Source organism: Pseudoalteromonas sp. SG45-3, from assembly GCF_014164075.1.
GTDB lineage: Bacteria > Pseudomonadota > Gammaproteobacteria > Enterobacterales > Alteromonadaceae > Pseudoalteromonas > Pseudoalteromonas distincta.
On the sequence record NZ_JACJEN010000002.1, the window covers coordinates 183869 to 241539 of the forward strand.

The window sequence follows — 57671 nt, forward strand, 5'->3', positions numbered from 1 at the left end:
TATAGACGGTAAATTAGTGAGTGATGAGCAATCTTTTGTCTCACCTGAGCATCGTAACATCGGCATGATGTTTCAAGATTATGCGTTGTTTCCGCATTTAACGGTGGCAGATAATATTGCATTCGGGCTTAGTAATATGAGCAAAGCTCAAAAGCAGCAACGCGTTGATGAAATGCTTAAGCTTGTACATTTAATTGGCTGTGCTGACAGGTTTCCACACCAGTTATCGGGTGGCCAACAGCAACGCGTCGCTATCGCTCGTGCATTAGCTTATAAACCTAGTTTATTACTCCTTGATGAGCCTTTTTCAAACATCGACACACAAGTACGCTTTGAATTAATTGCTGATATACGTCGAATTATTAAGGCAACTCAAGTATCTGCTGTATTTGTTACACATTCAAAAGAAGAGGCATTTGCCTTTTCAGATACACTGGCCATTATGCATCGCGGTAAAATTGAGCAACAAGGCACGCCTGAGCAGCTTTTTGCAGCTCCATGTTCAAAGGAGGTTGCAGAGTTTCTGGGTCAGGGCATATACTTAAGCGCAGAAGTGTTAACCGCAACTGAATATAAAACACCATTTGGTTTAGTCGAATCTTATGTTGAGAGTAAGCATAATGTAAGTGCAGGGCTTATATATGTGCGCCCTCATCAAATAGAATTAGTGGCAGATAACCAAAGTGACAAATTCAGCAAGCGAGCTGCAATCATAAGTCGTCGCTTTATTGGTTCGGCGTATGTTTATTCGCTTGTTATTGATGAACAAGAAATTGAAGTTGCTGCACAATATGGCCAGTCATTTGAAAATAATGATCAGGTTATAATAAAAATAAAACCTCACACGGTGAATTTTTTCGAATCGTAATTAATTTGTTATTCGCTGTGTTTTTATCTGTAAAACTAAGGAATAACAATGGCGCAAGCGCAATCAGGGATTTGTGCTGAAGCAAACTTACACGGTTTGCACTTATTTTTTAATGTGTTTGATGGTCAAGACGAATCACTTCGCGCAAAGTTAAAACAAGTAAGCGCTATAGAAGAAGAGTTTAGCGATCAATTTTCAGAATCAATGCTCTCTTGTATGGTTGCTATTGGTGCGCAATACTGGCCGCATATCCTCCCTGAATACATTCCAAGCGAATTACAGAGCTTTCCCAATATAACCCATAGCGATCACCAAATGAGCGTACAACCGTGTGATTTATTTGTACAAATTCGCTCTGACCGTGAAGATGTTAACCATTTATTTGCGCTGCAAATTTTAAAATTATTTGCCCCCGATGTAGAGCTGGTGGAGCAAATTCGGAATTTTCGCTTTTTAGATGGTCGTGATTTTAACGGTTTTATTTATGGTGGCGACACCGCACATGGAAGAAAAAAGCGCGCTACGGCTTTAATCAGCAACCCTGGTAGCTTTGAAGATCAGGGGAGTTATATTCATGTTCAGCGTTATAAACATGATTTAACTATGTGGCAGCATTTATCATTGAGTGAGCAAGAGCAAATAATGGGACGTACGCGTCTTGATAACACGCTAATTACCCCAGCGATCGAAACCAGCCATGCTTCGCGAAGTGAGCTAAAAGACGAAGAGGGACAACCGCTACTATTAAATCAAAGCATGCCTTATGGCGACGTGTATGAGCAGGGAATGTTATCAATTACATGCGCTTGTACGGGCACCGCATTTGAAAAAGTACTTAATAGTCGTTTAGGGGAAGGGGATTGCTACGACCACTGGCTTGATTTTACTCAAGCCGATATGGGCTCTGCTTTCTTTGCACCTTCAATAGGGTTTTTAAAACAAATTTAATTTGCTATTAAACCGTATCAAATAAAATGCGAACACGTTCAAGTGTTACATCTATTTCAGATATTTTAGCAGGAGCGATAAAAATAGTGTCATCGCCGGCAATAGTTCCTAGTACGCCATCTGCTTTACCTAATGAATCTAATAAACGTGCAATAAGCTGAGCAGCACCTGGGCTGGTACGAATGATGATCATCATTTCGTTGTGCATAATGTCGATTACTAATTGGCGTAATGGGCTTTTAGCCGTAGGTACACCCATTTCAGCAGGTAAGCAGTAAACCATTTCTTGTTTGGCATTGCGTGTGCGTACAGCGCCAAATTTACTTAACATGCGTGAAACTTTACTCTGACTTATATTGTCAAAACCTTGATCTTTTAACGCATCAACTATTTCGCCTTGAGAGCCAAAATTTTCTTCTTTTAATAGTGATTTAAATGCTTTTACCAGTGCTTCTTGTTTATCTTGTGGTTGCATAGTCTTTATTCGTTTTTGTTATTTATGCCGCAAATTCTACACAAAAATGAATAATTATGCAGCAGTTGTTTAGTTAACTTGCCAGTTTGATGCGTTAAATCACATAAGTTTACGACTATGGTCGAAAATATACTTGAAATAGACAGGATAAATTTGTTTTTAGTCGCTAATTTCATTATCTTAAGAGCCACAAATGTTTCCTACCTCAAATTACGGAGAATTCCAATGAAAGTTGCTGTATTAGGTGCTGCAGGCGGTATCGGCCAAGCGTTGTCTTTATTATTAAAAACAGGCTTACCAGCTGGCTCTGAATTATCACTTTATGATGTTGCACCAGTAGTACCAGGTGTTGCGGTTGACCTTTCTCACATCCCAACAGATGTTAAAGTTGCAGGCTTTGGCGCAGACGATTTAAATAAAGCGCTTGAAGGCTCTGACATCGTTCTTATCCCAGCGGGTATGCCGCGTAAACCAGGTATGGATCGTGCTGATTTATTCAATGTAAATGCTGGCATCATCAAAACTTTAGCAGAAGGCATTGTTGCCAGCTGTCCTAAAGCGTTAGTAGGTATTATTACTAACCCAGTAAACGGCACAGTTCCAATTGTTGCTGAAGTATTCAAAAAAGCAGGTACTTACGACGCTAAACGCGTATTCGGTATTACTACGCTTGACGTTATTCGTTCAGAAGCATTTGTTGCTGAACTTAAAGGCGTAGACGTAGCAACTGTAAAAGTACCAGTAATTGGTGGTCACTCAGGCACAACTATTCTGCCTCTACTTTCTCAAGTTGAAGGTGTTTCTTTCACTGATGAAGAAGTTGCTGCACTTACTCCACGTATCCAAAATGCGGGTACTGAAGTTGTAAATGCTAAAGCAGGCGGTGGTTCAGCTACGCTATCTATGGGTGCTGCTGCAGCTCGTTTTTGTATGTCTTTAGTTAAAGGCCTACAAGGTGAAGAAGTTGTAGATTACGCTTACGTTGCTGTTGAAAATGGCGATGCAGAGTACTTTGCACATCCAGTACGTTTAGGTAAAAACGGTGTAGAAGAAATTCTTTCTTACGGCGAACTAAGCGCATTTGAAACAAAAGCAAAAAATGACATGCTTGAAACTCTGAAAAAAGACATCAAAGAAGGTGTTGATTTCATGGCGTAATAGCCGGTTTAAGCAACAAAAAGCCTGCATTTGCAGGCTTTTTTATTGCTCAGAATTAATGTCACACTGTGTAACTAGTTAAAACTAGTGGTCGCGGTCAACCGCAATACGGGCAAGGCTTATAAGTGCTTGCTTATAGTCAGACTCAGCTAAAAAGTCTAAACAGGCAATGGCTTTTTCGGCCTCAAGCTCTGCTTTTTGCATTGTAAACTCAAGCGCATTAGTTTGTTTTAGTGCAGTTAAAATTTCTTCTAAATGCTCCATACCATTACTGTGCTCTATTGCATCACGAATGAGCTGTGTTTGCTGCTCGCTACCATGTTGCATAGCATAAATAAGCGGAAGGGTTGGTTTGCCTTCAGCTAAATCATCGCCAATGTTTTTACCTAGCTGCTCAGCATCTGCATTGTAATCGAGTACGTCATCTACTAGTTGAAACGCAGTACCTAAATGCATACCGTATAGGTTTAGTGCATCAAGTGTCGCTTGGTCTTGCTCTGTGATAATGGCAGCAAGGCCTGTAGCTGCTTCAAATAATTTAGCCGTTTTAGAGTAAATAACCTGCATATAGCTGGCTTCAGTCGTATCTGGGTCATTGCAGTTCATCAGCTGCAATACTTCACCTTCAGCAATAATGTTTGTTGCATCGGCAAGTACTTGCATAATCTGCATTTTTCCAAGGCCAACCATAAGCTGAAATGAGCGAGTGTAAATAAAGTCACCAACCAATACGCTAGCAGCATTACCAAATTCAGCATTTGCTGTAGGCGTGCCACGTCGTAAGTTTGATTCATCTACAACATCATCATGCAATAGCGTTGCTGTATGGATAAACTCAACAATTGTTGCAAGTGTTATGTGATCTTTACCCTGATAACCGAGCGCTTTGGCTGCTAAAATAGCCAGCATTGGACGAACGCGTTTGCCGCCACTGCTAACTATATATAAACCAAGCTGATTAACTAACGCCACATCTGAGCGCATTTGCGCATGTATAAGTTGATTGACGTCATTCATATCGCTTTCGATTAACGCCTGGATAGCTTTTATATCCATTGATCTCCGAGCCAATTTTTATGTGTGAACGGCGCAGATTGTACAACAAAAAATGCACTAGCTCGATATTTTGTGACGATTGATTGAAAAAACACTATTAAAGTACTTAATTTAGACTGAATTAGCCAAGATAACTGATTAATTGATAATCAATATAGAGTTTATGGTGTGCTTAGATATTGAGCTGTGAGGGTCATATTTGAGTACATTAATTTATTTCGGCTAAGAGTTAAAAAGCGCTTGGCAAAAGGGCCAATTAATATAAAATGGGGTAAATATTGAATTGCTCTCAAAGCAGCTACTTTTTATTCATTTTAATTACAAAATAGGCTTGCTAGTTATTTCGCGTTAGCGTAAACTTCGCGCCCTATCGAAGAATATTTTAGTTGCGCCGATTTGAGGGTGCACAGACGGAGTTAATTATGTACGCGGTTTTCCAAAGTGGTGGTAAACAGCATCGTGTGACTGAAGGTCAAACGATTCGTCTTGAAAAATTAGACGTTGAAACTGGTGCGGCAGTAGAATTTGATTCAGTACTTTTAGTTGCTGATGGTGAGAAAATCGAGATCGGTGTACCGTTCGTAAACGGTGGCAAGATAACAGCTGAGGTTGTTTCACATGGTCGCGGTGAGAAGATTAAGGTTGTTAAATTTAGACGCCGTAAGCATTCTCGTAAGCAAATGGGCCATCGTCAATGGTTCACTGAAGTTAAAATCACTAGCATTAGCGCTTAATTAGAGGTACTTAGAAATGGCACATAAAAAAGCAGCTGGTAGTACTCGTAACGGTCGCGATTCAGAAAGCAAACGCCTTGGTGTTAAGCGTTTTGGTGGCGAATCAGTTCTAGCGGGTAGCATCATTGTTCGTCAGCGTGGAACTCGTTTCCACCCTGGTACTAACGTAGGTATCGGTAAAGACCACACTATCTTCGCAAAAGCAGATGGTAAAGTTCAGTTTGAACAAAAAGGTCCTTTAAACCGTAAATACGTAACTATCGTAACTGAGTAATCAGTAAGGTAGTTAAAAACCCCGCCTTTGCGGGGTTTTTTGTTTTGTAGTCAGCCAATATATACCCAAGCCTGCATTTGTGCTGGCTTGGGTATATAATAGAGTTATTAAACAAGCCAATCCCTAAAGTGAGTAATCATGAAGTTTGTAGATGAAGTAGAAATTCGCGCAGAAGCTGGAGACGGTGGCAGCGGCATCGTGTCTTTCCGTCGTGAAAAATATGTTCCAGATGGTGGACCAGACGGCGGTGACGGTGGAGACGGTGGTAGTGTTTATCTACAAGCTGATGAAAACTTAAATACCTTAATTGATTATCAGTTTGAGCGCTTCCATAGAGCTGAACGTGGTACTAACGGTCGTAGCCGTAACTGTACAGGCCGAAAAGCTGATGACTTGTTTGTTATGGTGCCTGTAGGCACGCGCATCATGGATGTTGATACCCAAGAGGGACTTGGCGATTTAACGCAACATGGTCAACGAATTTTGGTTGCAAAAGGTGGTTTCCACGGCTTGGGGAATGCGCGTTTTAAATCAAGTACTAACCGAGCACCTCGTCAAAAAACATTAGGCACACCAGGTGAAGTACGTAACTTAAAATTAGAGTTACTATTATTAGCTGATGTTGGTTTACTTGGATTACCAAATGCCGGTAAATCTACGTTTATCCGCAGTGTATCTGCAGCAAGACCAAAAGTAGCTGATTACCCATTCACGACGCTTATTCCTAATTTAGGTGTAGTACGTCCTGAAGCAAATAAATCATTTGTTATAGCCGATATTCCGGGTCTAATTGAAGGTGCATCTGATGGCGCAGGCCTAGGTATTCGCTTTTTGAAACATTTAGAGCGTTGTCGTGTGTTATTACACATTATTGATGTAATGCCGGTAGATGGTTCAAACCCTGTTGATAATGCGTTTTCGATTATTAACGAACTGCACCAATACAGCCCTAAATTAGCTGAGAAGCCACGCTGGTTAGTATTTAATAAAATAGATTTATTACCAGAGGATGAAGCAAAAGCGTTATGCGAATCGATTGCAGAAGAGCTGGGCGAAACTGAAAATATCTATCACATTTCAGCAATTAATAAACTTAACACTCAACCATTAATCCACAACATAATGACACTACTTGATAGCATGCCTAAAGAGAAGTTTGTACAAGTGGAAGATGAAGAAGTTGAATTTAAGTGGGATACCTATCATGAAAAAGCCACTAAAGGTAAGGGCAATGATGATGATTGGGATGACTGGGATGAAGATGATTACGACGTAGAAGTTGTCTACGAGCGTTAATTAAATAGAATTTACTAAAAAGGAGCTTATGCTCCTTTTTCTTTGTTTAAGAATAAAGTACTAGGTGTTTATTATGATAATTTCAATGATTGCAGCAATGGCAAATAACCGTGTAATTGGTCTAGATAATAAAATGCCATGGCATTTACCTGCAGATCTTCAGCATTTTAAAAAGGTCACTACGGGTAAGCCTGTGATCATGGGTCGTAAAACTTTTGAGTCTATAGGCCGTCCATTACCTGGGCGCCGTAATATTATTATTACTCGAAACAGCGAATATACTGCACAGGGTATTGAAGTAGTAACTACGCCAGATGCCGCATTAGAACTCGTTACTACTGCTGAAGAAGTAATGATTATTGGTGGTGGTAATATCTATGAGCAATTTTTACCAAAAGCAGAACGCCTGTATCTAACTTTTATTGATTTAGATGTTAAAGGCGATACACAGTTTCCAGATTACAATAAAGTTGCTAATTGGTACGTGAAAGAAGAGCAAGAAAACCATCCGGATGACAAGAATTTATCTAGTTATAAATTCGTAACTTTATATAAAGAACGTTAACATTATTGCGTAAATTTTGATAGATTGATATAATATTCGATAGTCTATATAAGAACAAAGTATTATAAAGGGTTTGTCATGTTTAAATTACCAAAGCTAGTTGCACTTACTGCCGTTGTAGCTGTTAGTTCGTTTTCGTATACAGCACCTGTAAATGCTGAAGATCAATTAGCAGTATCTATTTGTGAATATATTGCGGCAGACGATAAAAACCGATTACGCAGCAAGCTTAAAAGCTCTCGTGTAAAAATTCGTAATATTTATGATGCAGTACAATGTAATGGTAATAACTTATTACGTCATGCTGTTGCTAGTAATGCAGTAGATACTGGTGAGTATATAGTTAAAAACTTATCAAAAAGTGCGTTAACAGATGGTGCTGATATTGCTTGGGCTGAAGGGAATTTTGCCAGCTCACCGCTTATTGCAGTAATTAAAGAGCGTGCAGGTCTTTAATTATAAAAAGGTTTTGTAACGCGACCTTTAGTTAGAAATTTATTGGTCTGGGTTTGTTATTTATAGCAAACCCAGGCTTTTTTCGTTTAGCTAATGTAATCTCACCCCACAACAAAATCATTAATAAACTTCATAACTTACCTGCTCATTTTAAATAACCAAAAATGTAGAGTCTCTGTTTAATAAACAGCTTCAAATTTACTTCTTCAAAAGAGGTAACTTTATTCAGCTGGTATCTATTTTGTATCTGCTAGTTTGTACCAATACGCAATAATACTTAATTATTTTGCGGGGCTAAACGTGTCGCCCCTGTGTTAAAAAATTCTCATTTAGAACAACTAAGTAGCGAATTTTTTGCCTAGCTATCAACACGTTTTTCCATCCTAAAAATAGATCACTTAATTAAGCGAATTGATATTATTTACAAACTTAATCACTAAGGACAGATATGAAAGCTGTAATTCCAGTAGCTGGCTTAGGGACGAGAATGCTCCCTATGACAAAAGCTATCCCAAAAGAAATGCTCCCAATAGTCGATAAGCCTCTAATTCAATATATTGTCAGCGAATGTGTGTCCGCTGGTATTAAAGATATTGTGTTAGTTACGCATAGCTCTAAAAATGCAATCGAAAACCACTTTGATACAAGTTATGAACTAGAAGCGACTCTTGAGAAGCGTGTTAAACGAGCTTTATTAGATGAAATTCGCTCTATTTGTCCAAATGATGTAACTATTATGAGTGTACGCCAAGGTGAAGCTAAAGGGCTAGGGCATGCTATTTTATGCGCTAAACCAATAGTTGGTGATAACAACTTTGTTGTGCTCCTGCCTGATGTGATACTTGATGCCTATACTGCGGATCAAGAAACTGAAAACTTAGCGGCCATGATTAAACGCTTTAAAGAAACTCAAGCAAGCCAAATAATGCTTGAACCGGTAGCTAAAGAAGACGTTAGTAAATATGGTATTGCGGATATTAATGGGGTTGATCTAATGCCCGGTAAAAGTGCTGCAATTAAAGCAATGGTTGAAAAACCTGATGCAGATTTAGCGCCTTCTAATCTAGCTGTTGTAGGGCGATATGTACTGAGTAAGAACATTTGGCCTCTACTTGCAAAAACGTCTGTAGGTGCTGGCGGTGAAATACAACTTACAGATTCTATTGACGCATTAATGGCACAAGAAACCGTTGAAGCATTTCATATGAGTGGTCGCTCTCACGATTGTGGAGACAAGTTAGGCTACTTAAAAGCAATTGTTGAGTACAGTCTGCGAGATGAAAAGCTAGGTAATGATTTTTCAAGTTTTATAAATGATTTGAATTTACCTTAATACAGAGCGTATTCTTCGTTCTATGGTAGGCTATTTTGAGCTACTAAGTTAGCCGTACTTTTTATACCTAGTAGTGTAGGCTACGTAGTACGATTGTTACTTATTCTGTATTAATCTTTTCAAGGAATTACCATGATTGAGCAAGGCCAAGAATTACCAGCAGTGACGTTAACGCAATTAACTGACGACGGTATGCAATCTCTTACAAATAAAGAATTGTTTGAAGGTAAAAAAGTCGTGTTATTTGCAGTACCTGGTGCGTTTACACCAACGTGTTCAAATGCCCATTTACCTGAATTTATTACCCTTGCTGATAAAATTAAAGCAAAAGGTGTTGATGCTATTTACTGTGTATCTGTTAATGATGCATTTGTTATGAAAGCATGGGGTGACTCACAAAACGCGCAAGAAATTACAATGCTTGGGGATGGCGATGGAAGTTTCACTAAATCTTTAGGGCTTGATAAAGATACTGCTAGTTTTGGTGGTATACGTTCAACGCGTTACGCTATGATTATTGAAAATGCGCTAGTAACAGGTTTATTTGTAGAACAAGACAAAGAGTTTGTTGTAAGCCGCGCAGAATCAGTACTAGAGAAGCTATAACAGTAATAAAGTGTAGATTTTAGCTTTAACTAATCTGCTAGTTATTATTGAAAAACCGATGTTGGCAACAACATCGGTTTTTTTATTAAAGGCCCAAACTTTAAATTACGGTTGGTATTGCCCGCTAAGCGTTAAACCAGAGAAAGTGCTATAAGCGTTAACGCTTAAGTGCCAAGTACCTGCTTGTGGATTAGTAAATGTACATGTTTCTGCATTGCCATTTTTATAAGGGCGGCAATCGTATGAGCTTGCTGTTGGTTGGCTACCGTATTTTACAAATAAATCAGCATCGCCACTGCCACCCGATGTTGTTACTGTAAACGTAGTCATTCCAGCTGGTACATCTAACGTGTAATGTTTCCACTGCCCAGTATTGGCTGACACATCGCTTATAGTGCCGCCACCTGCTTGTGGAGTACCTGAACCGCCACCCGATGATGAACCACCAGTAATATTACCTACTAAGCTAACAGCTGAATACGCAGAGTAGCCGTTAAGCATTACGTGGTAAGTTCCCGCAGTAGGGTTATCAATAGAACACTCTTCGCTATTACCGCCTTTATATGGACGACAATCATAGGTAGTAGTTGTAGGTTTACTGCCTGCACGTACGTATAAATCAGCATCGCCAGTACCACCACTCATAGTGAATGTTACGTTAGTTGCACCGCTTGGTACTGTCATCGTGTAAAATGCTTGTGCATTTGCAGCCCCACTTAAACCTGTTTTAGCTTCACCATTAATAAGCTCGCTATCGCCACCGGTAGGTGGAGTAGTGCCGCCACTTGCTGCTGCAACAGCTGCGGCAGCATCAACAATACCCGTACCACAGCTAGTACATGTTGCAGGGAACGAACGGGTAGTTGATTTTAAAATACTTTCTATTTCGTCAGGCGTTGCATCTGGCTTTGCTTGCTTAATAAGTGCCGCAACACCTGCTACGTGGGGCGCAGCCATTGATGTACCTTGTGAAAAGCCATAGCTGTCGCTTGAAGGTGTAGACGAACCTGAATTGTAAGTTGATAGAACGCCTTCAGAGTCGTTTGCAAAGCTTTGTGCGCCACCTGGTGCTGCAACATCAATATTGCTACCGTAGTTTGAGTAATAAGCTCTGCCGCCATTACGGCCCACTGAGGCTACGTTTACTACACCGTTACAGTTACCTGGGTTGTAGTTTGCTGAGTTATCGTTATCGTTACCTGCAGCAATAACTACCACAGTGCCGTTACTACGTGCTGTGTTAATTGCATTTTGAGTTGTAGAGCTACATGAACCGCTCCCACCTAAACTCATATTAATTACATCAGCAGGGTTTGAGTTAGCAGGAATACCTGAAACACTTCCACCAGATGCCCAAATAATACCGTCTGCAATATCAGAGGTTAAACCACCACACTTACCTAGTACACGAACAGGCACTACTTTTGCGTTATAAGCTACGCCTGCAACACCTTCACCGTTATTGGTTACCGCAGCAACTGTGCCTGCTACGTGCGTGCCATGCCAGCTAGAGTTTTGTGCACCGTTAGTACCACATTCATTCGCAGCAACTGCATCACCAGGATCACGTGCATCGCTATCGCGACCACCACCGTCATTAGCTACCGAAAGGTTAGAGATCATATCGTAACCCGGTAAAATATTAGCGTTTAAATCAGCATGAGGGCGGTAGCCCGTATCTAGTACAGCTACAACTACACCGCTACCCGTTGCGGTATCCCATGCGGTCGGTAAGTTTAAACCACCGGCTTGCTCGTAGTAGTGCCATTGGTCATCAAAACGTGGATCGTTAGGAGTTGAAAACGGCTTTAGCATTTGATCCACTTCAATGTATTCAACATTGCCAGAATCAACCATTTCTTGCATAAACTCTTGGGCCTCAGCCGCACTTAATTTTTTATCAGCACGCATTACGTGATGATTATTAAGTGCCATTGCACGAACGTATTTTGCTTTTACTTTGCCTTTTTTAGAAGCGAAGTTTTTAACAAAGCTTTGTGCGCGCTTTTTCATGCTAGCTGGGCTTGCGTCTGCAGTTGAGAGGCTCGCCATTTCGTTATTATTTTTATATTTAATAATGAACTGAGTTTCGAAACCGCCTTGGCTTTGTAGTTTAGCCGATGTTTCAGCCATTGAACTTGAAACTGATTGAGCCATGCCAGATGTTGCAGCAAAAAGCGTACTAACTGTAATTGCAATTGCGCATCTTTTAAAAGTTTTACTTGTTGTCATAATTATCCCTAGATTTTTATTTATTATTTCGTGATGTAGGATCACGATGCGGGAACAAAAGTAAACGATCTGTTAACTAGGTTAAAATATCAATTTATTATGTACCTCTTTCATTTAGTTATAACTCAGGTTTTTAGCGGTTTACTCGTTGTTTAGTATTTGTCATATAAATTAAAAATAAGTATAAAGGGTTGGTTTATTGTGCGGGTAATTATTCCCGACTTATTACTGATGCGTTTTTGTTGTGTTATTGCTAATAATTTAAATGCTACGTTGTTAGCTATCAAACTTTGCTATAATCGGAAAAATTTTTTAGTAGGGTAAAATAATGAGTCAAGTAGATGTAATTGTAATAGGTGCGGGAGCTGCAGGATTAATGTGTGCAGCGCAAGCTGGATACCGTGGCCGAAGCGTTACAGTACTTGATATGGGGAAAAAACCAGGTCGTAAAATTTTAATAAGTGGTGGTGGGCGTTGTAATTTTACAAATGAAAACGCAACCCCTGATAACTACTTATGCGCAAATGCTCATTTTGTTAAATCATGTTTAAGTCGCTATGCACAGCATGACTTTATTGAGCTGGTAGACAGACATGGCTTGGCGTATCACCATAAAACACTAGGTCAGCTTTTTTGCGATAACAATGCACAAGACATTGTTGATATTTTACTGACCGAATGTGAGTGGGCCGGGGTAAATATAAAACTACGCAGTGAAGTGATCAGCGTATCAAAAACCGAAACCGGCTATAGCGTTACCACAGAGCAAGAAACCTTAAGCTGTGAGTCGTTAGTTATAGCATCAGGTGGCTTAACTATGCCAAAACTAGGGGCTACACCAATAGGTTATAAAATTGCAGAGCAGTTTGGCTTAAGCGTGTTACCAACTATGGCTGCACTTGTGCCGTTTACTTTGCATCAGCATGATAAAGAGCGTTTTGAAGGGCTCTCGGGAATTAGTATCCCTTGTGAAGTTTCAAGCGAAGACGGCACCGTATTTAAAGAAAACATCCTCTTTACTCACCGAGGGTTATCGGGCCCAGCAATATTGCAAATAAGCTCATTTTGGCGAGCAGGGCAGGCTGTAACTATAAACTTATTACCTGAAATTGATTTAAGGCAGCAACTTGCTGATTGGCGAGAAACGCAAGCCCAAAAGTCCTTAAAAAATAGTCTTGCAACTATTTTACCTAAACGCTTTATAGAAATACTGCACGAAAGCAAAGCGATACCAGATTGTAATATTAATCAGCTTACCCATGCTCAAATAAATGAGTTAGTAAATTATATTCATGCGTGGCAAATTAAACCCAATGGCACAGAAGGTTATAGAACAGCAGAAGTAACATTGGGCGGTGTAGATACCGACGAGTTGAGCTCAAAAACCTTTGAAGCTAAAAAAGCTAAAGGCCTATACTTTATAGGCGAAGTAACTGACGTAACAGGGTGGCTTGGAGGCTACAACTTCCAATATGCGTGGAGCTGTGGATTTGCTTGTGGGCAGCACGCTTAAGTTGTGTAGAGACAATAAAGTTTGCCCGTAAGCACTAAAGTTTGTCCGTAAGAGTTTTTTCAGACAATAAAGTTTGCCCGTAGTGAGGTTTGCCACTATGCTCTATTTAGTTAAGCGCATTGGTAAAAATCATGTCCAGAGGAAGAAAACTAGAGTCTGTAAAAGACTATCAAAGAGCCCTAAAAAGTAAATATGGTATAGGAGAAGGCTTTAATTATAAGCCATGGCTTCGTATTCAGGATGTCAAATCTCATGGCATAAGAACATTGATTTTTGGACGAAAGTCTCAGCGTGAACATCATATGATGTCCTCAATTGAGTCTGAGCTCTTCTATTTGGCAGAGTTTTCTGACAGCGTTGTTGATATAAGAGAACAATTTCCTATCCTGCCACTCAATTATACGCAAAAAGTGGCAAGTGTGCTGGGTGTTAAGTATCCAACCCACCCTAATACCAAAGAACCTATAATTATGACTACGGATCAATTACTCACTATTGATTCTACTCAAGGTATTTCATATCACGCCATTTCAGTTAAGCCAGAAAGTGAATCGAATAAGCAACGAGTATTAGAAAAAATTGACATTGAGCGAGTTTGTTGGGAACTGCTTGGAGTTAAGTTTAGCTACTTCACCGGCAACGAATTAACCAGAACTCAAAGTCGTAACCTTGACTGGGCATCAGCTCCTTTTCGTGAAAACCCAACACGTTTTTCTAACGAACAGATAAGTAGTGCTCTAACAATTATAAATGTAGGGCAGGTTTTTTTCGAAGATCTTTGTAATAAACTTATTTCAATGAATATAGCGACACATGATGATTCTCAGTTACTTATTCGTTATTTAATTGCAGATAAATATATTGATGTGGATCTATCTTCAAATATTCCTGAGTTAGGGATTATGAATGTAAAATCTATTGCAGTTATAGGTAAAGGTGTTATGAATGGAACTTCCTAGAAACAGTGTATGGGAGTTTAAAGACTCCGACTTAGCCGAAGATGGTCTATACCGAATTTTAGAAATTATGCTTGATGTTACATCGATCATTCTATTTCCTTTGAATACTAAATCTGTCACTACTCGCCCTTTTGCTATCTCAATTCAAGTATTTACTGAACATGTAAAAAGTCGAAATGCTAGTAAAGCAGATTTTAACCTTCCCAGTTTTCTTTTAGTTGCAGAGGAAAATATCGCAAAAGAACATATTACTCGTAGAGATAAAAACTATTCTCTAATTGAAGGAATTATTTCTGATCGAGTTTTTATTTTTGATTATGCAACTAAAAAACGCGTTTCACATCTTGCAAAACATGCGAAAAAAGTGGGGATAGATCGAAAGGCATTATCTCGCCTTTTAATGCAATATTGGCGTTATGGGCAAGATAAAATGGCTCTTTTACCAGCATATAACAATAGTGGTGGTTTTGGGAAAGATAAGAAACCAACCGATAAACCACTAGGTGCACCGAAACAGCCAAGAACGATGGCAGTTGAAAGGTCGGTTAAATATATAACGACTGATATAGATAAGAGTAAGTTTAAGAAAGCGCTAAAAAAGTACTACCTAAAACAGGCAGGTTTGACGTTATCAAAAACTTATAAAAATATGCTAATAGATAGTTATGCTGATGAAGTACGCATTGCGAATGCATGTTGTAAACCGCCAGTAGTTCCTACTCTGAAACAATTTAGCTATTGGTCAAATAAAATACTTACGAAAGATGAGCTTATTAAAAGTAGATGCACGGAAAATGATCATCTAAGGAATAAAAGAGGTTTACTGGGTAGCGTAATTCAAGATAGCTATTTACCCGGGGCCCATTTTGAGATCGATGCAACGGTTGCTGATGTTCATATTGTCTCTGAGCTTGGCTCTCAGTATATATTAGGCCGACCAACAATTTATATCGTCGTTGATAGGGCTAGTCGAATGATAGTTGGAATGCATGTTTCACTATTTCATGCTTCATGGCGAGCTGCTAGGCAAGCATTATCAAACTGTTTCCTACCTAAATCTTGTTACAGTGAAGAGTTTGGTGTAAATATAGATGATTCAGAATGGCCTTGCTCGCACATTCCAAAAGATCTTGTCTGCGATAATGGTGAAATGATTGGCTTACAGCCTAAGAAAGCGTTAAACCCGATGACTAAGCTTTCTTTCACCCCTCCTTATAGGCCGGATTGTAAGGGAGTGGTTGAGAAGCGCTTTGATATTTTAAATAAAGAAGTTATTCATGAATTTTTAGGTACCACTAGAGGTGGTAACATCATCAGGGGGAGTAGAGATCCTAGAAAGGATGCTATTTATACTTTAAAAGAAGTGACTGCTGAAATAATTAAAGCCGTTTTAGAGCATAATAAATCCATATTTTCTGACTTAGCTTTTTCTAGTCCGTTACTAGTTGAAAATGACTTATCTCCAACTCCTATCAATTACTGGAAGATCCATCTCGCTAAGCATAAACATGAACTTCAAGCCGCTCTACCTCATGACGTTATATCCCGCTTACTTCCCCCTACACAAGTTAGTATGACGCGCAATGGAATTCACTTTAACGGGTTGTATTATTCAAACAAAGAAATTGAAGAACGTAATTTAGCATCTATAGCTAGATCATCAGGCCAATGGAAATTAGAAGCACGAATTGATGAAAATACAACTAATCACATTTATGTAAAATTAGATAAAAATAAAGATTTTGAGCTCTGCTATCTATCGCCACGTAGTCGCATGTTTAAAGATAAGTCGATGTATGAGTCTGAATTTATACAAGACTGGTTAGACTCAAAGAAAGAATTGACCCCTATAAGTGTTACCTCTATAGATGATCACCAAAGCCGTCATCATGTGACTAAAAACGCTAAAGAACGAAGCAACAATGCTGAAAAGATAGCGTTTTCCGAAAAAACGAAGAATGTCCGCCAAAGACGTGAGGATGAGTTGCAAGCAACAACGAACGTACTCCAGCCAAAAATACAGAGTAATAAAAATATCGATACGACATTATCAGGAAACAGTTCTGCTAAAATCGTTTCTTTACCGGTTGGTAGAAAGAGAAAAACAAAAGGAGGCTCATCATGACAATAATTCAAGCTACATACCATGATGCAATATTACCTGAACAAAAAGGTAACCCCTTAATTGAAGCCCTTCCTCCTAAACTTCCTTGGCAAGTTGTTATGACTGTATTTTGTAATTATCCAGATTATGCTGAAGAAGTTTCTGAACACCCAAATCCATTAGTAAGAGAAGAATATCTAAATAGAATAGAAGAACTCAGACAACCTCTGACCGACTATGAATCTTGCTTCAGAGCAATAGAAAGAGCTATTAAAAAAGGATACTCAGCAAAAAATCCACTTAGCCCTACTACCGCACAATATTTACATTATTTAGTTGATGAAAGGCCTGAAATTGAACCAAGAACTGGCTTTTTCCAGCCTAAAGGCGAGGGTTTAACTCTTATTGGTGAAAGTGGTGTAGGTAAATCGTCAATGCTTGAGCAAGTTCTTAATTATTTTCCTAATGTTATAGAGCATGATTCATACAAAGGTTGTTCATTAACAGCATTAAAACAGGTTGTTTGGATAAAAGTTGATTGCCCAAGTAATTCTAGTGTAAGAGATTTATGTGAAGAAATTTTATCAGTATTAGATCTTTCATTAGGTAGAGAAAAAACTAAGCCAGCAGGAACAATAGGTGCACTTGTTCGTCAATTAGAGCAGTGTATTAAATCTAGCTTTCTCGGGATGCTAATTATAGATGAGATGCAAAACTTACAGTTTAAACGAACAGGTGGTGAGAACAATCTGCTTAAGTTCTTACATCGATTAGTAAACAAATTAGGTGTGCCGCTCTTCTTTATTGGAAATCCCCCATTTGATCAAACTTTAATTAAAGAGTTGAAAGCAGCTAGAAGAGCTGAAAGTGGATACCATCACATTATGTCTGTGCTTGCTCAGGACAGTGATTCATGGCGGGTGTTTATAACTCAACTTTGGAATTATCAATGGACTAATGTTTATACAGAGCTTTCGGAAGAGCTCAACGACTCATTACACAAGCTTTCGGTTGGAAATATAGACATGGCAAGCCGGACTTATCGAGAGGCGCAGCGATTAGTGATTGGAAGCAGTGATGAGCGGCTAACCGTATCAACACTCGAGGCTGGCAATGCAATAGCATGTGGTTTATCCCGACAAACGATAGAGATTCATGAACTAAAAAGTGTAATTACTTTACCGATAGGGAAACAGCGACGTAGTACTAAAAAAAATCAGATAGAAGGAGTGAGTACTATAGATAAAACTGGCGATATTACTAAACCGCAACATCCAGAATTTGCGGGTCAACTGATTGAATTAATAGGTGCTGTTGATTTAAACGACAGAGTAAAGGTCTCCGATATATTTCAACAGGCCAGCGGTTTAGAAGATCCAATTAGTTTTTTTAGACAAAAAAAGATATTGCTTGAAGATCCTTTATCTGAGTTATTTTAATGTGTTTGAAAAATGTACAGGAAGTCTGTTTATAGTCTAATATTTCTATATTGTTTAATTTGTAACTCAAGATGAATGCAACTTCCTTTACCTTATCCAGATGAAATAATATTCAGCCGTATTGTGCGTCACTTTACTTTGAGTGGCATGACTTGTGAAAATTATTTATCTGATGTATTTGGTAACCATAAAATAACGATTCACCCTTATTTAACAGCGGGCCTTGAACAAGTCTGTAAATTTAGTCACGAATTACCAATTGAAGTTTTAAAAAAGCAAACATTAGCTCCTTTATTTATGCATTTTTTGCCATATTACGACTCAATTATTTCGGATGCTTTGATATCTAGTAAAGCAAGCGAAGCTGTTCGCGCTTGTCAATTAGCTTGTGTGCGTGAAAAAGAGCAAATCTCTATCAAGTTTTGTCCTGAATGTGCTAGAGCTAATGCTAAGGAATTTGGTATATCTTATTGGCACAGAAGTCATCAAATCCCTGGTGTTGAATCCTGTTCCCTGCATCGATTTAAGCTAGAACATTTTCCGTTAGAGAGTCGCTCTAGATTAAACTATTACTTGCTTCCCCCTTTAAATATTAACGCTAGACCAACTAACCAGCTTAGCTGTGAGTTTGCTCAATATGCCTACGAAGTATTAACTCAAGTAAGTCACGGTAGTAAACACTTTGATTTACAAACTTTTAAAACGCAGCTTCAAAAATACGGATATGTTACTGATAAAGGGAGTTATCGTAGAAGAATGATTTTACAAAGCTTGTATCCATTTTCTCAAGAATTAATTTATGATATTAGCGCTTTTTTTCCTAGCTCTGCTAAAGACTATCGGTATATTTCTTATTTACTATCTGGAAAAGTCACTCAGCACCCAATTAAATATCTAGTATTAGGTTTTTGGCTTTCAAAAAAAATATTTAAGAAAGCACAAAGTGATATTTTACCGATTGAATCAAAAGCAATGACACAGGTAGAAACTCAATGCATTTCTTTATTAAAGAAAGGTGACTCAATGGCAAGTATTAGTAGGGTTACAAAAAAAAGTCGTTGCTATATAAAGAGTCTTGCATTGAGATTTAATCTTTCGGTTAACCTTAAGCCGAGATATATAACAGAACGGGTAAAGCAGAGAATATTGAATCTTGCTAAAAAAGGTTTTCACCGAAAAACTATTGCGGCATTTTTTCAAATATCTTCAGGAAGCGTCGAGCAAATAATCTCCTCTGAACCTAATTTAGTTAAAAATAGAAAGCAATTTAGATATGAGTCCAAAAGACGTAGGTATAAAGTAGAAATACTAAAATTCGTAAGGGCTAACCCCTATTCTATTAAACAGGAAATAAAGAAGAGTTGCTATGCTGCTTATTATTGGCTTTATGAAAATGAAAAGCAGTGGCTATACCTAGTTTTACCTCCACCCGTTAAGCCAAAAGCTCCAGCAAGGATTAATTGGGACCAAAGAGACAAAGAATTAGCTCCTCAAGTAGAAGCGATACTGAACAAGTCTAAGGCTGCTTTTTCTCGCACAAAATTAGATAAAGCTATTGGAGGGCATGGGTGGTTGATTAGGTATGCAAATAAATTACCATTAACGATGTCTGTGTTTCAAAAATTAAATAAGATGTTATCTACTCATAAGTGATCTTTATATGTTACTAGCTTTATCAATAGAAGGTATTAACCGAAGTTGAGTGCTAATTTATTGTTACTTTATTCTCTATTAGTGAACCCTGTTACCACTTCTAATTTCTACACTATTGAGTGTAGTTATAATAAAAAATAAGTGTTTATTAGAAGTTTAAGAAGAGGCATTCCTACATAAGTTTTAGCAATTACCCAATTTTACTAAAACTGGGTAGGCTACATAACCTCAATATAACGATCGCCCCCGTTGTAGCAAAAGAAAAGCTTAATTCATAGTCTAGCCTTATGAGTCAGGTTCATCTAGCTTATAGGTGCTAAAAGCAAGCTTCTACAGGATGATTGATATTTTTCTTAACACTAAGGCTAGCGCTTTTAACGTTGGAAGTACTCTACTACTAATTGGATCGTTTTCCGATTTGTAAGCAAGTTCTGAGGAGTTTAGTTCGTTTAATTTATTATTAGCAACAAGCTAATCTTAAATTAGCTTGTTGCTAATAAAAACTAGTGAGTAAAAAAGATTTCGTAGCTTTAAAGTTAATCTTCAAAAAATATTGTGGGGATTCAAGAGAATTACTGCTCTTACTATGTTTAGGGTGCTCTGCAAATCAATTTATCTTAGAGATGACTCAAGGTAAAAACCTAAAATAATATGAGATTAAGGGGGATTTACAGGGAGAGGTTTAGGAAGAAACCGACAAGCTAATTTACTTATTACTGAAATGGTTCACATTGAAAATGTAAAAAACCGTCTAGATTGCATGGTAGAGTTCCATTTAGTAAAGAGATACTGGGAAGTAACAGTTTTGATGTACGCTGAAGATGAGTCAGTTCAAAGTTGGGTATTTAGGCTCGCATTATTATCAGGCGAATATAAATATAACAGTTTAATAGGTATTGATGGAAAATGGTATTCTACCCCAAGCTTGGTAAAAGGATGTGCCTTTAATTTACATTTGATACCGGACTTGGATTTACTTCGTTTCTTAAGAAGATCGGGCATTGCTAACAAAAAAGCTAGCATGTTTGATAATCCCGTGGATTATATAGATCAAATGTCGATTATTAACCCATCAAATAATTCTAGTTCAAACGCAAAAGGAGAGATCACTATTAGGTTTTGTAAGGAGTGTATTGCGGAGTCTATTAAAAAGAATGGTTATGGGTACTTTAAAGCTGAATGGTTGAGTAAAATATATTGTAGCAATCATGGTATAAACCTTATTGAATTAATAAGCAAAAATCGAAAAAGCGTAGTCAAGGAACTCTTGCAAGCTTTCGCCGGAACTCCAGTAATTCAGAGTCAAACTAGCGTAGCTCTAGATAAGGATAGTCACCAGTACAGAGAAGCGAAGACAGATTTTTCTTATCATATAATGCCTTGTCTTCTAAATGAATTTTATATGTGGGCTTCAAGAAAGAGTGATGATGCATTGTTAAAGTATGAACATTTAGATTTCTTTTATGTAAATGGAGTTAGAAAAAAGATTTCGGATGAATATCTACACTATAAGTTCATCTATTTTCTTGAGTACTACCCCAAACAGCTAAAAGAGTTCTTGGATAGAACTGTAGAACTGAAAGAGTACAAGTTTGGTTTTCGACAAAAGCTATCTTTAAGTGAAACGTTAGCTAAAAGTAGAAGTAAAAATTGCTCGAAATGCTCAGATTGGAGGAAAACAGGTTTTTGTCCAATAGAACCAATTCTAGTGACAAGACTCAAGCATGAGCACAGCACTCACTGTAAAACAAATGCATGTGATTTTTTTCTTAAATATCGTACGCATTGGTATGGATAATATGTACTAATTCAGACTTGCTTACAGCATCTAGCTAGCATAGCAGTCTGATAACCTTGAGCCACTGCTGCCATGATGGTGCATATTAAGCAAGTTGTCGTTAGCTAGACGCATACCCAGCGTTTAGGTGGTACTCCCTCCTCATTCAATGAGCGGAGGTTTATAGATACACAAATTTCGAGCAATACACTGTTTTATTCAAGTAAATTGATTAAGGAGCAAATGTCAGAGATTGAGAGTTAAGGAGCCAGCCAATAAACGAGAATATTAAAAGAGTTTATCAAATATAACTTGAACATGTTTTAGTTGAATATTTATCTTAATAGACTGCAGTCAGGCTTTGAGCTTAACCCAATCTCTTCATATCCCTTTAAGGGCTTATCAGAAAAATTCTAAACTAATCCTTCATAACTGTCACAGGTAAAAAGAAAGCTATATCAAATTTGAGCTTTAAGCAGTAAAGCCATATCTTAACTCGTTTATTATTTGCTTTATCAATTTACGGCCTAAGATGCTACTTAAAAAACGCCGAGGGGGCTGATAATAAAATTGGATGTGAGGCGTTGATAACCAATGATTCCATAGATCTATACTGTCGAAATACTCAAGCGCGAACATGCTGACTCTTGCAATTTCGAGAGCATTTTCACTAACTTGTTTATTCATTCGTTTACTTTTTTTGTAAGATAATGAGCGCTTTGTTATGTTTAATGCTTCAGCCATGTACTCAATTTTCCAATGGAGTGAATAAGCTAGTGCAAGTATGTCTTCTGTTGTGACACCTGAAAGAAGAAAATCAATTTCCGTCATAGGGCTTGAAAGTGCTGTTAATTTGCCATTTGATATTACATAAATTAAGTCGGTATTAGTTTCTTCTGATGGAGCAATTTTCATCTTTAAATTAACTTGTTGGCTTTAAACAGTAATACTAGTAATTGATGGCTATATCTTCAAGCTTGACTGTTAGACGTTACTTAGCCCCCTAAAATCACCTGAATTCTAAATGCATTTGCTTCACGGGTAAAACTTTAACAATCATGTGTGTTGCTGCACAAGCACTTGGCTTGCAGATTATCTGCAAAGTGAATTAGAGTTGAGATAATTCTAATACACGCATGCTCAAATTTTGAGAAGTAGGATACAGTCAGCTCATTTTAGCTTATAACCAGAATTGGCTTTATAGCAAGAGTATTAGTTACCAGTGCAGATAAGAAGAAATATTTGAAACGCAAATTGAGTAGATCAATAAACTTTTAATAGCTAGGTTTTAACTACGGGCCAGAACAACAAGGCTGAAATGCAAAAGTGAGTAAACAATAAACTCAGCCCACTACTTTGGGTTAGTAAAGCTTTTAGGTATTCAAGAATAAACTTCTCGTGTGCTTATTGTAATCAGTTACACTGTGGTTTGAATTCTTGCTAAAGCCCAAAAGCTAAAAATTATAAATAATTACATGGAGTTTAATATGTCTACCGAAGCCAAGCTGAGTCAAATCCGGAATATTTCCGACTTTCCAGTACTCGAAAGATTCGCTTCAGTTTTATGGAGAAGTGATAATTCTTTCCACGGTGCGGCTGTAATGGTCGGTGCTGGCTTTAGTCGTTGTTCAGCAAATAGTGGGGACGCAACAAAGAAACTTCCTCTTTGGTTTGATTTATCAAACGTTTTACAGAAAGAACTAAAAAGTGAAGGAACAGATCCTTTACGAATTGCTGAGGAATACTCAGCGTATTTTGGTAAACAAGCTTTGAATGAATTAATAAAAAAAGAGTTGAATGATTCTGCCTGGTTTCCTGGGCAGTTGCATAATGAATTATTAGAACTGCCTTGGACTGAAGTATTAACTACTAACTGGGATAGCTTATTAGAAAGGGCTTCGGATAGACTCCAAGAAAGATTTTATAACTTAGTTAACCGCCAAGAAGACTTATCAAGTGCTCGCTCACCAAGAATTGTTAAATTACATGGTACAGTTAATGTAACTAACGAGCTGATATTTACACAAGAAGATTATCGTACATACCCTGCGAGCCATGCTGCATTTGTTAATTTTGCACGACAAGTTTTTATAGAAAATGAATTATGTCTTATCGGTTTCTCTGGTGATGACCCTAACTTCTTACAGTGGGCTGGTTGGGTTAGAGATCATTTATCTAACAGCGCAAGGAAAATATATTTAGTTGGAGCTTTAGGTTTAACAGCTGCAAAAAGAAAATATCTAGAATCTATGAATATTGCACCAATTGATTTAACTGAATTAGTTACCCAATATGATGATATAGATTTAAAGCATCAAAAAGCTTCGGAAATTTTTTTAGCAGCCTTGAAGGCATTGAAACCAGAGCCTATATGGAATTGGAGGCCATCAACTTTAAACTATAAAGCAGGTGTAAAAGAGAAATTATTAAGTTTAATGAAAGATAGGAATGAGTATCCAGGATGGTTAATCTGTCCTCCTATTTTGCGTTCTATATATATTAATCAACTTTATGATAGTTCATTTTCAACTCAGGAAGCCTTATTAAAGTTAGAAGATGATACTCGTGTGGAGTTTCTGTATGAAATAGCTTGGCGCCACAAGATTACGCATAAAGTAACTCCAGAATGGCTTGCTCTAGAAATGTTGAAAATCTGCAATCCTGCAAAAAAAAATGTACTTGCTAAAAAGCAACAGTTAGAAATTGCTGTTCATATTCTTAGAAATACTCGTTGGTCAAATGAAAGTGAAAGTTTCTACATTACAGTTACTGATATTATTAAAAACAACCATATTTTCAGTTCAGATAGCCTATTTGAAATGTACTTTTTTCAGGCCGAATTAGCATTAAAGAAATTCCAGTATAAAGAAGCTGAGACCACTGTAAGTAAACTGATTCCGGTTAACCCATTACAAAAAATTAGAAAGGCCCAATTACTTGCTGAACTAGGCTATCATGATGAAGGTAAACAGCTGATTGTAGATGCTTATAGGGAGCTTTTAGGTCAATTTAGAAATAGCCCTCACTCAATATATTTATTATCGAGGCTACTAGTTGCTGAGTATTTACATAATAATATTTTACTTAACTTTAAAACAAATAAACTGACCGAAGCCTCGCGAGAAAAACAATGTGATGTTTGGGCTCTTTTTGAGCAGCTTAGAAATAAAATAAGAAAGACTATCGACAGCAAATTAGAGGGTCAAAGAATTGAGGTATTATTTGAGCCTGGATCTTATAAAAATAAGCCTAAGATAAATAATTCAGAAATTCATCCAATGCTTGATCTCCATGCATTGACTAGTGTTACGGGTATCCCGATAAGATGGGATGGTATGAACTATATGGTTAGTGAAGCTTCAGATTTAGCTTCACTTAATGAGTTACCTATCGAAGAGCGCTTTTACCTAGCTATAAATGCTGCAAATAGTGAAGAGGATGTGGTTATAGAGCGAACATTCTCAAGACTTCAGATGGCAAATATTACTCAAGAAGAAAGTAACCATCTAATCTCGAATTGCGAAGGTGCAATTCAATATTGGCTTACTAAATTATCAGAACAATCTAAAATTGGGCATGGCAGAGCATTGACTCGGCTCCGTATATTTATCGAAGTGCTAGCTAGAGCGTCTACAAGAGCAACGCCTGAGCAGGCAAAAATCATATTAAACATGGCCTTAGGCTTAGGGGGACGTAAGGAGTTACATCATTTTTGGGTTTTCAAAGCATTAAACCACCTCATTAACTATTCACTAGAAAGTATCCCTGTATCAGAACACGCACAATTACTTTTGAATGCTTTGAACTTTCCTCTTGTAACAGAATTGGAGTTCAATGGTCCCGAGCACGATTGGCCAAATCCGATAATTAGACATTTAACCAATAGGGTTGATAGCTTTGAGCTCGATGCTCGCATAAATAAAATTATCGATCAGATTACTCCAAACTCAAAGCGTAGTTCCTATTCAATTGAACGACTTATACCCTTAATTAAAAATAGATTTTTAAGAGAAGATGAATTGGATAGAATTGCAGATAATATTTGGAAAGAGAGCCCCGACTTTAGGGTTTTACCTGAGTTAGGTTTGCTAACTTGGGTATTATTAGAGTTACCATCAAGAGATAATGAATGTGTTAGAAGTTTAGTTCGTGCACACCTTTTCCAGGCTAAGAAAGAGCACTTATTTGATGAAGACATGCTTTATGACCTAATTAGTGCTGCAGAGGGGGTTCAGGAGCTTTGTAGTGAAAAAGAAGCCTTGATTTATTTCGATCATTTTATTAATTGGAGGCCTAAGATTGAAAAAAGAATAGAGTCCAATCCATTTGAAGATAAAGGTCCTAGAAGTTGGCTTATTGCAAAAGTAATTTCTAAATCTATTATGCCTGTTTTGCCGAAATCAGCACTTAATCAAGAGAATTTCAATAAGATACTACAATTTTTTTCTGAAACCCAATTATCTGAGATTTTGTTAGCGTTACCGTATTTCTCTAATATTTCAACTCAAACTAAGAATGATGTTCAAAGGGCTCTTTATCAAGGCTTATTAGATTCTAATGATGATATGGTTCGTCAAGCTTCGTTTTCACTTTTACAGTGGTGTCGCAGTGATGGCTGTTCAAACATTTCAAACCTTACTTCTCAAATGATAAATGTTATCAATAATAATAGAACATCTGCTTTGCCAAGTTTGATATGGGTAGCAAGAGAAATGTTTAGCGATAATTTTTTGAGTCAAACCGATATTGAAACATTAATTGATTGTATCCCCAGAGTCTTTGATAGTACGAACTATAGCCTCGCATCGCATACAGAAGATAAGATAGTGAATATATCATTACTTAGATCTGAATGTGTGAAGTTATCAATTGAAACTATAAAAGGCACGAAGCTATCAGATGATAGATATGAAGACTTAAAACGGGTCATAAATGAGGCAAAAGATGATGCACTACCTGAGGTTCGTTTTGCTGCAAGTGATGCTAAATAGAAGGTTTCAGCTAGCTTGAGGTTAATTAGGTAAAGTGCTTTTGAAGTAACATGGATATCGCTATTTATTAGCGAATAGCATTGAGATAAGTGTATTCAACTATTTAAAGCTTGCCTTACGAAAAGCAATTTCATATTTTTATTACGCTGGAGTTTTACCTGTAAGTTTTAATCGTTTATTCCTCATGGTAGAAAAAGCTCAGTGAATCATAACTTTGAAAGGACTCAATGTGTCTGAAGTTAAAATAGCTTGGGGACTTGGCGCTGATGGTGTTATGCGTCACATTTCTGAGGTTAATAAAGGAAAAGCCTGTGACTGTATATGTCCCTCAGTAAATTGCTCTAGTCCACTTATTGCAAATCAAGGCTCCAAAAAAGCACATTATTTTTCACATACAGCTCATACAAGGTGTGGTGGTGAATCTGCATTGCATCTTGCTGCAAAACAAGTATTAGAAGATTCAGCGTCTGAAAACTTACATCTTATTTTACCTGAAATTCATGGTACTTATTCTTCTACAGACATGGCTGGAGAAACAGTTGAGAAAGCGCTTGTACAAGTGCCGAACTTTCAGATGGTAAAAGCTCAACAAGAAGTTAAGCTGAATAATGATCTAATTGCTGATGTTGTAAGTCAATCAACTAAAGGCGAAAGTTTAGCTGTGGAAATTTTTGTTACTAACGCAAAAGATGAGGTCGGAGAGCGTAAGTATAGCGCTGTTGATGTCGACGCCATTGAAATTGATTTAAGCGTATTGCCTTGGAACGTAGACCGTAACGAATTGAAAGCGTTTATATTAAAAACAGCTAATCGAAGATGGCTTCATTGTAGAAAGAAAAGTCAACTAGAAAAAAAATTAAAACTACAAGTCGATAATGAAATTATTGAAATTAATCGGCGCTATCTTGCTAATTTGTACACTATAGCAAAATCACTGAGCACTAATCTTAATATCCCCAACTTCACGTGGCCCTCTCTTACCGTAAATAAGGAGCTTTCTAATTCTGAGCGATTTATCGTATCTAGAGAACCTAAGGTTACGCATTTTAATGACGATTGGTTACCGTTTAAATATGGTTATAAAGGGACGGCTGTTGTTGAGAAAAAAGTAAATATAGATGTCGTACTTTTTGTAGTAAATAACCTTCGTCAAGTAATGACTCATTCAAGTCCAACTTTACTTATTAGCTATGACGAACAGATGAACATTGATAACTTGCAGTTTAATCTTAGGTGGAAAAACATAGATACTTGGCGAGAAAAGCTTGAGAAAATTGCTAATGCTGAATTAATTAAAAAAGAACAAGAAATAGTTAATCGAACACAAAAACGATCTGCTTTTGTTCAATATTTTAAAAATGCGAACGAAACTGTAAAAATGCAAATTCTGTGTAAAAAGCTAGGTTTAAGGCAACCTGAGCAATTTTCAAAGTACGTCTATTGCTGGAACTCGTCTTGGGATGTATGGCGTACCGTTGTGTGGGTCTATAAAATTCATTGCAATAAAGGTTACATAATTGATGCAAACGATATCGCGAGTGATCCTTGGCTGGAATCTCTGTTGGGTTTCTCAATAGATTATGAAGCTTATGAATCCCGTAGAAAAATGGTTGGCTTTTGGCTAAAAAAACTATTCGAGTTAGGCTATTTAAAAAGAGTTGGGTGGACTAAATATGAAGTGGAAAGTAGCCAGTTGAAAAGCTTTTTACCCTGGTCATACATAAAGTAATTGTGGTGCGTAGTACATAATTAAGCATAGGGTTATCTATCACTTCTTTTAGTATTAGTAGCCAAATACTTTCAATCTGATTTAGTGGCAATTAGAGAAGTAATTATTCAATCTTATCTTAAGTAAATTTGCGACTAATATATTATTTTTGCAAATAATTGCTTGTGCTTTTAAAAGGGGAAATGTTACTAATGCAGTATAATAATAAATTAAAAGGATGTAATTTTGTCTGTAAATCTTACTTTTGCTGTGATCCATCAACTTGTTAAAGAGCCGCGTGAGCGGTTAATGCCATCTGTAATAGTTGAAGATGTTTTAGATTGCTCTTTAGAAACGGTGGATACTTTAGTTAAAGATGTTATTAAGCTTTATGGTACTAGAGATAATAATGCAGTATTTGGTACGTTTGGTAGCGCAGACGAGGTAGGTGTCTTTCCGAGGCATTTTGAGACCTTTCTTAAGGAAAATCATACTGCTGAAAGCTTCCTAAGCCTTACTAAAAATGCAATGAGATCCCTTGAAGTAAAGTCTAGGGATGTAAACTTTGCTTCCGGTGGTTATCTATTGTTTTCATTGTATGAAACCGGAGGGCAGCAATTTTTAATAGTTGCAATGATAAAACAAAAGGAAGGTCTACAACTAGATGAAAATCTAGTCCCCATAGGAATTATAGAGCTTGACCTTAATAAGCTACACCAAGCTGCAAAGATTAACTTCTCTAAATATGCTCAATATCAAAATGCTGGGGAAGAAGAGCAGCAAGAGCTGAGTTACTTGAGTTTTGTTAGTCCGAAGTCTAATCAAAGTGCATCAGGCTATTTTATTAAGGCTTTGGGCTGTAGTAAGGGGATAGCCGCTTCTTCGGCTACAAGCGGTTGTATTAGCGGTATTACTAGTTTTTTCCAATCTAAAAATGAATTAAGAGAGAGTAAATCAGAGGCAAAAAAAGATGTCATTACTTACCTTCGAGGGTGTATTAGTGAAGATAGGCAGGCAACAATCGGTGACGTCGTTGGCTCAGTTAGACCATGTTACCCGTCGAGCTATGATGAGGAGGACAAGGTAGTTCTTGATAATGAATTAACTGCTCTTTTGAATAGTGATGAATATCAAGTCCCCTCTGCTTTTGTAGTGCATGAGTCTACCGTTAATAAAAAAGCAAGAATTAAGGTAAAGTCTGATAACTGGCAAGCCCAATTAGAAAAAAGCGCTCTCGGAGTGACAAGTGACGCAGAAATTCATTTTGATAGGGAAAATAGAAAGCTAACATTTAATCGTTTAAGTAATGAGGCTATAAATACTATCACAGACAGGTTAAGAGACTAATAGTGAGCACACAAATTACTGCTTTAGAGAAAGTAGTGTCTTTATACCGTTTGATTGGCTGTCCGCGAGTTGAAAGTGGAGCATTTACTGCCGAAATAGAAGTTTCCCCAGAGTTGAAGTGTGCAATGAGCAATTGCGAGGAACTATCAACATCATATGGTGAGTTCGATGAACTATTAAAGAATAATAGTGTTGATATATCTTCCCCTTCTGAAATTTCGGAAGGAGATACCATTAAACTAAAATGGAAAATCGCTACAAACGGTTCTGTTTTATTTTTTAATTCTTATGCTGATCTACTTGAAAATCATAAATCTGTATTCCGAGGAGAAAACTTAGATCAATTCTACATTGCTCAGGACAACGTTTTATCAACTGAAGACGGAGAAAATTCGCGCCTAGCAACCTTAACAAGTGTTGTTAACTTAATTTCATTACTTTCAAAAATAGCTCATTACCATGATGAGAAAACAAAAGAAGATGTCTTTAGGTTGGTGTTTATACTCACGGAAAAAGATACTCATAAACCATATGTACTGAAAACTTTATTCCAAGAAATAGATCTATCTATTGGTGCTATTGACTTATCAACTCTCAATGAATTAGTTGAAGCTCAAGATGAAAACTATGCACATTCATCTGAAAAGCTTGGAATATTTCGCTTTGCTCTTGCAAATGTCATTTCACAATGTCCTCCAAGCGATAATGAATTTAGCTATTTATTAAAGCATTGGAGTGAATTATTAACTGAGTACAAAGCTAGTTTTGATATATATATTAGTGGCTTCTCTTTTAATAAGGTTCGGACTGAATTAGCTAAGGCTGAAATAGAGCTTGCAAGTTCGTTGTCAAAAGTAATGAATGATATTACGGGAAAGCTTTTTGGTATTCCAATATCTTTAGTTGCTCTTATTTCGATGCTTAAGCTTGAATCTATACTTGAGAATTTAGTGCTTGTATTTGGTACCTTGTTGTTCAGCCTAATAGTCAGCGGGCTTGTTAAAAATCAATTGCTATTGAGGAAAAGTATTAATATAGGCGCTGATTTAACCTTTAGTACTTATAAAGTTGAAAAGGCTAGTTACCCTAGTGATTTAAAAAGCTGCTTAAAACGCTCTGAGAAAACCTTCAAAGCACAGTCTAGCTTCTTGCTTTTAGGATTATGTTCTGCGAGGGTTATAGCCTGGCTAGTAACTTTTATTGCGGTTTATATATTCACTGAAAAATATGGTGATAGCGGCCATCTATGCAAAGAACTTATAAGCTTTGTGAATTATTTAATTGCTCTGTTTTAGTTTCGTTATATTGAACCTACAATAGGTTTGTTATAATCATTTGAATTTATTGGTATTTTTATTCATTAAAACAATGCTACAGCACTATCGTACTCCGTTAGCTATTCAGCTCTTATTTGTTTGCCTAATATTAATGCAGTGGTTGCATTGATAAGGAGAAAAGTATGATTAATCAATTATTAAAAATAATAACTAAGGTAAAAAGTACTTGGTTAATTTTGCCTGAAGTTAAAGTAAATTCGCCACAGCTACTGCTAAATTTTCAGTTAGCTCGTATAAATAGCGATTTGTTATTTCATCAAAAAGCAAGCGTAATTTGATAGAGTATACATTCTCTTATGAATCACATGGTCAAATAAACTTAGCAATATCTTCGTGGTTTAGACGATAGATAAAGCATCGGGTACTGACATTAATAAGGAAGTAATATGTCTATTAAAAGTATTATTGAAAAACTGTTTGATGACAACACAAACTATACAACAGCAGACCAAGCTACAAACCAAGCTAGTTCACTCGATGCGCTTTCAACAGATTTATATACGGATTCCAAGCGGTTTATCTATGAACTTTTACAGAATGCTGATGATTCTCCGAAAGAAGGAGACCCTGTAAAAGTTTGGTTAAAGATTTTTGATGATTTATTGGTTGTAGCGCATTCCGGGAAAGTCTTTGATAGAAAAGATATAAAAGGGCTTTGTAATGTAAACAATGGAACAAAAAAATCTGATGCTAGTAAAACTGGCTATAAAGGGATTGGGTTTAAATCAGTATTCGGGCAGTCTGAAAAAGTTACCGTATATACCAATAATGAATATTTTAGATTTGACTCATCTTTCCCCTTTGCGTGGAGATGGAAAGAACAAAAAGTAGATTGGGAACGAAATAATGATCGCAAATTCATTCACCCTTGGCAGATAATTCCGATATATACAGAATATAAGGATATCTCACCACCTGTTCATCAATACCTTCAAACCGTCAAAGCCACAGTTGCAACTATAATAGAGCTCGATAACGTCAAAGATACACTTGTTGCAGTGCGGGAACTGTCAGAAAATGTGAATATGTTTCTATTTTTAAAGAATATTTCTGAAATAAGTTTTGAGTTAAATAATTCTTGTAGAATAGAAATAAATCACTTAGGAAATGGTGATGTTGCTCTAAAAAGAAATGATAATGTTGATTCAAGGTGGCTCATAAATAAAGTCAGCTTAGACATACCAATCGAGCTAACTCGAGCTCTGGCGGATGAAAAAAATATACCTGATAAGTTATTAAACGCTAAGAATATCGAATTAACATTAGCAGCAAAAACTGATGAAGATGGAATAGCAGAACTCACAACTAGCGAAAACCTAATTTTTTCGTACTTACCCACCGACGAAGCTAAATATCAATTTCCCGTCTTAGTAAATACAAGCTTTTTGACTAATGCAAACCGTGAACATCTACATGTTGACTCTAAATGGAACCACTGGCTTTTTAAAAGTATTGCAATTGAAATATTTAAATGGATTTCAATACTAGTAGTTGGCCAGTTGAAATCTCAAGCATACAAGTTAATACCACGAAGAGTACTTGATGACGAATTAGGTAAGCACTTTAACTCTGGAATCGATGAAGCAATAAAAACAGTTTGTTTCGTAATTACCAAAAATGACCAATTAGCCAGAGTTGAAGATTCTATAGTTGATTTTACTTTCCTCTCTGAAAAAAAATTTGTTGGAGAGGAGAAAATTAAAAATATTTTAGGTGATTTTGAGCGAACAGGTAAAAGTAGCAGTAAAGTTTTAGTCAAAAATTCTGGATTTGATAAAAACATAAAAGCACTTGGTGCTGATAGTTTTGAATGGAAGGATTTACCTCACTTATTAAAATCGTCTGATTTCGTATGTGATCATTCAGTTGAACAAAATATAGCTTTAATTAAGCATTTAAAATACTTATGTGAAAAAGAGTCTGTGACTGCTGTTACTAATGAAGTGCTTGATAAATGGCCATTTATTTTCGACCATAAAAATAAATTAAATATACCTTCTGAAATATACTTCCCTACAGCTGGTAACAATGATCGGAATGGCTCAGAGAGTGAACTAGCATTCTTACATAAAGAAATACAAAAATGGCTTACCGTGAATCCGGATATGAGGGGATGGATTGAACAGCTTGGTGTTGTTGAAAAGACAGATATTAGCTTTATTACTAAAACATTAATTCCTAATTCAGAAAATTATATAAGCCAAGAAAACGCCATCCAAGCTATTCGAGACCTTTTTAACCTTTATAAAAAAAATGAACTGAACTCAGATTTACTTGCTCAGCTGTCAGGCTTGAAACTGCTTACAAGCAAAGGGAGCCTTGTAGCCTCCAGAGACTGTATTCTTTCAAATGATTATTTACCACGTATAAAAATAGAGGAGGTACTAAAAGTTGATGTGTTCGTCAGTGCAAGATATATGGATGACACAACTGACAAGGATGAGTGGAAAAGATTTTTTAAATTTTTGAAAGTATCAGATGGAATAGCTTATGTTAAGCATGAAAACCGAATAGACAAAAGTTCTTTGATTGCAAACGGCTTTAGAAAAGAATATTTTGAGGAGGAAGATAAAAAATTTAAACCATACCACTCAACGTTTACTAGTGATGCATATAAAGAATTTTCAAGTCTGAGTTACATTCATTCAATAATCGATAATTATTCGCTTTCGAGATTATTCTGGGAGGATGTGATAATTAACTTCTCTCCTTTAGATATATCTAAGCCAACCATCGCATTTTGGGGGAATGCTGGAAGACCAGGACAACTAACTGGAGATCAGGTTGGAAACTATATTCAATGGATTATTAAAAACTTAAACGTTATTCCTGTTTTATCAAAAGAGTGTTGCACCTCATGTAACGTATTACTCAATACGGAAGAAATAAACAATATAGCAGGTGAATATTTACCGGTGTTTGATGGTGTTGATCTATCTTCTGACTGGAAGTCATTTTTTAAATTTAGAACTGAACTACAATTGTCAGACTACTTAGACTTACTAAGTAGTATATCCAAACACGGAATTGAAAAGCTAAAAGTCACTAAAAGTAATGCCGATAGAATTCAATTGGTATACAAAAAGCTAATGGATCTTTGTGTTAACTGGGGGGAATCTGAGCTTCAGGCTATTTCTGATTGGTCTAATTCAGGGCTTTTGTTAAATACCAATAAAGAGTTTTCAAACTGTAACTCTACAAAATACTTTATAGATGGAAACAATGGAATATTTCAGGGGCAATTTGATTTTTTAGAACTTAATCCTGAGAATAAACAGCACACTAATATTGTTGAATTTTTAAATGCATTTCAAGTCACTATTTTAGAGCAAAGAGATTTTAAACTAGATGTAGAAAAGTCGGTTATAGCTACAAAATTAGTTTCAAGTTTAAAAGCCAGGTTACCACTCCTTAAAGCTTGGGTTGAGAGTGAAAGTGGGGATGATAAAACTCAAGAGTCTTTAGCTCAACTAGATACTAAACTCGCTGAGTTAGATATTTATGAGGCTGAAGATCTTGAAATAACATATGAAGAAATCAATTTTACGAAAAATGTTAATGTTCATATTGATAGCGAAAAGCTATACGTAACGAAACCATGGAAAAGTAATAAGGTGTTGTTAAAACTACCTGAGGTGCTATGTCGATATTTTAATTTAATGGGGCATGATAGAAAACTGAATTTCCTCTTATACTCGACCATTGAGGAAGTAAAAGAGTTTTTTGTGCAAGAGAGTATTGATATATCAATTGATGACACTTTAGATAATAGTGTTGATATTAGCGAGTCAAATAATATTCAAACTTTACCTCCAGAGACTACGGTTAAATCTTTTGATGAAGTTAAAGCTGCAATTAGCAACGGTACATCACCAGTCTTTTTCCACATTCCAACTGCTGATTATGAACGTCTACTCTTTGCCGAAAGGTTAATTTCAAGAGCTGTGGAGAATGTCATTCAATATTTAGATAAATTTCCCGAATATGATTGTAAAAATCAATACGAAATTGCTCCTAGTATCATCGGGGGGATTACTAAAGGTGGACAAGATTTAACAATCGTTGCTAGGCCTTCAGATAATGGTGCAGTGCTTTTATATTACACATCAGAGTTTGATGTCCTTGAGTATGTAGATACTGAGTTTTGGTGTGAAGATGGGATAAATGTACCACAAAAAATAACAATCGGTCACTTACTCAAAGAAACTAAAATTAATAGAATTCCGATAAGTAGCTTTTCATTTGAAGAGGAGCAATTTGAGGAGTTTATTAAAAAAGAAATCTCTATCGATTTTGAGTATGAAGCTGTGCCACTATCCCCTTATAAAGTTGCTCAAGTTATTTCTTCGTTTGCAAATACTGAAGGCGGGACATTAGTTTATGGAGTACAGAAAAGTGGGACGGATAATCAATTTGTAGGTTTAAGCACAGATTTCAGAATGGATGAAATTACCAATAAAGCTTTAATGATGATTTCTCCTTTACCAGCAATTACTTATGATTGGGTGTATGAGGGAGGAAAGTACCTATTTATTATAAATGTTGAAAAATCAGATGAAGAGATGTTGATAGGGCATCAGAAATTCGTAAGAGAAAACTCGCGGACAACACTTAAAGAAAATATTACTTCTGAAGTTACAAATCGTTTGGCAGTTGCAGACTTCGAAACAACGGTAGCTATTATTATTGGTATAGAAGATTATAAGCCAAGGGATAACAATCAAGTATCACCTGTTAAGTATGCTGAGAAAGATGCATTATTATTTAAAAAAACGTTAATTGAGCGGTTTAATGTACTAGAGCAGGATATTCATATATTCATTAATGAAGATGCATTAAAGAGCGATTTAGAGAATGGGCTAGGCTATGTGTTTCATTCGCTGTCAGAAAAAGATCGTTTGGTTTTTTATTATGTTGGGCATGGATTTCATGATGGAACGACTAATTTCCTTACAACATATGATACTTACATTACTAATATTACAGAGACAGCAGTTTCTCTACGTAAAATTTTACTAGATCCCTTATTGAACTCAAAATGTAAGTCAGGTTTAGTATTCATAGATGCCTGCGCGCAAAACTTTAAAAATGATAAAGAAAGAGCATTAATTACAGATTTAAATAATGAAGATTTTCAATTATTCAAAAGTGAACACCCCCACTTTGCTACTTTTCTATCCTGCCAGCCAGGTCAAAGCTCATACTCTTGTCACGAATTGGAGCATGGAATATGGACTTATCATTTAGGTAGGGCTCTTCAAGGAGAAGAGATAGATGCATGTAAATCGAATAAATATATAACAGATAGAACTTTAAATGATTACTTGTCTAAAAATGTATATGGTTATGCTAAAAATAAACATGGCTTTGAACAAAGACCAAAAGCAATCTTAGATACAGATTGTGAAAATGTAATAGTCGAAATTTTAACAAAATAGCTTGATTGGAATTGTCTTCGTTAAAACTGGCGGATAGACTATTTTCTCCGTTAATAATGAGTCTTTACTACTCAATTAGAGTGCTTACGGGCAAACTTTATTGTCATTTTTTCTCTTACGGGCAAACTCTATTGTCGCTGCACATAAGTTTAGGCTATAAACCCATCTAAGTAAGTTGATTGAGCGATAACGGTTGAATCGTTATCGCTAACACATACTTTATTGCGTCCATTATTTTTAGCCTTATATAGCGCTGTATCAGCCCGCTCCAGTAGTTTTAGCACTGTATCGTCTTTTTGTATCGTTGCTAATCCAATACTTATAGTAAATGCTACATTTGTAACTGTGTTTTCGGCAATATACTTTATCAGGTCATCGGCTTTTTTAGCGCTATCATTTAAAGAGGTGTTGGATAAAATAATAGTGAATTCTTCTCCACCCCATCGCGCAATAAGTGCGTCATTTCCCATACGGCTTTTTAATATTTTTGCAAATTCAGTTAGCACGTTATCACCAACCAAATGCCCGTAGGTATCGTTTATATTTTTGAAGTGATCTATATCGCAAATAAGTAAGCAATGTGGGGTTTTAAAAACGTCATTTTTAGCAATTAACTGTGATAATTCAAAATCAAATTTTTGCCTGTTATAAAGCCCCGTTAACTTATCGGTTTCTGCTAAGTGTTGAATTTCTAAGTTACGGATAGATAATCGAGTGTATGCCGAAAACCGTGTTTTTTCGTAAAACCTAAAAATTAAAATATGAGCAAGGCTTACCTCTATAAGATTAAATAAAGAGCCTAAGCCAATTGTTACAGTTTGCTGTTGTTGTAAATACACAAGATACGCACAAATAGCAAAAGCGACTGCACTAAATAGGCTTCCCCAGTTTCTTCCAACTAAAAAAAAGCTAAAAGGCGGGATCAACGTTGCCCAAAATAAAGAATGCGCATGTCCGCCTACAGAAATCACAAACATCATTATTAAGCTAACGACCATAAGGGTAACAGCCCACGCTGCTGCATTTACGTTGGCTGTTTTATTAAACCAAGTATAAATACCTAACGATATCGTAAGTCCTAAGGCATCAATTAAAGCAATGTCATAGCTTTTAAAATAAAAAAGATTGAGGAGTGTTAAAACTAAAAAGTAACATGTAGTTATTAGTAAAGAGTGGGCTATTAAGCGAGTACGCCAAAAATCCTTATGGTCTTTTGGGTATTGTGGAAACTCTTTGTACCAAAAACCTAGCATAATGAACGACTCTTTAACCTCTGAATTTAGTGATTATTACTTATATTAGGCTTTTATTATAGTTTTTTACTTTGATTAAAACGCTTATATACGGTGGTGTTTATAAAAGTTTAAAGATCATTACAGCATTTTTCAAAGGTATGAAGGACTAGGTAGTGACTGATTACTTAAATGTAATATGCCTCGCCTTGATTTAATTGACGCAGAGCTCGCCGTTATCGCTTACGTAGAGCTCTGAATAAATGCTATATCTATTCCTCTATAAATGCTTCGCCTTGTGTCATCCACTTTGCAGCTGGTTTGCCTTTTAAGTAATGATCAAAGTACTGCATCATACGTACTGAAAAATCGACCTGATTAGGAAACTTTTTCAAGTGGTGTGGTTCACCTTCGTATTGTAAAAAGGTTGCATCTTTACCTGCGCGGCGAAGCGCTAAGTAGTACTGCACGCCTTCGTGCCAAGGCACGGCATCGTCTTTATCGCCAAACATAATTAAAATAGGGGTATTTACTTTATCTGCAAAAAACACCGGTGAGTTTTCTATGTACAGATCTGGTGCTTCAAATAAGTTTTTACCTATACGGCTTTGCCCTGTTTCGTATTGAAACTGACGAGCAAGACCTGATTTTAAACGTATGCCACTGTAAGCACTTGTCATGTTTGATACTGGCGCGCCAGATACAACCGCTTTAAACATATCTGTTTGGGTTATCATAAACGCACTTTGATAGCCTGCCCAAGAGTGACCTTGTAAGCCTATTTTATCTGGGTCGGCTATGCCTAAATCTATTAATTTTTGGGTGGCGTTTATCATGGTTTGCGTTGACGATTTACCCGGGTGACCTATTTCAAAACGAATGTCAGGTAAAAATACCGCATAACCGTTTGAGGTAAACATAGGGAAATTAGGGCGATGGTTTAATTCCATTTTTGGAAAATCAAACATACGCTGGCTCATGTAACGGTAAAAATACACAACCACAGGTACTTTATCGCCTTTTTTATATCCCGCTGGTTTTATTAGTACACCTTGTAAATCTTCACCGTCAAAGCCTTTATAGCTTATTAGTTCTGGCTTTTCGCTCCAGGCAAAATTACTAATTTGTGGGTTTAGCGTGGTCACTTGTTTTGGTGAACTAAAGCTAAAATCTGTTTGGTAGTAATCAGGAAATTGGCTATAAGTTTGCGAGGTAAATAAGTACTTGTCAGCCTTTTTGGCTTTTTTAACCATATCAAAGCGTTTATTACCGCTAAGCACCTTAGTTAGTGTGTTAGTGGTTAAGTCGAGCTTTGCAACTTCGCTTTGTTTAGTTTGTAAGTTAATAGCAGAGACAAGTAATGTATCGCCTTTTTTAAAGCCCACTTGGGTTTTATCAAGCTTAATAACACGGTACTGCGTATTGCTTTGCTTACCATTAGTTAGGCGTTTAGCTTGCTGCGTTTTTACATCAAACGCCCAAATATCGTATTTACTATAAGCAAGCACTTGGCTGCTATCGGTCATCCAACCAGCAAAACCATAACCAGGTTGAGTAGATGGGTAGTCGTGTTTATCATCAGCAAAGGTTGCCTGAATCGCTTTTGTAAGCGGTGTTACTTTATTATTTTTTAAATCTTTTAACTGTATTTGGCTATCGCTAAAATAAGCTGCAAACTCACCATTAGGGGCAAGGCTCGGTCTAAACGGGTAGTTACTTATAATTGGAGTTTGTTTACCGGTGTGTATATTTACTGCAAAGTAATCAGCAAAAAAACCGCCGTACATTATTTTTTCTAGGTAGGGGATGTTAGATGAGCCAAGTAAAGACACATCTCGCTGAGGGTTTAGTGCAACCTCAGGCATGTTTGGTGTACTAAGTTGCGCAACTTTTTGCGAGTTAACGTGATACACCGCACTGTAATGGCGATTTTTATTAACTTCGTTCCATTGTTGCTCTTCACGTGGTTTTATTTGCGCATCGTTGTTGTGCCATACATTAAGACCTTTATGCTCACGTATGGTATCAAAGTCGTACAGTGAGGCTTCGTCGGTATATTCTTTAGTTTTTACTTTAGCTGCTAATTTAGGATGGTTTTCAAAATATAAGCGCTCGCCATTTTCTGACCATTCAAGGGTGGCTGTTTTCCCTAACGTCCATGCTTTATTAGGTGAATCTATAGTTGAGAGCTTCTCGTTTTTATATAGCTGTAAAGTGTAGCTTCGGCGGCGCGTGTCATCATTTACATAGTTACCCAATGTAAACGCTGCAATATTGTCAGTGGGGTGCCACGCTATTTTATTTGCGATTACGCCCGGTTCATCAATTAATACGCTGCTATTAAAGTCACTGAGCTCAATTAACGCTATTTGGTTGTTATTACCATCGCTGTAACTTTGACTCACTAATAGCTGGCTGTTAGCTGAGTTAATAGCGTAGCTAAATACGTTTTCTATTGTATGGGTGCGTTTATCAGATAAATTTACGATAACAAGCGCATAGCTCTTATCTTTTTTATCGGGCGTGATAGCGTTGTCTTCTTCGTTTTTAGAGCTATCGGTTTTATCTTCTACTTTTGCGTCATCGTCTTTTTTATTTAAACGATAAGCAAGCCACATACCGTCATTAGATAACGTGTAATCTTTTACATCAGCAAAGCTTTGTTGGGCACTTGATTGTGTGTTTACGAGTACCAGATTGTTTTTAAGTGTGTCTTTTTTTTTGGTTGTTTCTTTTTCAAGTAAGGTAGGTACTTGTGTAAAGGCGACCCAGTTAGCGGCTTTATTAATATGAGGCTTAGTGCCGCGTTCTACTTCTGCGATGAGTGTATTGCTTTGTAGTGAGTAAACTTGGCCAGTTGCATTTCCACGATACGGCGTTGCACTAAAAGTGAGTACTTGACCATTGTCAGATAGTTGTGTGCTTTTAGCTGATTTAAAACTAAATACGTCTTTAAATTGTAGCGATTCTTTGGCGTGTATGCCGGTGCTAGTTAAGCTGGCAACGAGTGCCGTACTTAATAAGGTGAGTTTTGTTTTCATTATTGATTCTCGTATTATGACATTGTTTCATTGTAACGAGTTTGGTTCATAATTCGAGCGGATCAGATAAATGGCAGCTACATACGACAAAACGACCCGCAGGTCGTTTTTTAGTATTCAATTTATTAATTTAGCAAACATTACAGCCAAATTTTTTGTAGCTCAAGCCATTGTTTTTCAAATTGAACACTAGGTTTTGCTTTAAAGTCGCTACGTACAAACTGATTCATTTTGCCTTCAACGTAGGCAAGTAAAAAGTTTGCAAGTGTAAGCTCATCACTTTGAAAGTTTTTACCTTCACGTAATTTGCGCTCACGAAGCACTTGTTTAAACTGAGTTTCTAGTTTTTCAAACAAGGTTTGTACACGTTCGCGTAAACGTTCTTGCTCACCTTGCAGAGCATCGCCCGTTAAAATACGAGTAATACCTGGGTTTTTTTCAGCAAAGGTTAGAAGTAATAATAGAATGTTATAAATGCGCGTTTGGCTTTCTTTTTCGTTTTCAATAATAATATTTATACGAGATAAAAGGGTATCTTCAATAAACTCAATTAAGCCCTCAAACATACGCGCCTTGCTCGGAAAATGACGGTATAGCGCGGCTTCAGACACACCCACCTCAGCAGCTAGTTTTGCTGTGGTGATGCGTTGTCCTAAATTAGTTTCTAACATTTGTGCGAGTGCTTGCAGTATTTGCTCTTTGCGATTACTTCTTTTTGTCGCAGGCATGAACATTCCTTTTTATTAGTTATTCTTAGTGGCGCAGTTAAGAACCCTAGTCATTTTTTGTTCAAATGATTGGCGTATGTTAATGTTTTATTCAGTTTGTTTCCAGCCTTTTTATAGATGTTTAGCCAGCTGTTCGATCACCTTGCGAGCTATTTCTACTTTACTTGTTGTTGGTAATTCTAGTTGTTCATTGTGCCAGTACAGTGTTAAAGCATTATGATCGGAATTAAACCCTAAGCCACTTTTTGATACGTCATTAGCGCAAATCATATCTAGATTTTTATTTTGTAGTTTACCTTTAGCATAGCTTTCTACATTTTGAGTTTCGGCGGCAAATCCAACCGTATAGGGGCGGTTTTGTGTAAGGTTTGCAATAGCTGCAATTACGTCAGGGTTTTTAGTTAAAGTAAGGGTGAGTTCGTCGCCTTGCTTTTTCATTTTTTGAGTCGCAATGTTTGCAGCTCGATAATCCGCAACAGCAGCGCAACCTATAAAAGCATCAGATTGTGATGCATAGGTAAGTGACTCAGTTAATAGCTCCTCAGCGCTTTCTATATTAATAAGGTTTACGCCAGTAGGGGCTTGTATAGTGACAGGGCCCGAAATTAAATTAACTTTAGCACCGAATTGCAAAGCGGCTTCTGCCAGTGCATAACCCATTTTTCCAGAACTGTGATTTGATATAAAACGTACCGGATCGAGAGGCTCACGCGTTGGGCCTGCCGTTATTGTAATTGTTTTTCCTGCAAGTAATTGCGGTTGCTCTTTTGCTGTACATAGTGCAAATAGCTCATGTGGCTCTAACATGCGCCCAGCGCCGATATCGCCACAGGCTTGTTCACCTTTACCTGGGCCCCAAATAAGTACGTTACGTGCTTTTAATGTGGCTAAATTTGCTTGTGTAGCTGCGTGTGCATACATTTGCTGGTTCATGGCTGGTGCTACAGCTACTTTTGCAGGCGTTGCTAGCAGTAACGTTGTTAGTAGGTCGTCAGCAATGCCGGCTGCCATTTTAGCAATAATATTGCAGGTAGCTGGGGCAACTAAAATTAAGTCGGCCCATTTTGCAAATTCAATATGCCCCATTGAAGCTTCAGCAGAAGGGTCTAGTAATGAGTCAGAGACTGTTTCTCCACTAACGGCTTGCATGGTCAGTGGTGTAATAAAGTGTTTAGCTGATTCAGTCATAACTACTTTTACTTCACAACCAGCGTCTTTTAATCGCCTAACGAGTTCTGCGCATTTATAAGCTGCAATACCGCCGGTAATACCTAGTACAATTTTTTTGTTTGTTAAGTTAGTCATGAATGTTCATCAGTTTTTATTAAATATTGGGCTTAAAATAACAAATCTTTACCCGTACAGCGAAGTTTTTTAATTCGAAATAACAGGCTAAATTTTAAATTTGCATTACATTTATAAGACACTTTCGCCTCTCAAGGATGAACAATGCAACTTACTTCACTTCCAAACTCACTTCGACCTCGTGAAAAACTCATCTCCAAAGGAGCTAAAGCGCTTACTGATGCTGAGCTCCTTGCCATATTTTTACGAACAGGGTTACCAGGAATGAATGTAATTGAGTTGGCTCAGCATCTATTAAATGAAAATAAAACCCTACATAATTTGTTTAATGCCAGTATTGAGGAGTTTTGCTCTCAAAAGGGGTTAGGGACCGCTAAGTATGTGCAACTACAAGCTGTATTAGAGCTAAGCCAACGTTATATGCAGGAGCGTTGCCAACGAGATGCAGTGTTTAATTCGCCTAACTCAGTTTATGACTATCTGACAATTCAAATGCGAGGCTTGCAACAAGAAGTATTTATGGTGTTATACCTAGATAGCCAAAATAGATTAGTAAAAGACGAAATACTTTTTTATGGCACAATTAATTCTGCCAGTGTTTATCCGCGTGAAGTGGTAAAGGCTGCCCTTAAAAATAATGCAGCCGCTGTTATTTTTGCGCATAATCACCCAAGTGGTATTGCAGAACCGAGCCAAGCAGACAAACTTATTACTAATAAATTGCAGCAAGCACTGCAATTGGTCGACATAAGTGTGCTCGATCACATCATTGTTGGTGGAGAAACCTGTGTTTCGTTTGCCGAGCGAGGCCTGATTTAGCTTTGTTAGACACATAAGTGTGTTAAAAATGAGCTGTTTAACGTGTTTTGGCAAATTAGTTTAATTTAAATGCAGTTTTTACTTTCCCTAAGGGCATTCGATCTTTATAATTAGCCGCTATCAAATTTACATATATGAGCTGATTGGATAGATCAGTGTTTGATCTTTGCCTGTAAAAGCTGTATAAAGAGCGCCCTTCGATTTATCTCTAGGGCGGAAATACACGGCCTTAGATTAAATTAAGCTCGAGCGAAGTTATTGGAGATATATAGACATGTCTAAAGTATGTCAAGTTACAGGTAAGCGTCCAGCGGTTGGTAATCACCGTTCACACGCGAGAAACGCGACTAGACGTCGTTTCCTACCTAACCTACAAACACACCGTTTTTGGGTTGAAAGTGAAAAACGTTTTGTAACATTACGCACTACTACTAAAGGTATGCGTATTATCGATAAAAAAGGCATCGACACGGTTCTTACAGAAATCCGTGCTCGCGGCGTTAAAGTTTAAGGATCTGAATCATGCGCGATAAAATCCGTTTAGTTTCAACTGCCGGTACTGGTTTTTTCTACACTACTGACAAAAACAAACGTAACATGCCTGAGAAGATGGAAATCAAAAAGTTTGATCCAAAGATTCGTAAACATGTTCTTTTTAAAGAAGCTAAAATTAAGTAATTTTAGTTCTTCTTTTAGAATTTAAAAACCCAGCTTAGGCTGGGTTTTTTGTTTTTAAACTATGATTAGCAAATTGACATAAAAAACCTCGTTGGCATAACCAACAAGGCTTTTAAATCAAAAAACGTTATACCAATAGCATTAAATTAGTGATTTATTTAATGCGATAAAATAATCATGTTTTTAATAAAATTGGTATCATTAGATTTTTGTGAATGCATCTTGTAGTGGTGGTACTACTTGCTTTTTACGGCTCAGTACACCATCTAACCATACTTTATCATTCTCTGGTTTTACACCGTAAGCCTGCTCAACTAAGTTTGCATCGTCAGATACAATTAGCATTTCTGAGCCTTCTTTCATTATATCGGTAAGCAGTAAAAATACAGAGTGGCGGTTGCCCTCAACTTTTAGCTTAGCAATATCGGCTGCAAGGTCTGCTTTAATATCGTCAAAAACAGCAAGGTCGATTACTTCTAGCTGGCCAATGCCTACTAGGTTACCGTTCATGTTGAAATCTTTAAAGTCACGCATTACTAAATCACGTGCTGGTGTGTCTTCTACCGCAGATTTAACGCGGAACATATCCATACCAAGTTCTTTAAAGTCTTCGATGCCTGCAATTTCAGCTAGCGCTTCAACACATTTAATATCGGCTGTGGTACATGTTGGCGATTTAAATATAACTGTGTCGCTTAAAATTGCACACATCATGATACCAGCGATGTCTTTAGGGATTTCTACGTTGTAGAAGTCATACATCATTTTAATAATGGTGTTTGAACAACCAACAGGGCGAATCCAACATTCAAGCGGAGTCGATGATGTTAAGTCACCTAATTTATGGTGATCTACCACACCAACAACGCGAGCTTGGTCGATATCATCAGGTGCTTGTGTTTTTTCTGTGTGATCTACAATATACACATCTTCACCAGCGTAGCTTAACTTAAGCTCTGGTGCTTCAAAACCAAATCTATCAAGGATAAATTGAGTTTCAGGTGAAACTTCACCAAGACGAGTTGGAATTGCTGGCTCATCAATTTGGTTTTTTAAATAAGCCAGTGCAATTGCACCACAAATAGAATCTGAATCTGGGATTTTATGGCCCACTACATACATAGACATTGACGGAACTCCTTTAAATTTGCCGATATTCTAACAAAGTCTGCGGCCTTTAACATATAGACAGCGCAATTAAGTTTTAGTTACACTTTAAAATCTTGAATTTATTAGGTGTATTTATATGCGACTGGGCCGTAAAGGTTGGAACAACGTTATAATATTTTCGATGTTGATTATGATCTTCTTTTTAAATGGCTGGCATAAGCAATTTTTAGGAGGTGAGGATAAACCAGCGTTACAAGCTGTACTCCCCCAGCAAAGTTTTGTACTCACACTGCAATTTGTTGATCAAAAAATTGAGCGCATAGGAACAAGTTGGCGTACAACACCACTACAAAAAGATATACCGCTCGTGTGGAAAGCTTCTGAGCAGCAGCTTAGTGATTTAGTTAACCAATGGCAAAGCGCGGCGCTAATGGGGGTTAATGAGTCTGTTGTTTTTAATCCTAATGCACCTTTATACGTTGCTACATTTGAGTTGGCTGGCGAAAGTATGCCGTGGGTATATTTGCTCTACAAAGGCGATGGACAATATTATTTACTCGAAAAGAGAAGCCAGCGAATACTCGCACTCGATTTAAAAACTGCTCAGCAGTTATTCCCTAGTTTTGATTTTTCACAAAGTGAGTCTAATTAATGCCTGAATTACCAGAGGTAGAAGTGAGCCGAATGGGTATCACTCCCCACGTACAAAACCAAGTTGTTACAAAGGTAAATATTTACAATGCCAGTATGCGCTGGCCAGTGCCCGATGATGTGTATCAACTTGAAGGGCTAATTGTTACAAATATTGAGCGACGAGCTAAATATTTACTTTTACATTGTGAGCTTGGGAGCACTATTTTACATTTGGGTATGTCAGGCAATTTGCGTGTAGTAGATAAAAGTGAGCCGCTTAAAAAGCATGACCATGTAGAGTTTATTTTTGGCAACGGTAAAGCGCTGCGCTTAAACGATCCTCGTCGTTTTGGTTGTTGCTTATGGCAAGAGCCCGGTGAAGTGCATAAGCTACTCTCTAAGCTTGGTCCTGAGCCGCTTACCGATGATTTTTTTGCTAAACGCGTGTACGAACAATCGCGCAATAAAAAAGTACCCGTAAAGCAATTTATTATGGATAACGCAGTGGTGGTTGGTGTTGGTAATATTTACGCGAATGAATCGTTATTCAAAGCGGGTATACATCCAAAGCGAGAAGCGGGAAAAGTATCGCTCAAACGTTATCAAGCACTTATCCCTATTATAAAAGACACGCTTGCGGCGGCTATTACACAAGGTGGTACAACGCTTAAAGACTTTGCACAAAGTGATGGTAAGCCTGGGTATTTTGCCCAAGAGTTATTAGTATATGGGCGCAAAGGTAAGCCATGTATGACGTGCGAAAACGAATTAGAAGAAATTAGATTAGGGCAACGCAGTACTATTTTTTGCTCAAATTGCCAAAAGTAGTTATTTGAATTTTACTGACTCTAAATTTAATGAGATTTAAGGGCCAGCTTTAAAAGCGGGCCCTTTATTTTAAAGCTCGAACGGTGCTACACCGACTGCCTTCATTTTATATCCTACCTGCGCGATTTCGCCCGACCATGTTTCTGTGCTTATTATTCCGGTTACAACGATTGCGTCGTATAGACTATCTATAGGCACACCACCTTTAATCGTTACATGGACTATTTGATTTGGCGGTGGTGGTGGTACGTGTATACAGGCGCCAAAATAAGGCACGAGTAAAAACTCAGTAATGACTTCGCTATCGCCCTCAAGTGGCACAACAAAACCTGGCAAACTTACCGATTGACCATCAAGCGCTTTTACCACTGGAGCATCTAAATCGGGTTGCACCCAGTTTTGATCGCTGCCTTCGTGATTAGCTTGTGCTTGAGTGTCTATTTGCATATGACCTTTGGGAATTAAGTCTTCCCAAAAAATTTCTTTTGGTGGATTGGCATAGCTCGCTACGCTTATAAATAATAAGCTAATAGCAGCAATGTATTGAAAAGCTGTTTTAAAAAATGTCATAAAATACCTAAAAATTATGCTTTTATACTCATGCCATCGCTGAGTGAATAAAAATAAGCGCGAGTAGCGGGTATTAAGCCAATAACAAAACCTGCGGCCATAATAACCCCGATTAAGCCCAGTTCATAGTAAGAGAGCATTGTGATATTTACGCTTATACCGGCATGGCTTTGTAAGTAACCGCTGGCTGAAAAAATAACTAAATAGTAAAGCGCACTACCCACTAGGCAACCAAGTAAAGTTGTCAGTAATGACTCAATACTTATAAGTGTAAATAAATGCCAAGGGCGAGCGCCTACTGAGCGCAATATAGCAAGTTCGCGACGTCGCTGGCTCAGGTTTGCAAGCAATGTCGTTAACATACCAAGTAAGCTAACTAACACGACAACAGCTGAGAATAGTAATAGTATTTTTTCTACTATGGCGAGCATTTCCCATAACTCTTTAAGTGTTACGGTTGGCATAATGCCAAGCAGGGCTTCTGGCTTATATTGATTTATATTGCGCCTAATTTGTAATGTATACAAAGGCGAGTTAAATCCCATTAAAAATGCTGTAATTTGCTTTGGGTGACCGACTAGGTTGTTATGTTCGTCATGCTCATGCTCATGCTCATGCTCATGATCATGGCTCGCTTTACCGCCGTGAATTAAATCGATTGCAGCCAAAGGAATATGCAGCGTTTTATCAACTGGCGTGCCTGTTGGGTTTAAAATGCCGACGACTTTAAATGGGTTATCGTCATGATGATGAAAACTGGTGTTCCCCATGCCGTGCGATATAACAATAGAGTCGTTAAGTTTGTAGCCTAGTTTATTTGCAACTTCGCTACCTAGCACCACTTCGTTAATTGCGGCAAAAGGGTGGCCTTTGTTAAAGGTTAAATTTTGTTTTTTTGCAAAGCGATAATGGCTAAAGTAATCAAGTGTTGTGCCTAGTACCGCTTGGCCTTTATGGCTGTCGCCTAGGCTTATAGGTATGCTCCATTTTACGCCTCGCTGACTTGTTATGTATTGATAACTTTTCCAACTTACGCCGTTATTAGTATGGCCAATTCTAAATACTGACGAAAGCAGCAACTGTATATCGCCGGTACGCGCACCAACAATTAAATCAGTGCCCGAAATAGTATTACTAAAACTACTTTTAGCATCAATTCGTACACGTTCAATACTCAAAAGTAGCATTACACTAATTGCGATAGTAAATAATGTAAGCAGTACACTTGCGCGGCGATTTAATAAGCTTTTGTAAGCAAGTTTAGCGAGAATCATACCTGCTCCTGCAAATTTATAAGATCAATGGAGCGGTTAAATAAAGGCTTTAGTGTTTCATCGTGGCTCACAAATACCAGCGTACTATTAGATAACTTTGCTTGTTCAAACAGTAGCTTTATAAAGCTCTCACGGTTATTTGTATCGAGTGCAGATGTGGGCTCATCAGCAATTATTAGTTCAGGGCTGCCTATAAATGCGCGAGCGGCAGCAACGCGCTGTTGCTGTCCAATACTCAGTGTCGCTACATCTTTATGGTGATACTGGGCAGTAAGGCCTAAAGCATTTAATAACCGTATCGCTTCTTTTTGTAAGGCAGAGTTTTTATTTGATGATTTCTTTAATATTTTTTGTTTTCGGCTTTTTGAAAACTCACACCCAAGCGTTATATTTTCAATAGGAGTTAAATAAGGAAGCAGGTTAAAGTTTTGAAAAATGTAGCCAATGTGATCCGCTCTAAAAACATCACGGGTGGTATTGCTTAATGTAGTTAGGTTTTGGTCTAAAATTGATACCTCACCGCTGGTGGCTGTATTAATGCCAGCAAGAATCGCTAATAAGGTCGATTTACCTGAGCCACTAGGACCGTGTAAAAAAATATGCTCACCTTTTTCTATAACTAACTCTTTTATGTTGAGCGTGGGTGAGCTATCGCTTTTATGCCACTTAAAAGTTACGTTTTTCAGGTTTATCATTATCAGATTACCAACCCCAGTAGTTTAGATCTTTACGCATTTTTAGCTGTCTTATTATATTTAATGGCTTGGGTTTTAGTTTTTCGTTACTTTGTAAAAATTCATTAGCTGCATTTAATACGCGTTGGCTAGATTGGCCATCGGTATACGGATGAAGTTCCTGGCAATAGCTTTCAATATTTTGCATTAAATCACTAGGTTTAGTAAGCACGTGTTCAATAGCTGCTTCTACTTCATCTGCGTCGGTAATATCAAGTAAATGAGGAAGTGGTTTTTGATTACAAAACGTGACTACCGGTTTACGTAGTAGTAAAAACATTAAAAGAACTGACGATGTATCGCACAGCATAACATCAGCAGCTTGCAGTAACGGCAAAACGTTATCGGTTTCAATAAATGTTAGATTTTCGTTACTCAGCGCTTTATATTTATTAACCCATTCGGCAGGCATTTTAGGATGAAACTGCATCAAAATACGCCACTTACCTTGCTCACTAAAATGTTTTATTTGCTCATATAATTTAGGAGCAAGTGATAGCTTTCGTGAGAAAGTAGAGCATATAAGTAAAGTAGGGCGAGGGTCGTCGCTTACATAAGGATTATTTGAAGTGTTACTAAAAAGTGGATCGAGTGTTGGCCAGCCAGTTTCAGTTACTTTAAAGAAACCATGCTGCTTAGCTAGCTCTTTAAATCGGGTTGTTGTATTTGGGCCTTGCGTACAATATAAATCGTAACAACCACGAATAGTAAAATGACCACGATTACCTTCAGAGCTGCGCTTTTCAGAATTAAAACCATGAAATACAGCTACTTTTTTACCTGGAATAAAGCTAGGTACTATATTACCCGGTATAAACGTAATGTTTGGAGCCCAGCTTTTTACATCTTTTATGGTATGTAAACGTGGCTCGTCTGTGGTTAAAAAATCGGGGTTCACTTCGCTACCCGCTAAAAACCAGCGTACTTCACCACCATGTGTCAATATTTGCGCCTGCAAAGGTCTCAAGATAGCGTATGAATAATTCTGAGAAATATACATTAAGTATTTTTTATTTTTAGTGGCAGTTAAGTAGTTCAAGCTATCTCCTCAGGCTGGTTAGCACATTAAGTTTACCCCATTGCGACTCGCTTATAAATATATGCCTTTATTTGTTTTAAGCATCCGATTGAGCTTTGAGGTTGGCTAGATTATTATACAGCCCATATAACCCCATACCATACTTTGCTCAAAGAGCATCCCTAACCCCGGAGATAGCATGACTAGCTATAAAGTTTTAGACGTAAACGATGATTTACCCATTCGTACCAAAGGTGAAGTACACAGCGGTAAAGTTCGTTCAGTTTATTGGTTAACTGATGAAGACAGCGCACGATTAATTAAAGATAAAGGCTACCAAGTACCGACAGGTACTGAGCTTGCTATTATGGTTATTTCAGACCGAATTTCTGCATTTGATTGCATTTGGCAGGGCGAAAACGGTTTAAATGGCGTACCAGGTAAAGGTATAGCGTTAAACTCAGTGGCAGCCCATTGGTTTAAGTTATTTGATAAAGCGGGTCTTGCGGGCAATCATATTGTAGATATTCCGCATCCGTATGTGTGGATTGTACGTAAAGCCAGTACAGTGAAGGTAGAGGCAATTGCTCGCCAATATATTACGGGTAGCATGTGGCGCGATTACGCTAAAGGCATACGTAACTTTTGTGGTATTGAATTACCAGAGGGTTTAAAAGCGAACCAAAAGCTTGATAACGTTTTAATTACGCCGTCAACAAAAGGTATTATTGAAGGCGTTGCTGATATTCCGCCTGTTGATGATGTAAATATTACTCGCGCTAATATTACTAATAACTTAGATGTATTTAACTTTAAATCGGCAGATGATGTAACCAAATACGAAAAACTGTTAGTTGAAGGTTTTAAATTAATTAGTGATGAACTAGCGAAGCTTGACCAAATTTTTGTAGATACTAAATTTGAGTTTGGTTATGTAGAGGATTTAAATGGCGCGCAACAGCTTATATATATTGATGAAGTAGGCACGCCTGATTCGTCACGTATTTGGGATGAAGCCGCTTACAAAGACGGTAAAATTGTTGAAAATTCTAAAGAAGGCTTTCGTCAATTACTGATTAATAACGTGCCAGAGAGCGACGTATTATTAAATAAAGATCGCATGAGTGAGCGTGAGCAGTTAGCTAAAGGTTATATTTTACCAGAATCAGTAATGCTTGAAGTGTCAAATACCTATGTTGGCATAGCGAGTAAAATTGTTGGCAGAGATATCGTGATCCCTGAAGATCCTCGCCAAGAAGTTATTACTATTTTAGATAACGATTACGGATTAATTGTTAAATAACAGCACTTAAGTGCTAATAAAGCCAGTAACTAAATCTTTATTTTTAGTTACTGGGCTATAATTCTTGCAATTAGTGCTCGTCTCTAATTAACTTAACCTAATATTAATGTTTAGGTATTGTTATGTTTGAACGGGCATTGCAAAAGTTTGCTAAAAGTCATTACTTTTTAGCTATAGGTTTGTTTTTTAGTCAGTTTGCTTTAAGTGCAAATGTTGAATTAGTAATAGAAGATCAACACGGCCAAAAGTTATCAGGTGCTGTGGTTGAGCTTAATATTGCTGGTAAACAAGCCACACCATCAAATTTGCCCATTGCTATAATGGATCAAGTCCATAAGCAGTTTTTACCCGAATTATTAGTTGTACAACAGGGTCAAAAAGTTAACTTTCCTAACAGCGATAATATTCGCCATCATGTTTATTCTTTTTCACAAGCTAAGCCTTTTCAACTAAGATTATATTCAGGCCAACCAAAAGAGCCCATTACGTTTGAGCAACAAGGGGTTGTTGTTTTGGGGTGTAATATACATGACTCTATGGTTGGCTATATTTATGTAGCTAACAGCGAATTCGTATATAAAACAGATAAAAAAGGCTATGTAAATTTGCCTATTAATACACTGCCTGCACAAGTGAGTGTGTGGCATCCATTACAAACAGCACCATTGGAGAATAAAAAAATGATAACAATTAATTCTCAAAAACAGTTACAGATAACAGTAAACACATCAACTCCAGCACCCAGAAATACCTTTGGTAGTAAGTTTAAGGCTGGTAATGACTAATAGTTTACGAAATCGCATAACCATTTTATGTGTTGGCTTAGTGTTATTAACCACTATGGTCAGCTTGTTTAGTTTTTGGTGGTCTACGAGTAAATTTCAAGAAGAAAAAGTAAATCAAGATATTACCGTAGCGCAAAATGTTTATAAGCAATATTTAAAGTCAAAAGAAAGCCTACTGTTAACCGCTGCAAAAGTACTCACCTCCGATTTTGGTTTTAAGCAAGCTGTAGCAACGCGAGATGCAGGTACAATCAGCAGCGTGTTGTTTAATCACAGTCAGCGTATTGATGCCGAATTAATGTTGTTACTTGATTTATCGGGTAAGCTAATTTCCGCCAATACTGACGAAGACGTTTTTGCACACAACTTAAAGCCCTTGATGGAAGAGCTTTTAAGTGCGCCAGAAGAGTCTAGTTTTGTGGTGCTTAATAACGAGCTGTATCAAATTATTTTATTACCTGTAAAAGCGCCACGTACAGTAGCCTATAGTTTGGTGGGCTTTAAAATTGACGACAATGTAGCCCATGAACTAAAAAGCTTAACAGGCATGGATGTAAGTTTTATAGGCAGTGCTGACGATATTGTTATTAGCTCATTAGCTAATCGTCCTGAGCAATTTGAACCTGTTAGCTATTTTAGTACCGTAACCACATCGCGGTTTTTTGGTGAGTATTTAGTGTTTCGTAACCGAGAAATAGATTTACCATCGTTGTTGACCCATCCCATAATTATTTTGCTGAGTGCCGATTTAACACAAAGTTATAGTGATTTCGAAAAACTGCTTTTTACACTTATTATTTTAGCTATTTTAACTATGTTTGTAGGTGTTATTACAAGCAGCATATTTGCAAATAATTTAACTACGCCACTTACTCAACTAGCTGTAATAGCAAGGCAATTTGCACAAGGGAATTATGCTTTTGAATTTAAAGGCCAAAGGCAAAGTACCGAAATAGACACGCTAGTCGCAGCGTTTGATAGCATGGGTAATGATATTAATCAGCGCGAGCAACAAATTAGCTTTCAAGCCCGTCACGACTCCCTAACAGGCTTTTATAACCGCTCAGCAATGCTTGAGGTGCTTGATGATGAGTTAGATTCATCAGCCGAGTACACGCTCGTTGCAATAGACATAAAAGGTCTTCGCCATATAAACGATAAGCTCGGTCCGCGCATTGGTGATGACTGCCTAAAGGCCGTTGCTTGCAGAATAAGTGAGTTTTCGGATGAGTTAGGGGGCTTTCATGCCCGTATTGGCGGCGATGAGTTTTTAACTGTGTTTCCGACTGCGGCAGCGCGTGAACACAAAAGCGGTATTGTTGGCTTAATGGCACAATTACAAGCGTGCTACACCATTCAAAAACTAAAAATTAACTTACGCTTTAGTGCAGGCATTGTGCAGTATCCTACACAAGGTATTGCAAGTGATGACTTAATGCGCCGTGTGCTAATTGCAGTTGAAAGTGCTGCAAACACACAAGAGAGCATACATTACTATCAAAATGGCGAAGACGAAGCGCACCTAGAGCGCTTAATAATGCTTGATGAACTAAAGCAGGCTATTAGTGATGACGATGGTCAATTGTTTATGACTTATCAGCCAAAATTACATTTGAAATCGCAAAAAATAGATAAAGTTGAGTCGCTTATTCGCTGGCAGCGAAAAGATGGTAGCTGGGTCAATCCTGAACTGTTTATTGACTTAGCCGAGCAGTCGGGGCTTATTGTTGAGCTTACTGGGTGGGTTGTTAATACGGTTGTAGCACAAGTAGCTGATTGGCAGTCTAAAAATATAAACTTACAGGCTGCAATAAATGTATCTGCGCAAGATATAGCATTTCCGGGCTTTCACGCTGCATTAGTTCGTACGCTTAAAAAGTACAAATTAGATTCTAAGCTGATCACTATTGAGCTTACTGAGCGCGATATGATCGAAAACGAAGAAAAAGGTATTAAAGCGCTCGAAAACCTAAAGGCAATTGGCGTTAAAATATCATTAGATGATTATGGTGTAGGGCAAACATCACTTGGTAGATTAAAAATGCTGCCTATTGATGAGCTTAAGCTAGATAAGTGCTTTATCCTAAAACTTGATGAATCGCAAAAAGATCAATTTATAGTGCAATCATCAATTACGTTGGGACATCAGCTAGGTTTCTCGGTTGTAGCTGAAGGGGTTGAAACGCTTGGCTCATTAAATTTACTTAGAGGCATGCAGTGCGACCATGCACAAGGCTATTACTTAAGTAGGCCTTTAAAAGCAGAACTATTAGAAGAATGGCTGGAGGAATACTATGCAAAAAATTAAATACTTATTAGCAAGTTTGTTTTTAATAGTTAGTGTGCCGAGCATTGCAAGCAATGGAAAACTGCTAGCTACGCCGGGAGTTTCTCAAATTGAAGGCAGTGGCGGCGGGGGGATTGTACCGTGGGCACAACTTGCTGGGTACGCAAGTGATGATGAATTTTCGGTAAATGGCTTTTGTAGTCGCGCAGATGTAACCGACTACACACTTGACGTATGTGGTGCACAACTTAATTTATTTAATCGTGTTGAGCTTAGTTATGCCCAACAGCGCTTTGATGTACCAGCACTTGATGCTGAAATAGAGCAATCAATTACAGGTGCTAAAATACGTTTGTACGGCGATATTGTTTACAGTGATTGGCCACAGCTTAGCTTAGGGATTCAGCATAAATCACTGGATGATGGCAGTATTGCAACACTTGTAGGCGCAGAAGAGACTAGCGGTACTGACTACTACCTCGCTGCTAGTAAATTACATTTAGGGGCTATTGCTGGCTATAACTGGTTTTGGAACGTAACTACAAGATACAGTGAAGCTAATCAACTTGGTTTACTTGGTTACGGTGGAGAAAATACTAGCGGAAAAGTATTATTTGAAGGCAGCACAGCACTATTTTTGAGTCGCGAAATAGCCGTAGGTGTTGAGTATCGTCAAAAATCAAATAACTTAAACTTAGGCGAACAAGATTGGAAAGACTTATTTGTAGCGTGGATGCCTAACAAGCATGTGAGTGTGACTGCGGCTTACCTTGATTTAGGAAGCATTGCAGGGGCTGACGATCAAACAGGTTGGTATTTATCGGTTACAGGGTATTGGTAATGAAAAGCGTTGGTATTTTTTTGATTTGTTTAGGGTTGCTTAGTGGGTGTGCAAATTCTACTAAGCTCTCACTTTATCAAAAGCTGGATGGTAAAGCTGGGATAGGCAGAATTGTTGATAGCTTTATCTATCAAATAGGCAATGACGAGCAGATAATTCATTACTTTGAACACAGTAATATAGCGCATTTCCGCCAAGGATTTATTAATCATATGTGCATGTTAGTAGAGGGCCCGTGTACATACGATGGTGACTCTATGGTGGCAATTCATACTGGTATGCATATTACAGAGAAAGATTTTAATCATGTTGTTGATTTGCTTATAAATGCAATGAATGAGCAAGATGTTAGCCATAGCTTACAAAACGATATTCTTTCTAGAATGGCGCCACTTCGTGATGAAATCATAAAAATGTAACTATAAAGCTTTCAAAGTAATTATTAAGTAAAGGGAACCTTGCTTTGATTGCATTGTCCACATAGAATTATTTCATAAAAACAACAATTGGCAAATATAGCTTGTATGGCTTATCTATTTATTTCTCGCAAAAATGTACACGCAAAATACTATAAAAAAATAATCAAAAAATTGTCGATGAATTGCCAATTACACATCATGGGAGCGCCTAAGCTTTCTGCTGTGAAATATTTAAAAGATGCGTTCCAAGTTAATTTTACTGGTGTAGTCAACTCTCAACTAAAACGTAAAAGAGCACGTAATACAACTTGGAATAATTCTATCGTTACTGCGGTTTATAGTGCTGGTTTAGTTTTATTTGAACGATTACGATACGCCAAGTATTTAGCCTTATTAACCGAGACTAATCCTGAATACATTGTCATTTGGAACGGCAATAAACTTCCAAATACAACCGTTGCTATGGCTGCAAAAGCATTAGGTGTAAAGCAGTTTTATTATGAAAATGGTTTACTACCCGGTACAAGCAGTTTAGACCCTAATGGTATTAACTATAATGCGTCGTTAAGCCGTGACCCTTCTTTTTACCTAAATTTTGACCCACAAAATAAGTTAAACTTTTCTGCGCCGGATTTAATTCCAAGAGCTGATCATAAAAAGCGCTGTGAATTTGAGTGCGCCGATGTGCCAGAACGCTATATATTTGCGCCTTTTCAAGTACCTCACGATACTCAATTAGCTAGCTTTTCTCCGTGGATAAACTCTATGGACATGTTTTACGACGAGGTGATTAAAGCCGTCAAAAGCTTAAATGATCCAAGTTTAAAAGTGGTTTTTAAAGAGCATCCGTCGTGGCATAAACATTACTCTCATCTTTATGAAAAAGATCCGATTGCAATTTTTGCTAATGGAAATCAAACGAGTGATTTGATTAAGTGCGCAGAAGCCGTATTAACGATTAATTCAACGGTCGGCTTAGAAGCATTACTGCTAAATAAACGAGTTTTAACTCTTGGACAAGCCTGTTACAACATTGAGGGTTTGGTAAAGCATGCGAGCACTGCAGAGCAGCTTGCAGCAAATCTGAACGAAGTAATGCAGGGCTGGCAACCAAATACATTATTAAAGGATAAGTTTTTTAGCTTTATTGAACATGTATATTGTATTCCTGGCGTTTGGAAGCACACTGAAGATAAACACATTAAAGCGATTGAAGCGCGTTTTACGGGTAATGATGAGTTTGCTAAATATCATGGTGATAAGGAATCGTAGTGAAAAACCTAATTAGCTGTCAGCAATTACACGAGCAAATTAATAATCCTGCATTAGTGATATTTGATGCAGGTATGCTGCGCCCAGGTGTTTTGGGTACTTATTCGCCACAAGCAATGCTGCCCAACGCTAAACGTTTTGACATAAAAAATGAGTTGGCCGATAGATCTAACCCCTTACCAAGTACGGTATGCAGCGAGCAGCAATTTACTCATGTTATGCAAAATGCAGGCGTAAATAACGATTCGTTCATAGTTGTATACGAAGATGGCGGTTTATTTAGCGCAGCAAGGGCGTGGTGGATGTTTAAAGCTATGGGGCATCACAACGTAAAAGTACTCAGTGGTGGCCTTAAAAAGTGGTTAGAGAGTGGTTACGCCACACAGCAAGGTTATAGTAAATCGTTAGGTAAAGGTGATTTTACGGCAAGCTATAATCCTGAGTATTTTATCAATAGCCAACAAGTGGTTGACGCAATTGATGAGCCCAGCATTGTATTGCTAGATGCACGTGCTTATAAGCGTTTT

Annotated in this window: 47 protein-coding genes (2 of these 47 running past the window's edge); 34 read left to right on the top strand and 13 right to left on the bottom strand. The window is 37.4% G+C overall.

Annotation, left to right across the window (positions count from 1 at the left end):
- Together H5126_RS03250 and H5126_RS03255 are read left to right on the top strand one after the other, a co-directional pair.
- Positions 1-868 carry the 3' portion of an ABC transporter ATP-binding protein gene (locus tag H5126_RS03250; protein WP_182720046.1) on the top strand. 182 nt of this gene lie to the left of the window's left edge, so 868 of the gene's 1050 nt are visible here — the last part of the coding sequence; its start codon lies beyond the left edge, outside the window; the stop codon is at positions 866-868.
- Positions 869-916: 48 nt separating this feature from the next.
- Positions 917-1816: a Dyp-type peroxidase gene (locus H5126_RS03255; RefSeq protein WP_182693601.1), complete on the top strand. Its 900-nt coding sequence runs from the start codon at positions 917-919 to the stop codon at positions 1814-1816.
- A 7-nt stretch (positions 1817-1823) separates the two neighbouring features.
- On the opposite strand, the gene argR is transcribed toward H5126_RS03255, so the two are convergent.
- Positions 1824-2291 carry a transcriptional regulator ArgR gene (gene argR, locus H5126_RS03260; protein ID WP_002957753.1) on the bottom strand — a complete coding sequence of 156 codons (468 nt, stop codon included), beginning with the start codon at positions 2289-2291 and terminating at the stop codon, positions 1824-1826.
- 225 nt (positions 2292-2516) lie between these two features.
- Between argR and mdh the strand changes: the two genes are divergently transcribed.
- Complete coding sequence (gene mdh / locus H5126_RS03265; protein ID WP_002957751.1) at positions 2517-3449, top strand: malate dehydrogenase; 933 nt, start codon at positions 2517-2519, stop codon at positions 3447-3449.
- An 84-nt stretch (positions 3450-3533) separates the two neighbouring features.
- Here mdh and ispB read toward each other — a convergent pair whose 3' ends face one another.
- Positions 3534-4505, bottom strand: a complete 972-nt coding sequence (gene ispB / locus H5126_RS03270; protein WP_024596483.1) for an octaprenyl diphosphate synthase — start codon at positions 4503-4505, stop codon at positions 3534-3536.
- A gap of 422 nt (positions 4506-4927) precedes the next feature.
- Between ispB and rplU the strand changes: the two genes are divergently transcribed.
- The 7 genes from rplU to H5126_RS03305 all read left to right on the top strand — a co-directional run bounded on the left by rplU (position 4928) and on the right by H5126_RS03305 (position 9769).
- A complete protein-coding gene (gene rplU / locus H5126_RS03275; protein WP_002957748.1) occupies positions 4928-5239 on the top strand; it encodes a 50S ribosomal protein L21 in 312 nt (103 codons plus the stop codon).
- Between the two features lie 16 nt (positions 5240-5255).
- The gene (gene rpmA, locus H5126_RS03280) at positions 5256-5513 is read left to right on the top strand and encodes a 50S ribosomal protein L27 (RefSeq protein WP_002957747.1); all 258 of its coding nucleotides are present in this window, start codon (positions 5256-5258) and stop codon (positions 5511-5513) included.
- A 138-nt stretch (positions 5514-5651) separates the two neighbouring features.
- The gene (cgtA, locus tag H5126_RS03285) at positions 5652-6809 is read left to right on the top strand and encodes an Obg family GTPase CgtA (RefSeq protein ID WP_002957746.1); all 1158 of its coding nucleotides are present in this window, start codon (positions 5652-5654) and stop codon (positions 6807-6809) included.
- Between the two features lie 73 nt (positions 6810-6882).
- Positions 6883-7374: a type 3 dihydrofolate reductase gene (gene folA, locus H5126_RS03290; protein WP_002957745.1), complete on the top strand. Its 492-nt coding sequence runs from the start codon at positions 6883-6885 to the stop codon at positions 7372-7374.
- 78 nt (positions 7375-7452) lie between these two features.
- Positions 7453-7830 (top strand): DUF3718 domain-containing protein, encoded by a 378-nt coding sequence (locus H5126_RS03295; RefSeq protein WP_024594810.1) that lies wholly within the window; start codon positions 7453-7455, stop codon positions 7828-7830.
- 448 nt (positions 7831-8278) lie between these two features.
- Complete coding sequence (galU, locus tag H5126_RS03300; RefSeq protein ID WP_165744542.1) at positions 8279-9163, top strand: UTP--glucose-1-phosphate uridylyltransferase GalU; 885 nt, start codon at positions 8279-8281, stop codon at positions 9161-9163.
- Between the two features lie 132 nt (positions 9164-9295).
- Positions 9296-9769: a peroxiredoxin gene (locus H5126_RS03305; protein ID WP_024594812.1), complete on the top strand. Its 474-nt coding sequence runs from the start codon at positions 9296-9298 to the stop codon at positions 9767-9769.
- 105 nt (positions 9770-9874) lie between these two features.
- Here the strand turns inward: H5126_RS03305 and H5126_RS03310 are convergent, their stop codons facing one another.
- On the bottom strand, positions 9875-12001 hold the full coding sequence (locus tag H5126_RS03310) for a S8 family peptidase (RefSeq protein WP_154903589.1): 2127 nt from the start codon (positions 11999-12001) through the stop codon (positions 9875-9877).
- A 328-nt stretch (positions 12002-12329) separates the two neighbouring features.
- Here H5126_RS03310 and H5126_RS03315 point away from each other — a divergent pair, with 328 nt between their 5' ends.
- The 6 genes from H5126_RS03315 (at position 12330) to H5126_RS03340 (ending at position 21467) form a co-directional block, all read left to right on the top strand.
- Complete coding sequence (locus H5126_RS03315) at positions 12330-13514, top strand: NAD(P)/FAD-dependent oxidoreductase (RefSeq protein WP_182720047.1); 1185 nt, start codon at positions 12330-12332, stop codon at positions 13512-13514.
- A gap of 131 nt (positions 13515-13645) precedes the next feature.
- Positions 13646-14473, top strand: coding sequence for a TnsA endonuclease N-terminal domain-containing protein (locus H5126_RS03320; RefSeq protein WP_182720048.1), 828 nt, complete (start codon positions 13646-13648; stop codon positions 14471-14473).
- Positions 14460-16598 (top strand): DDE-type integrase/transposase/recombinase, encoded by a 2139-nt coding sequence (locus H5126_RS03325; protein WP_182720049.1) that lies wholly within the window; start codon positions 14460-14462, stop codon positions 16596-16598. Before H5126_RS03320 ends, H5126_RS03325 begins: the two co-directional genes overlap by 14 nt.
- Complete coding sequence (locus H5126_RS03330; RefSeq protein ID WP_182720050.1) at positions 16595-18016, top strand: ATP-binding protein; 1422 nt, start codon at positions 16595-16597, stop codon at positions 18014-18016. The genes H5126_RS03325 and H5126_RS03330 overlap by 4 nt, the downstream gene beginning before the upstream one ends.
- Positions 18017-18091: 75 nt before the next feature.
- Positions 18092-19669 carry a TnsD family Tn7-like transposition protein gene (locus H5126_RS03335; RefSeq protein WP_182720051.1) on the top strand — a complete coding sequence of 526 codons (1578 nt, stop codon included), beginning with the start codon at positions 18092-18094 and terminating at the stop codon, positions 19667-19669.
- 808 nt (positions 19670-20477) lie between these two features.
- Positions 20478-21467, top strand: coding sequence for a hypothetical protein (locus H5126_RS03340; RefSeq protein ID WP_182720052.1), 990 nt, complete (start codon positions 20478-20480; stop codon positions 21465-21467).
- A 450-nt stretch (positions 21468-21917) separates the two neighbouring features.
- Here H5126_RS03340 and H5126_RS03345 read toward each other — a convergent pair whose 3' ends face one another.
- Positions 21918-22361: an MbcA/ParS/Xre antitoxin family protein gene (locus tag H5126_RS03345; protein ID WP_182720053.1), complete on the bottom strand. Its 444-nt coding sequence runs from the start codon at positions 22359-22361 to the stop codon at positions 21918-21920.
- A 572-nt stretch (positions 22362-22933) separates the two neighbouring features.
- Here H5126_RS03345 and H5126_RS03350 point away from each other — a divergent pair.
- From H5126_RS03350 to H5126_RS03375, 6 genes are all read left to right on the top strand, one after another.
- Positions 22934-26437, top strand: a complete 3504-nt coding sequence (locus H5126_RS03350) for an SIR2 family protein (RefSeq protein ID WP_182720054.1) — start codon at positions 22934-22936, stop codon at positions 26435-26437.
- 229 nt (positions 26438-26666) lie between these two features.
- Positions 26667-28166, top strand: a complete 1500-nt coding sequence (locus H5126_RS03355; protein WP_182720055.1) for a competence protein CoiA family protein — start codon at positions 26667-26669, stop codon at positions 28164-28166.
- Between the two features lie 225 nt (positions 28167-28391).
- Complete coding sequence (locus H5126_RS03360; protein WP_182720056.1) at positions 28392-29492, top strand: nucleoid-associated protein; 1101 nt, start codon at positions 28392-28394, stop codon at positions 29490-29492.
- Positions 29493-29494: 2 nt separating this feature from the next.
- Positions 29495-30787, top strand: coding sequence for a hypothetical protein (locus tag H5126_RS03365; protein WP_182720057.1), 1293 nt, complete (start codon positions 29495-29497; stop codon positions 30785-30787).
- Between the two features lie 164 nt (positions 30788-30951).
- Positions 30952-31107, top strand: coding sequence for a hypothetical protein (locus H5126_RS03370; protein WP_182720058.1), 156 nt, complete (start codon positions 30952-30954; stop codon positions 31105-31107).
- 108 nt (positions 31108-31215) lie between these two features.
- Positions 31216-36267 (top strand): sacsin N-terminal ATP-binding-like domain-containing protein, encoded by a 5052-nt coding sequence (locus tag H5126_RS03375; protein ID WP_182758499.1) that lies wholly within the window; start codon positions 31216-31218, stop codon positions 36265-36267.
- Between the two features lie 149 nt (positions 36268-36416).
- Here the strand turns inward: H5126_RS03375 and H5126_RS03380 are convergent, their stop codons facing one another.
- The 4 genes from H5126_RS03380 to coaBC form a co-directional block, all read right to left on the bottom strand.
- Positions 36417-37520: a GGDEF domain-containing protein gene (locus H5126_RS03380; RefSeq protein WP_182721447.1), complete on the bottom strand. Its 1104-nt coding sequence runs from the start codon at positions 37518-37520 to the stop codon at positions 36417-36419.
- 251 nt (positions 37521-37771) lie between these two features.
- Complete coding sequence (locus tag H5126_RS03385) at positions 37772-40540, bottom strand: prolyl oligopeptidase family serine peptidase (protein ID WP_182721446.1); 2769 nt, start codon at positions 40538-40540, stop codon at positions 37772-37774.
- 140 nt (positions 40541-40680) lie between these two features.
- Positions 40681-41268 (bottom strand): nucleoid occlusion factor SlmA, encoded by a 588-nt coding sequence (slmA, locus tag H5126_RS03390; RefSeq protein WP_004335558.1) that lies wholly within the window; start codon positions 41266-41268, stop codon positions 40681-40683.
- Positions 41269-41379: 111 nt separating this feature from the next.
- Entirely contained in the window at positions 41380-42573 is a 1194-nt protein-coding gene (gene coaBC, locus H5126_RS03395; RefSeq protein ID WP_182721445.1) for a bifunctional phosphopantothenoylcysteine decarboxylase/phosphopantothenate--cysteine ligase CoaBC, read from the bottom strand.
- A 144-nt stretch (positions 42574-42717) separates the two neighbouring features.
- Between coaBC and radC the strand changes: the two genes are divergently transcribed.
- The 3 genes from radC to rpmG all read left to right on the top strand — a co-directional run bounded on the left by radC (position 42718) and on the right by rpmG (position 44070).
- Positions 42718-43392: a DNA repair protein RadC gene (radC, locus tag H5126_RS03400; RefSeq protein ID WP_024590645.1), complete on the top strand. Its 675-nt coding sequence runs from the start codon at positions 42718-42720 to the stop codon at positions 43390-43392.
- 274 nt (positions 43393-43666) lie between these two features.
- On the top strand, positions 43667-43903 hold the full coding sequence (rpmB, locus tag H5126_RS03405) for a 50S ribosomal protein L28 (RefSeq protein ID WP_004335549.1): 237 nt from the start codon (positions 43667-43669) through the stop codon (positions 43901-43903).
- Positions 43904-43914: 11 nt separating this feature from the next.
- Positions 43915-44070, top strand: a complete 156-nt coding sequence (gene rpmG / locus H5126_RS03410; protein ID WP_004335545.1) for a 50S ribosomal protein L33 — start codon at positions 43915-43917, stop codon at positions 44068-44070.
- Positions 44071-44271: 201 nt separating this feature from the next.
- Here rpmG and H5126_RS03415 read toward each other — a convergent pair whose 3' ends face one another.
- Positions 44272-45198, bottom strand: coding sequence for a manganese-dependent inorganic pyrophosphatase (locus H5126_RS03415; RefSeq protein ID WP_004335532.1), 927 nt, complete (start codon positions 45196-45198; stop codon positions 44272-44274).
- A gap of 118 nt (positions 45199-45316) precedes the next feature.
- Here H5126_RS03415 and H5126_RS03420 point away from each other — a divergent pair, with 118 nt between their 5' ends.
- Together H5126_RS03420 and mutM are read left to right on the top strand one after the other, a co-directional pair.
- A complete protein-coding gene (locus H5126_RS03420; RefSeq protein WP_004335529.1) occupies positions 45317-45832 on the top strand; it encodes a hypothetical protein in 516 nt (171 codons plus the stop codon).
- A complete protein-coding gene (gene mutM / locus H5126_RS03425) occupies positions 45832-46641 on the top strand; it encodes a bifunctional DNA-formamidopyrimidine glycosylase/DNA-(apurinic or apyrimidinic site) lyase (protein ID WP_182720744.1) in 810 nt (269 codons plus the stop codon). The genes H5126_RS03420 and mutM overlap by 1 nt, the downstream gene beginning before the upstream one ends.
- A 69-nt stretch (positions 46642-46710) precedes the next feature.
- Here the strand turns inward: mutM and H5126_RS03430 are convergent, their stop codons facing one another.
- Genes H5126_RS03430 through H5126_RS03445 form a run of 4 tightly spaced genes read right to left on the bottom strand, consistent with a single transcriptional unit; the run spans position 46711 to position 50258 of the window.
- Entirely contained in the window at positions 46711-47211 is a 501-nt protein-coding gene (locus H5126_RS03430; protein ID WP_004335523.1) for a DUF3299 domain-containing protein, read from the bottom strand.
- 14 nt (positions 47212-47225) lie between these two features.
- Complete coding sequence (locus tag H5126_RS03435) at positions 47226-48485, bottom strand: ABC transporter permease (protein ID WP_182758501.1); 1260 nt, start codon at positions 48483-48485, stop codon at positions 47226-47228.
- Positions 48482-49180, bottom strand: a complete 699-nt coding sequence (locus H5126_RS03440) for an ABC transporter ATP-binding protein (RefSeq protein WP_024597019.1) — start codon at positions 49178-49180, stop codon at positions 48482-48484. Before H5126_RS03440 ends, H5126_RS03435 begins: the two co-directional genes overlap by 4 nt.
- A 7-nt stretch (positions 49181-49187) precedes the next feature.
- Complete coding sequence (locus H5126_RS03445) at positions 49188-50258, bottom strand: CDP-glycerol glycerophosphotransferase family protein (protein ID WP_182695555.1); 1071 nt, start codon at positions 50256-50258, stop codon at positions 49188-49190.
- Positions 50259-50436: 178 nt separating this feature from the next.
- Here H5126_RS03445 and H5126_RS03450 point away from each other — a divergent pair, with 178 nt between their 5' ends.
- From H5126_RS03450 to H5126_RS03480, 7 genes are all read left to right on the top strand, one after another.
- Positions 50437-51540: a phosphoribosylaminoimidazolesuccinocarboxamide synthase gene (locus tag H5126_RS03450; RefSeq protein ID WP_182720742.1), complete on the top strand. Its 1104-nt coding sequence runs from the start codon at positions 50437-50439 to the stop codon at positions 51538-51540.
- A gap of 122 nt (positions 51541-51662) precedes the next feature.
- Positions 51663-52325 carry a methylamine utilization protein gene (locus H5126_RS03455; RefSeq protein ID WP_182194018.1) on the top strand — a complete coding sequence of 221 codons (663 nt, stop codon included), beginning with the start codon at positions 51663-51665 and terminating at the stop codon, positions 52323-52325.
- Positions 52318-54633, top strand: a complete 2316-nt coding sequence (locus H5126_RS03460; protein WP_182712864.1) for an EAL domain-containing protein — start codon at positions 52318-52320, stop codon at positions 54631-54633. The genes H5126_RS03455 and H5126_RS03460 overlap by 8 nt, the downstream gene beginning before the upstream one ends.
- On the top strand, positions 54620-55453 hold the full coding sequence (locus tag H5126_RS03465) for a DUF3034 family protein (RefSeq protein WP_024597016.1): 834 nt from the start codon (positions 54620-54622) through the stop codon (positions 55451-55453). Before H5126_RS03460 ends, H5126_RS03465 begins: the two co-directional genes overlap by 14 nt.
- Positions 55453-55872 carry a group 1 truncated hemoglobin gene (locus H5126_RS03470; protein ID WP_024597015.1) on the top strand — a complete coding sequence of 140 codons (420 nt, stop codon included), beginning with the start codon at positions 55453-55455 and terminating at the stop codon, positions 55870-55872. The genes H5126_RS03465 and H5126_RS03470 overlap by 1 nt, the downstream gene beginning before the upstream one ends.
- A 105-nt stretch (positions 55873-55977) precedes the next feature.
- Complete coding sequence (locus H5126_RS03475) at positions 55978-57144, top strand: capsular biosynthesis protein (protein WP_182720740.1); 1167 nt, start codon at positions 55978-55980, stop codon at positions 57142-57144.
- Positions 57144-57671, top strand: partial view of a sulfurtransferase gene (locus tag H5126_RS03480; protein WP_182720739.1) — the 5' portion only. It continues 306 nt past the right edge of the window; 528 of the gene's 834 nt are visible here — the first part of the coding sequence; it begins with the start codon at positions 57144-57146; the stop codon falls past the right edge of the window. The genes H5126_RS03475 and H5126_RS03480 overlap by 1 nt, the downstream gene beginning before the upstream one ends.

What these genes read in the sequence shown, in the direction of transcription:
- H5126_RS03255 (WP_182693601.1), top strand. Translation starts at nt 917, where the DNA reads ATGGCGCAAGCGCAATCAGGGATTTGTGCTGAAGCAAACTTACACGGT.
- argR (WP_002957753.1), bottom strand. Translation starts at nt 2,291, where the DNA reads ATGCAACCACAAGATAAACAAGAAGCACTGGTAAAAGCATTTAAATCA.
- mdh (WP_002957751.1), top strand. Translation starts at nt 2,517, where the DNA reads ATGAAAGTTGCTGTATTAGGTGCTGCAGGCGGTATCGGCCAAGCGTTG.
- ispB (WP_024596483.1), bottom strand. Translation starts at nt 4,505, where the DNA reads ATGGATATAAAAGCTATCCAGGCGTTAATCGAAAGCGATATGAATGAC.
- rplU (WP_002957748.1), top strand. Translation starts at nt 4,928, where the DNA reads ATGTACGCGGTTTTCCAAAGTGGTGGTAAACAGCATCGTGTGACTGAA.
- rpmA (WP_002957747.1), top strand. Translation starts at nt 5,256, where the DNA reads ATGGCACATAAAAAAGCAGCTGGTAGTACTCGTAACGGTCGCGATTCA.
- cgtA (WP_002957746.1), top strand. Translation starts at nt 5,652, where the DNA reads ATGAAGTTTGTAGATGAAGTAGAAATTCGCGCAGAAGCTGGAGACGGT.
- folA (WP_002957745.1), top strand. Translation starts at nt 6,883, where the DNA reads ATGATAATTTCAATGATTGCAGCAATGGCAAATAACCGTGTAATTGGT.
- H5126_RS03295 (WP_024594810.1), top strand. Translation starts at nt 7,453, where the DNA reads ATGTTTAAATTACCAAAGCTAGTTGCACTTACTGCCGTTGTAGCTGTT.
- galU (WP_165744542.1), top strand. Translation starts at nt 8,279, where the DNA reads ATGAAAGCTGTAATTCCAGTAGCTGGCTTAGGGACGAGAATGCTCCCT.
- H5126_RS03305 (WP_024594812.1), top strand. Translation starts at nt 9,296, where the DNA reads ATGATTGAGCAAGGCCAAGAATTACCAGCAGTGACGTTAACGCAATTA.
- H5126_RS03310 (WP_154903589.1), bottom strand. Translation starts at nt 12,001, where the DNA reads ATGACAACAAGTAAAACTTTTAAAAGATGCGCAATTGCAATTACAGTT.
- H5126_RS03315 (WP_182720047.1), top strand. Translation starts at nt 12,330, where the DNA reads ATGAGTCAAGTAGATGTAATTGTAATAGGTGCGGGAGCTGCAGGATTA.
- H5126_RS03320 (WP_182720048.1), top strand. Translation starts at nt 13,646, where the DNA reads ATGTCCAGAGGAAGAAAACTAGAGTCTGTAAAAGACTATCAAAGAGCC.
- H5126_RS03325 (WP_182720049.1), top strand. Translation starts at nt 14,460, where the DNA reads ATGGAACTTCCTAGAAACAGTGTATGGGAGTTTAAAGACTCCGACTTA.
- H5126_RS03330 (WP_182720050.1), top strand. Translation starts at nt 16,595, where the DNA reads ATGACAATAATTCAAGCTACATACCATGATGCAATATTACCTGAACAA.
- H5126_RS03335 (WP_182720051.1), top strand. Translation starts at nt 18,092, where the DNA reads ATGCAACTTCCTTTACCTTATCCAGATGAAATAATATTCAGCCGTATT.
- H5126_RS03340 (WP_182720052.1), top strand. Translation starts at nt 20,478, where the DNA reads ATGTACGCTGAAGATGAGTCAGTTCAAAGTTGGGTATTTAGGCTCGCA.
- H5126_RS03345 (WP_182720053.1), bottom strand. Translation starts at nt 22,361, where the DNA reads ATGAAAATTGCTCCATCAGAAGAAACTAATACCGACTTAATTTATGTA.
- H5126_RS03350 (WP_182720054.1), top strand. Translation starts at nt 22,934, where the DNA reads ATGTCTACCGAAGCCAAGCTGAGTCAAATCCGGAATATTTCCGACTTT.
- H5126_RS03370 (WP_182720058.1), top strand. Translation starts at nt 30,952, where the DNA reads ATGATTAATCAATTATTAAAAATAATAACTAAGGTAAAAAGTACTTGG.
- H5126_RS03375 (WP_182758499.1), top strand. Translation starts at nt 31,216, where the DNA reads ATGTCTATTAAAAGTATTATTGAAAAACTGTTTGATGACAACACAAAC.
- H5126_RS03380 (WP_182721447.1), bottom strand. Translation starts at nt 37,520, where the DNA reads ATGCTAGGTTTTTGGTACAAAGAGTTTCCACAATACCCAAAAGACCAT.
- H5126_RS03385 (WP_182721446.1), bottom strand. Translation starts at nt 40,540, where the DNA reads ATGAAAACAAAACTCACCTTATTAAGTACGGCACTCGTTGCCAGCTTA.
- slmA (WP_004335558.1), bottom strand. Translation starts at nt 41,268, where the DNA reads ATGCCTGCGACAAAAAGAAGTAATCGCAAAGAGCAAATACTGCAAGCA.
- coaBC (WP_182721445.1), bottom strand. Translation starts at nt 42,573, where the DNA reads ATGACTAACTTAACAAACAAAAAAATTGTACTAGGTATTACCGGCGGT.
- radC (WP_024590645.1), top strand. Translation starts at nt 42,718, where the DNA reads ATGCAACTTACTTCACTTCCAAACTCACTTCGACCTCGTGAAAAACTC.
- rpmB (WP_004335549.1), top strand. Translation starts at nt 43,667, where the DNA reads ATGTCTAAAGTATGTCAAGTTACAGGTAAGCGTCCAGCGGTTGGTAAT.
- rpmG (WP_004335545.1), top strand. Translation starts at nt 43,915, where the DNA reads ATGCGCGATAAAATCCGTTTAGTTTCAACTGCCGGTACTGGTTTTTTC.
- H5126_RS03415 (WP_004335532.1), bottom strand. Translation starts at nt 45,198, where the DNA reads ATGTCTATGTATGTAGTGGGCCATAAAATCCCAGATTCAGATTCTATT.
- H5126_RS03420 (WP_004335529.1), top strand. Translation starts at nt 45,317, where the DNA reads ATGCGACTGGGCCGTAAAGGTTGGAACAACGTTATAATATTTTCGATG.
- mutM (WP_182720744.1), top strand. Translation starts at nt 45,832, where the DNA reads ATGCCTGAATTACCAGAGGTAGAAGTGAGCCGAATGGGTATCACTCCC.
- H5126_RS03430 (WP_004335523.1), bottom strand. Translation starts at nt 47,211, where the DNA reads ATGACATTTTTTAAAACAGCTTTTCAATACATTGCTGCTATTAGCTTA.
- H5126_RS03435 (WP_182758501.1), bottom strand. Translation starts at nt 48,485, where the DNA reads ATGATTCTCGCTAAACTTGCTTACAAAAGCTTATTAAATCGCCGCGCA.
- H5126_RS03440 (WP_024597019.1), bottom strand. Translation starts at nt 49,180, where the DNA reads ATGATAAACCTGAAAAACGTAACTTTTAAGTGGCATAAAAGCGATAGC.
- H5126_RS03450 (WP_182720742.1), top strand. Translation starts at nt 50,437, where the DNA reads ATGACTAGCTATAAAGTTTTAGACGTAAACGATGATTTACCCATTCGT.
- H5126_RS03455 (WP_182194018.1), top strand. Translation starts at nt 51,663, where the DNA reads ATGTTTGAACGGGCATTGCAAAAGTTTGCTAAAAGTCATTACTTTTTA.
- H5126_RS03460 (WP_182712864.1), top strand. Translation starts at nt 52,318, where the DNA reads ATGACTAATAGTTTACGAAATCGCATAACCATTTTATGTGTTGGCTTA.
- H5126_RS03465 (WP_024597016.1), top strand. Translation starts at nt 54,620, where the DNA reads ATGCAAAAAATTAAATACTTATTAGCAAGTTTGTTTTTAATAGTTAGT.
- H5126_RS03470 (WP_024597015.1), top strand. Translation starts at nt 55,453, where the DNA reads ATGAAAAGCGTTGGTATTTTTTTGATTTGTTTAGGGTTGCTTAGTGGG.
- H5126_RS03475 (WP_182720740.1), top strand. Translation starts at nt 55,978, where the DNA reads ATGGCTTATCTATTTATTTCTCGCAAAAATGTACACGCAAAATACTAT.